A 42,926-nucleotide genomic window follows, 5' to 3' on the forward strand; every position below is an offset into this window, starting at 1 on the left:
TGGTTTAGGAACTGTAACCCGAACTTGGACTGCAACAGATTGTGCCGGAAACAGTACGACAGCTTCTCAAACTATCACTATTCAGGATACAACAGATCCGATAATCAGTGGCGTTGAGGCTTCCTACACAGTTGAATGTCCAACACAAGCGGTATTCAGTATGCCAACGGCTTCAGATGCTTGTGATGCTAATGTAAGTTTGACTCACGTTGATAGTGAAGATTTAGATGCTTGTGGTTTAGGAACTGTAACCCGAACTTGGACTGCAACAGATTGTGCCGGAAACAGTGCAACAGCTTCTCAAACTATCGCTATTCAAGACACAACAGATCCAATCATCAGTGGAGTAGAGGCTTCATATACAGTTGAGTGCCCAACACAAGCGGTATTCAGTATGCCAACAGCTTTAGATGCTTGTGATGCTAATGTAAGTTTAACTCATGTAGATAGCGAAGATTTAGATGCTTGTGGTTTAGGAACTGTAACCAGAACTTGGACAGCTACAGATTGTGCCGGAAACAGTGCGACAACTTCTCAAACTATCACTATTCAAGATACTACCGCTCCAGTTGTAACTAGTGCAAATAATTTGACTGTTGAATGCGACGGTTATGGGAATATATCAGATCTTGAATCTTGGTTAGCAAATAACGGTGGAGCATCAGCTACTGATTCTTGTAGTGATGTAACTTGGACCAATAATTTCGATGGTTTTGAAGGAATATGTGGAAGTATTGTGGTAGAATTTACAGCTACAGATTGTGCAGGTAATTTTGAAACAACTTCGGCTATATTTACCATTAATTCTAAACCCATTACAATTAGTTGTCCACAGAATTACACACCATCTTGTGAAACAGATTTTAATGCTGCTTTTGCACAATGGATTGCTGGATTTACTTATAGTGGAGGTTGTGGTCAATTGACTGCTACAGACTTGAGTGGGTTAGTATTACCTGGAGCAGGACAAACATTAACTGTTGTATTCCAAGTAATGGATGAGTGTGGTTCAATGGTTGAGCGTACAGCGACTTTCACAACACCAGAGTGTTTTGATGGATGTACAATTGGATACTGGAAAAACCATACCAACAGATGGTGTTCTGCTTACAGTCCTTCTACTTTGTATGGAAGTGTGTTTGTAAATGCACCATCTACATTAGCCTCAAGAACTCTGTTACAAGTGTTGAATCTTGGTGGTGGAGGTGTAAATAATTTGGGTCGTCAATCAGTAGCAGCATTGTTAAATGCTTGTCATGTTGACATCAATTATCCAACACCATACAATACAACCGCTTCAATTATTAACGCTGTAAATGCTGCATTCTTAGCTGGAGGAAATACTCCGGGTAACTTAGCTTCACAATTAGATGCGTTAAATAACACCGGTTGTCCGTTGGGTGGATCAAGTGCTACAAATGATAGCGGTTCAGTTTCAAGACTTACAGCAGGTTTTGATGCCTATCCGGTTCCATTTGAGAATGAACTAACAGTGAAATATAATTTCAATTATAAATCAGATGTTACGATAGAATTGTTTGACTTAAGAGGTTCATTATTGTATTCTTTACATGATAAAGAAGCTTTCGAAAACAAAGAAGTTAGATTGAATTTTAACTTTATCAGAGAAAGTGGTCAAGTTTATTTGTTAAGAATAACTACAAACCAAGGAACTGAAGTTAAAAAGATTATATCGAAATAATTAACAGTTAGCATTATTTCAAAGGAGACACGCAAGTGTCTCCTTTTTTTTGGTTTTAAAATTTTACCTTTGTATGGTAAATTTTATAAGATGGATTTTTTATTTGTTGTAATTGGATTAATTCTTTTAGTTTTTGGTGGAGATTGGTTGCTAAAATCAGCTGTAGGAATGTCATTACGGTTGAATGTGCCCAAAATTGTAATAGGTATGACTGTCGTATCATTTGCCACTTCAGCACCAGAGTTGATTGTAAGTGTTAAGTCGGCGTTAGATGGCTTTCCAGATATTGCATTAGGTAATGTTGTGGGTTCAAATATTGCCAATATTGGTCTTATTTTAGGTCTTGTAATGATAATTAGTGAAATGAAAATTGATTTCACTTTTTTTAAGTCAGATTGGCCTGCTATGATGATTGCTTCTATTTTACTCTACATTATGTTGTTTTTTGGTGGAGATATTAGTAGGATAGAAGGTGGAGTATTATTTGTTCTGCTTATCGGTTTTGTGCTTTTGTTACTAAAAAATAAACCAGACACAACAGATGAAGAAATACCATTAGATGAAACTATGACTACAGCAAAAGTAATTTGGTTTCTAGTAATTGGTGGTTTGGCTTTATGGGGTGGTTCGGAGCTATTAATTAAAGGAGCAGTAAATATTGCTCAGTTATTTGGGGTTTCTGACAGAGTTATAGCAGTAACAGTTGTAGCAATTGGAACGAGTATCCCTGAATTGGCTGCGTCAATAATTGCGGCTTTAAAAAAGGAGAGTTCTATATCTATTGGTAATGTAATTGGCTCTAATATTTTTAATATTCTATCAGTTCTTGGGATTGCTTCATTAATACATCCAATAAAATTAGTTGATACGCAATTAATGACTTTTGATATTTTATGGATGCTTTTTTTTGCCTTTATATTGCTTCCGCTTGTGGCCATGCCTAAAAAAGGATTTTTAGATAGACGTGCCGGAATTGTGTTGGTTTTTTCATATGTATTGTTTGTTTATCTAACGTTTAATTAATTTTTTTATTAACAACCCCTAAAAAAATAGGGGTATATGTAATTTTTTTAATATTTAATTGTATTTTTGACCTCAAAATAATGGGGTTAAACTTTAATATTAAAAAAATATGTCAACATTTCGCTTTCAAGCATTAAATCAAACTACAAACAGAAAGCCTGTTAAAGTTGAGGAATTAGGCAGAAAATCTGAAATTTTCGGTTCGAATGTATTCAACGAAAAGGCAATGAGACAATTTCTCACTCCTGAAGCTTTAAAAGCAGTACAAAATGCGGTTCAACACGGAACAAAAATTGACAGAAAGTTAGCTGATTACATTGCCATGGGAATGAAAGAGTGGGCTCTTTCAAAAGGAGTAACGCATTACACTCACTGGTTTCAACCTTTAACAGGAGCAACTGCAGAAAAGCATGATGCTTTCTTTGAAACTTCATTTGATGGTTCTGACCCTGTTGAAAAATTTGGCGGTAGCCAATTGGTACAACAAGAACCCGATGCTTCTAGTTTTCCAAATGGGGGTATAAGAAACACTTTTGAAGCAAGAGGTTATACGGCTTGGGACCCCACTTCACCAGCCTTTATATATGGTACAACTTTATGTATTCCAACTGTTTTTGTTTCTTATACAGGTGAAGCTTTAGATTACAAAACACCTCTATTGAGAGCCTTAAGTGCCATTGATGATGCTGCTACAGAAGTTGCAAAATATTTTGATAAAAATGTAAAAAAAGTAACGCCAACTTTGGGTTGGGAACAAGAGTATTTTTTGATAGATTCTGCTTTAGCCAATTCAAGACCTGATATATTACTTACCGGAAGAACTTTATTGGGCCACACTTCTGCAAAAGGACAACAATTGGAAGATCATTATTTTGGATCAATACCCACACGTGTTCTTAACTATATGAGAGATTTGGAAAACGAATGTATGCTTCTTGGAATCCCTGTGAAAACGAGACACAATGAGGTAGCTCCTAATCAATTTGAATTAGCTCCTATTTTTGAAGAAACGAATTTAGCCGTTGACCATAACTCACTTTTAATGGATGTGATGTCAAAAGTTGCAGAGCGACATGATTTTACAGTTCTTTTTCATGAAAAACCGTTCAAAGGCGTAAATGGTTCAGGTAAGCATAACAACTGGTCATTGGCTACAGATACCGGAATAAATTTATTAAGCCCGGGTAAAACACCAATGAGTAATCTTCAATTTCTTACTTTCTTTATCAACACCATTAAAGCAGTTCATTCCTATGAAGAACTACTTCGTGCTGCTATCGCATCGGCTAGTAATGATCATAGATTAGGGGCCAACGAAGCACCTCCTGCCATCATCTCTGTTTTCATTGGTCAACAATTAACCAAAGTATTAGAAGAATTAGAAGGGGTGTCCAAAGGGAAATTATCACCGGAAGAGAAAACCGATTTAAAATTGAATGTAGTAGGTAAATTGCCCGATGTTCTTTTAGATAATACCGATAGAAATAGAACGTCTCCTTTTGCCTTTACCGGAAATAAATTTGAATTTAGAGCTGTTGGATCTTCAGCCAATTGTGCCAATGCTATGACGACATTAAATTCTATTGTAGCCAAACAATTAAAAGATTTTAAAGTAGAGGTTGATACTTTGGTAGAACAAAAAGGGTTAAAGAAAGACGAGGCCATTTTTAACGTACTAAGAGAATATATCAAACAAACTAAAGCTATTCTGTTTGAAGGAGATGGCTACAGCGAGGCATGGGAAAAAGAAGCGAAAAAAAGAGGGTTAAGTAATCACAAAACTACTCCGGAAGCTTTGAAAGCAAAAATTTCTTCTAAAGCTATTGAATTATTTGAAGAATTAGGTGTAATGAATCATGTTGAAGTAGAGGCCCGTTATGAAATTGAATTGGAAGAATACACAAAGAAAATTCAAATTGAAGGTAGAGTTTTAGGAGATATTGCGAGAAATCATGTAATTCCTACTGCAATTCGATACCAAAATATATTGATAGAAAATGTAAGAGGGTTAAAAGAAATTTTCGGAAAAGAATTTGATAAAATTGCCAAAGAACAAATTAGTCTTATTAAAGAAATTTCATCTCATATTGAAGGAATCAATTCTAATGTTGAAGCCATGACTGAAGAAAGAAAAAAGGCAAACGCCTTAAACTCTGCCGAAAAAACAGCCCATGCTTACTGCTTTAAAGTTAAGCCTTATTTTGATGTCATTCGTTCTCATTCTGATAAATTAGAATTGTTAATAGACGATGAAATATGGACCCTAACCAAATATAGAGAACTATTGTTCACTAGGTAAGGTTAAAAACAACTTCTCCCCAAGAAGTTGTTTTTTTTATAAATTTTTAGTTCAAAATGTGTTTGTGTTAAATTATTTCATATTTTAGTTCTCGTTTTAATACAACACCTCATACTTTAAAAAAGTTTGAGAAATTATAAAAACTAAATTTCCAACAAATAACCACTAAAAAAGAGTAGGATAACTTTTGTTATCCTGCTTTTTTTTTAATTGAAATTATTTTATAATTTTTACGTTTATAAATGTAATACATGAAAAATTTCTATTTCTACATATTCATAATCTTCATAAATACCACTTTGGTGGCACAAGAACAAGCTTCTTTTTACTTTGATTCTAATAAATTTGAATTAAAAGATAATGAAATTCAAAAACTAAACGAGTGGATTTCTACTCACAAAGAAGTGAAAATTGTTGCGATAAATGGTTATACTGACGAAGACGGAAGCATCGGTTTTAATGATACATTAGCACAAAAACGAGTAGATTTTATTTATAAACTGGTAAAAGATAAAGTCAAAATTCGTGAAGATTTTAAAACCCGTAGTTTCGGAAAATTACACCAACAATCCAATAACAAAGCTGAAAACAGAAGGGTTACCCTTTATTATCTTGAAACAAAAGATTTAGCTCGTGAAGATGAAATTTTAGGAATTAAGAAAGAAGAAGTTGTGACGAAACCTAAACCAAAAAAACAATTTCCGGAAGCTATTGTAATTCAAAATCCAAATGGAACAGAGTCTACTTTTGAATTAAATGTAGCATTCATGCAACAAATAGACTCCGCTAAACCCGGCGACAAATTAAAATTAGAAAACCTCAATTTCCAATTGAATACTTTTGCAATTGTCAATGAAAGTCGTGGAAAACTTTATGAATTACTTTTAGTAATGCAACAAAATCCAGATTTAGTAATTGATATTCAAGGGCATTTATGCTGCATGTCAATAGATAGAACCAATCTTTCAACCCAACGTGCAAAAGCAATTAGTAATTTTTTAAGAATAAACGGAATTGATAGTTCAAGAGTTACCTACCAAGGTTTTGGCAGTAGCCAACCCATTTATCCTTTGCCAGAAAAAAATGAAGAAGAAAGAGCCGCCAATCGCAGAGTAGAAATTGAAATTATTAAAAATTGAAAGTCTTATTTTTCTTTTGTTTATTCTTCTCATTTCTTCAAGCTCAAGAATCAAAAACACTTTATTTTGATTTTGCAAAAGAAATGCCCAATGCCATTTCTTTAAATCATTTTGAACAATGGATTTCAATGCAATCTAATATTGAAATTCTAACAATAGCGGGTTATTGTGATTCTGTTGATACCAATTTGTCAAACAAGAAGCTTGCTTCAAAAAGAATTTTAAATGTTTTAAATTTATTAAAATCAAAAGATTGTAGAATTGCTAACAATTTAATTCAAAATGTTCTTGGAGAAGATTTTGAACAATCTAAAATTCAAGCAGAAAATCGAAAAGTAACGTTTACTTATAGAATTTTGGATGAATCAATCACTGAAACGGAACCGATAGTAGATGAAAATCCCAAAGAAGAATCGCTTGTTGAGAAAATTGAAAAGGAAAGAATTTCTCTCATAGACAAGTTTGAAATGGCGAAAATTGGGGATAAAATTGTGATTCATAATATTCATTTTCAATTTAATTCAGAAGTCATTATCCCGGAATCAGAACCTTTAGTAGAACAATTGTTGCTAATTATGGAGTTAAATCCAAATTTAGAAATTAAAATTTACGGACATATTTGTTGTAATCCTGATCCCAAAGACACCAAATTATCGTTCAGAAGAGCTTTCAAAATTTATAATTATTTGATAAACAACGGTATTCAACTCCGAAGATTAGCTTATAAAGGATTTGGAAGTAATCAACCAATATATCCAATTCCTGAAAACAATGAAGAAGAAAGAATTGCCAATCGAAGAGTTGAAATTGAAATTGTAAAAAAATGAAATTAATAAACTGTATATTTTTGGTCTTAAGTTTTATACCGCTCTCTGCTCAGGAGAAACTGGATATTTATTTTGATTTCAATAAATCAAACCCAAACTCAAAATCAATTCAAGTTTTAAATGATTGGATAAAACAAAATCCGTTAGCCGAAGTTTATATGATAGAAGGATATTGTGATACTGTTGATTCAAAAATTTACAATCTAAAATTAGCTAATCGCAGAATTCATTCGGTAGAAAATATTTTGAAAATCAATAAAATTAAAATATTTGATGAATTAGAAAGAATTCCATATGGTGAAGTTTTTGATTTTTCTATCCATCAAAGTGAAAATAGGAAAGTAACTTTTTGGTTTCGAAACACAACTGAAAATAAATCAGTAGCCCATTCTGTAAACTTAGCCCAAAAAAATCAATTTTTTGAACTCAAAGGATTGAACTTTTATGGTGGAAGCGATAAAATACTACCCCAATCTTTCCCCGTTTTAGAAGATTTGTTACAAGTTTTGCTGAAAAATCAAAATTTAAAAATTGAAATTCACGGACATATATGCTGTTTTACCAATGATACGGAAGAAATTTCATTGCTAAGAGCTCAAGCCGTATACAAGTATTTAGTTGCAAATGGTATTGATGAGCTTCGTCTTTCTTACAAAGGATTTGGAAGTTCTAAACCGGTTTATCCGTTACCGGAAAAAAATGAAGAAGAACGAGTTGCTAATCGTAGAGTAGAAATTCTCATTCTTGAAAAATAATAATTTCTCATGGGTTTTACATTGTGACATTTTCACATTAATCCTATCTTTGCCCAACACAACAACACAACTATGAGTTCGGATACCAGCAAACGTTATGCCCTTCGCGGAGTTTCTGCCGCCAAAGAAGATGTGCATAATGCCATCAAAAACATTGATAAAGGATTATTTCCCAAAGCTTTTTGCAAAATTGTTCCCGATTATTTAACCGGAGATGAGGAATATTGTCTCTTAATGCACGCTGATGGTGCCGGGACAAAATCGTCGTTAGCCTATTTATATTGGAAAGAAACAGGCGATATTTCGGTGTGGAAAGGTATTGCTCAAGATGCCCTGATTATGAATATTGATGATTTGCTTTGCGTGGGAGCAACAGATAATATTATGCTTTCCTCCACCATTGGAAGAAATAAAAATTTAATTCCGGCTACGGTAATCTCTGCCATCATCAACGGAACGGAAGAATTAATTCAAGAATTAAAATCATTTGGTGTCACGATTTATTCCACCGGTGGTGAAACAGCCGATGTAGGTGATTTGGTTCGAACAATAATTGTCGATTCTACTGTAACTGCTCGAATGAAACGTAGTGATGTGATTGATAATGCCAACATTCAACCTGGGGATGTGATTGTGGGATTGGCCTCGTTTGGACAAGCTTCTTACGAAAAAGAATACAACGGCGGAATGGGAAGCAATGGCTTGACTTCTGCTCGTCATGATGTTTTTGCAAAGTATTTAGCCGAAAAATATCCGGAAAGTTTTGATGCTGCGGTTCCTTCTGATTTGGTTTATTCCGGTCAAGTAAAATTGACAGATGAAGTAGAAAATAGTCCTATTGATGCCGGAAAATTAGTGCTTTCACCAACACGAACCTATGCTCCAATTATCAAAGCGATTTTAGAGAAATATTCACCAAAAGAAATTCACGGCATGGTGCATTGCAGTGGCGGTGCACAAACCAAGATTTTACATTTTATTGATAATTTACATATTATCAAAGATAATTTATTTACAGTACCGCCTTTATTTAAACTGATTCAAGAACAATCCAAAACCGATTGGAAAGAAATGTATCAAGTCTTTAATTGCGGTCACCGAATGGAATTGTATGTTCCGGCCGAAATTGCAAACGATATTATCGAAATTTCAAAATCATTCAATGTTGATGCTCAAATTGTCGGCAGAGTAGAAGCATCCGAACATAAAAAATTAACCATTACGAGTGAATTTGGTACATTTGAATACTAATTCAATTACCTTTGAGCTATTACCCATAACCAATTACCATAAAAAAAATGGACTTACCAAAATTTGTTTTAGCAGACAACACCGATTATCCCGATGATATTTTTATTATCCATTTAGATTATCCTCGATTTTTAATTAATTTAAAAGATGACGAAGTAGAATTTCTAGAGGAAATTGACGAGGAAGACGAAAAAGAATTAGAAACCGAAATGGAAAAATTAATTGAATTGGCCGGAGCTTTTTATGATAGAGAGATGGAACGGTATGAGGAGTAAAAAAATGCCGTTTTAAATTCTAAAACGGCATTTTTAAAGTATTTCCAATTGTTTGTATCTACTCTCCATCAAACTTATATACTTCATTTTGTATTCTTCACTCACAAAACTTTTTGCCAAAACGGCTTCCATTTCGGGTTTGGCATACACAAAAAGTTCTAACGTATTGTCCAAAACTTTCTTGCTTAATCCACATTTTTCGTACGCAACTAAAAAATCGTGGTATTTTAATTTTCTTTTTTTGGCATTTAAAGTCAAAGCCAATTCTTCAGTATCAGCCGGATTGACAAGGGCTGTGGGTACTAAATCATAAGCCGGAGATAAACTTAAACCTTGTCCATCTTTTTCTAACAACGAGAAATTCTTTAAATGCATATCTGAATTTCCAGTGAAAAAGCTAAATAAAACCTGTTCATAAAAATTGCTCACATCCAAAAGCGGAGTGCTCGAATATTTTAAGACCAATTTTGCAACTTGCTCATGACTTCCTTTGTATTTATCTTCGGTTAATCGTTCGCTCAACTGACACATGTCTTCCATGTGAAGTTTGGTTTTTCGGGTTCGATCCACTCTTTTTGTGATGTAGCAAAGGGTTTCATCTTGCAATTTCACCAAACTATGCGGAACTACTTTTATACCGCAAACATCCGCCATATGCATGGTTGCACTTTCCAGTTCCGGTAATTGTTCGTAATGTTCCGAAGGTGGTTTGAGTATATAATCTCCATATAGCCCGACAATAGTGAGCTTTTTTGTTAGGTTTTTTTCTTCTTTTCGAAATAAACTCAACGAAACTTTCGCCTGAACTCCCGTTACTGCCATTTGACTTTGGATAACTTTTGAGGCTAACTCTTGCAGATTTTCCAAGTTGTAATTGAGCTGTGGCGTTTTTAATTGACCAAAAAAACGTTTGTTGCAGGCTTCGTGAAAATCGGATGAAGAATCAAAAAGAGGCTCATAGCAAAACAAACATCTTCTACCATAAAATGTTCCTGGTTCTTGAACTTCTAGGGTAGGATTTTCCAATCGTGCTAAATATTTCTTTTTATAGTTCTTCATTTTTTATAACACTTACAGCTCCAATGCAATCTTTGCAGCAGGTGAGGAGTAATCCCATTCGGTCTTTGTAATTTATTTTCCAATTTTTTTCGGCAAGGTCTAATAGCCATCCTTCCGGAATCAATCCATCAAAAAAAGCAAAAAGGGTTTTACTTTGATAGGGTTTTTCGGTTAAAGGCAAAGTTAAACTAACTGCTTCAGCATTTTCGCTTTTTAAATAGTCGGAATCATATTGAAATACATAGCCGTGATCAGTTTCTAAAACTGTTCCGCAGTATTTGTTTTTCATATATACTTTTCCGCTTCTATTCATTTGAAATTAATTTTTCTCGGTCCATTGGAATTGGCCCTAAGGTTTCTCCAAATAAGCGTAACACATCATTCACTTTATCCATTCGCAAGGTGTTTTTGCCTTGTTCTAAATCCCGCACAAATCGTAAACCTACTCCTGCTTTTAAAGCAAGTTCAGGTTGTGTGAGTTTATTTTGCTTGCGTTTTAGTTTGATGTGCTTACTCAAGTCGGTTAAATTTTCTCGCATATTTATACCTTTTAAGTTACAAAAATACAAAAATTTCGAAAAATCACACCATAAAAGGTATATTTTTAAATTTTATCATTTTTTTATACCTTTTATAGTATAAAAATAAAAATATTTTTAATTTTGAATTAGATAGGGTATAAAATTAGAATTCTTTAAAGTAAGTTGAAAGTAATTCCATCGCTGCCGCAAAAGGTGAAAGGGCATTGTTTTGAACGGCTTTTTTCTTTTCGTCCAAGCGTTTAGTAATTTCAGGATGCGTATAAAAATGATTTTTCAATTGTTCATTAATGGTTTCCATCATCCAATATTGATTTTGTTCTTGTCTTTTTTCTTGAAAATAGGAGTTGGATTGTGTTAATTCCAAATAATTGGAAATGGTTTTCCAAACGTCATCTATTCCCTCTTTGGTTATCGCACTACAAGTAGAAACCGTTGGCATCCAACCCGATTTTTTTGCCGGAAATAGATGTAAAGCTCGGTTAAATTCGGTTTTGGCTAGTTTGGCCTTTTTGATGTTATCGCCATCGGCTTTATTAATGACAATAGCATCGGCCATTTCCATAATGCCGCGTTTGATGCCTTGTAATTCGTCGCCGGCACCGGAAATTTTCAATAACAAAAAGAAATCAACCATACTGTGAACCGCAGTTTCACTTTGACCTACACCAACGGTTTCAATGATGATGGTATCAAATCCGGCAGCTTCACATAAAATAATTGTTTCTCTGGTTTTTCGGGCTACTCCACCCAACGTTTCGCCTGAAGCTGAAGGTCGGATATAAGCGTTTATATCTTTTACTAATTCTTCCATTCGGGTTTTGTCGCCCAAAATGCTTCCTTGAGAAATGGTGCTACTCGGGTCAACGGCCAAAACAGCTACTTTTTTACCTAGCGAAGTTAAGTGTTTTCCAAAAGCTTCAATAAACGTACTCTTTCCAACTCCCGGAACACCGGTAATTCCGATTCGGATGGAATTATTTGCCTTAGGTAAACAAGCAGCGATTATTTCATTAGCTTTTGCTAAATGATTCGAATTTGTACTTTCAACTAAAGTAATGGCACGACTTAAATCGGAAATATTTCCATTTAAAATTCCTTGAACTAACTCTTCTGCAGTACTATTTTTTCTACGGAATTGTTGAATAAGCTTAACGGAATTAGAATTGACCGTTTCCGGTTGCATTACACCGTCTTTCTCCTGCAAAGCAGATGTTTTTGAAGATTTTTGAGCCACAACAAATCAATTGAAAGGTAAAGTTACAAAAAAGAAAAATGTATTGGTTTATTTCAATTGTTTTTATACTCAAAAACGTATTTTTGAATTTTAAATCTCAATGGAAAATATCATTTTAATTTTTCTTTGTTTAACGATTGGTTTTGGACTCCAATTTCTCAAAAGTTTTCCCAAAAACGGATATGTAGCTCTAAACCATTTTGTGATTTATATTTCACTTCCGGCTTTAGCATTGTATTACATCCCGAAAATTGAAATTTCTTCAAAATTACTTTTTCCAATCGGTGTGGCATGGCTCGGATTTGGGTTGTCTTTTTTGTTTTTTTACAGCTTAGGAAAATGGCTCGGGTGGTCTAAAAAATTAACGGGCTGCTTAATTTTAACTGGAGGATTGGGAAATACTTCCTTTGTTGGATTTCCTGTTATTGAAGCGTTATATGGTCAAGAAGGGTTACAGACAGCAATTATTGTAGATCAACCCGGTTCATTTGTGGTGTTGGCCACTGTAGGAGTAACTATTGCCTCTGTTTTTTCAAAAGGGGAAGTCGATTCGAAACTTATTATAAAAAAAATTGTTTTCTTTCCCCCGTTTATTGCTTTTGTGTTGGCTTGTTTGCTTAATGTCTTGAACATAGATTTCCCCAATATGCTACAAACTGTTTTTCAAAAAGTAGGAGGAACGGTTTCAACAATTGCTTTGGTTTCTGTTGGTTTGCAATTAAAAATTGATAAAAAAAGTCAGCATTGGAATTTTTTAGCGTTGGGATTGTTCTTTAAATTGATGCTAACGCCTTTCTTTTTCTTGGTTTTATACAAATTTATTTTGAGTGGCGAAGGATTGATTGTCAATGTTTCCATCCTTGAAGCAGCAATGGCTCCTATGATAACCGGAGCGATTTTGGCTTCAAACTATGGATTAAAACCGAAATTGAGTAGCATGATGATTGGTATTGGAATTCCGCTTTCTTTTTTAACCTTAGCTTTTTGGTATTGGCTACTTTCAATGCTATAATTTTTTTACCTTTATTGGTTTAAAAATAAAGTATGCAACTCAATTCCGAAATTATATCCAAATTAGAAAATATCGTTGGTCAATCGTTTGTATTTACCGATGAAGAAACCCGAAATCACTACGGTCATGATGAAACCGAAGATTATGTTTTTCCACCACATGTGGTAATAAAACCATCATTAGCTTTAGAAATTTCCGAAATTCTAAAAATAGCCAATCAATATAAAATTCCGGTTGTACCAATTGGAGCTCGAACCGGTTTGAGTGGCGGTGCTTTATCCGTTCAAGGAGGAATCGGACTTTCGATGGAGCGATTCAATAAAATTCTAAAAATTGACGAACAAAATCTACAAGTTATCACCGAACCCGGTGTGATTACACAAGTGCTTCGCGAAGCCGTTGCTGAAAAAGGATTATTCTATCCGGTTGACCCTAGTAGTATGGGAAGTTGTTTCATTGGCGGAAATGTTGCCGAAAATTCCGGCGGTGCAAGAGCTGTAAAATATGGCGTTACCAAAGATTATGTTTTGAATTTAGAAGTGGTTTTACCAACGGGTGAAATCATTTGGACGGGAGCGAATACACTAAAAAACTCAACGGGTTACAATCTCACACAATTGATGGTGGGGAGTGAAGGAACACTGGGAATCGTTACAAAAATTGTATTAAAATTACTTCCTAAAAATACGCATAACGTTTTAATGTTGGTTCCGTTTTACAAAGCCAATGAAGCGTGTGAAGCCGTTTCAGCCATTTTTAGAGCCGGAATTGTCCCTAGTGCGTTAGAGTTCATGGAACGCGACGCCATTGATTGGACACTTCAATTTGTAGAAGGGTTAAACGTTCATGTGAAAGAAGATATTCAAGCTCATTTATTGATTGAAGTCGATGGAAATTATCCTGAAATTTTAATGTCTGAAGCTGAAAAAATCATGACAGTGGTAGAACAATTTCAAATTGATGACATTCTTTTTGCCGATACCGAAGACGAAAAAAAGGCCTTGTGGAAAATGCGTCGCAGTGTGGCGGAAGCCGTGAAAGCCAATTCGGTTTACAAAGAAGAAGATACCGTTGTTCCGAGATATGAATTGCCAAAATTATTAAAAGGCATAAAATCCATTGGAAAAAAATATGGTTTTCAATCGGTTTGTTACGGTCATGCCGGTGATGGGAATTTGCATGTTAATATCATTAAAGGAAACCTAAGCGATGAAAATTGGAAAACGGAAGTACCCAAAGGCATTCGGGAAATTTTTGAATTAACCGTTTCTCTAAACGGTACGTTATCCGGCGAACACGGTATTGGTTTTGTACAAAAAGATTTTATGGATATTGCTTTTTCGAAACCTCATTTAGAATTGATGGAGCGGTTAAAATATGTTTTTGACCCGAATGGAATATTAAATCCAGGAAAGATTTTGCCTTAATAGATTTGCAATCCTAATTTCCTGAACTTAATGCAATATTTTTAACTAAAAAATCCCTGACAATGTATATGCCAGGGATTTTAAAAAATGATTGTAATTTAAGTTTATACCAAAACCCATTCACCACTCGCAATTAAGCTTTCCGCTTTTTTGTATTTCATGGATTCTGTTTTTCCACTCATCACATGTTTTACTGTAACAGTGTCATTTCGGTTGATTTTTGGCATTTCGCGAACTATTGTTTCGGTTACCGCTGGTCGCTGACTAGCCATTTCTCCGGCTTGTCTGTTAGCTTGTGCTCCATCGTTAATTTCAGTGGATGCTTTTGATTCTGTATAATTTTCTTTTTTACGAATTTCTCGTGCTTCCTGAATATTAGCCTCGTTTCGATTGGGTAAGTCACCTTTGAACAAGAAAGAAATTACTTCTTTATTCACTTTATCAAGCATTGCTCTAAACAAATTGAACGCTTCAAACTTATAAATCAACAAAGGATCTTTTTGCTCGTGAACCGCCAATTGAACCGATTGTTTCAATTCATCCATTTTGCGTAAATGCTTTTTCCAAGCTTCATCCACAATGGCAAGCGTGATATTTTTCTCAAAATCGGCAACCAATTGTTTTCCTTCACTTTCATACGCTTTTTTCAAATCGGTCACTACATTCAACGTTTTTTGTCCGTCACTAAAAGGAACAATGATTCGTTCATAGTGATTACTAGGATTTTCATATACGTTCTTGATGATTGGAAACGCTTCTCTGGCATCACGTGCATTTTTTTCTTCGTAATGTGCCAAAACTGCTTTGTATACTTTTCCGGTAATTTCCATCTCACTCAACTTGTTGAATTCGCTTTCCGATATTGGAGAGGTGATGGAGAAATAACGAATCAATTCAAATTCAAAATTCTTAAAATTAGAAGTTGCTTTGTTCTCATTCGTAATATTTTCACACGTGTCATACATCATGTTCGCGATATCCACTTTCAAACGTTCGCCATGTAAAGCGTGTCTTCTGCGTTTGTAAATTACTTCTCGTTGCGAATTCATTACATCATCATATTCCAACAAACGTTTACGCACACCAAAGTTATTTTCTTCCACTTTTTTCTGAGCTCGTTCAATCGATTTGGTCATCATCGAATGTTGAATGACTTCGCCTTCTTTCAAGCCCATTCTATCCATTACTTTGGCCACACGTTCAGAACCAAACAAACGCATCAAATTATCTTCTAACGAAACATAAAACTGCGAACTTCCCGGATCTCCCTGACGTCCAGCACGACCACGTAACTGTCTGTCTACTCGACGCGAATCGTGACGTTCTGTACCAATGATAGCTAAACCACCGGCTGCTTTTACTTCCGGAGTCAATTTAATATCCGTTCCACGACCCGCCATATTGGTTGCAATGGTTACCACTCCCGGTTTTCCGGCTTCAGCTACAATTTCAGCTTCTTTTTTGTGCATTTTCGCATTCAAAACATTGTGCGGAACGTTTCTCATTTTCAACATTCTGCTTAATAACTCTGAAATTTCAACCGAAGTGGTACCAATCAATACCGGTCTTCCGGCTTGCGAAAGTTTGGTTACATCTTCAATTACGGCGTTAAATTTCTCGCGTGTGGTTTTATAAATCAAATCTTCTTGGTCTTTTCTGGCAATCGGACGGTTGGTTGGGATTTCCACAACATCCAATTTGTAAATTTGCCATAACTCACCGGCTTCTGTAACCGCTGTTCCCGTCATACCGGCTAATTTGCTGTACATACGGAAATAGTTCTGCAACGTAATCGTAGCAAAAGTTTGAGTAGCTGCTTCAATTTTTACATTTTCTTTGGCTTCAATCGCTTGGTGTAATCCGTCAGAATAACGACGGCCATCCATAATACGACCGGTTTGTTCATCAACGATTAAAATTTTATCGTCCATGATTACGTATTCTACATCTTTTTCAAAAAGTGTGTAGGCTTTTAATAATTGAGTAAGCGTGTGAATACGTTCCGATTTGATAGAGAAATCTTGGAATAATTTTTCTTTTTCTTCGGCTTCTTGGTCTTTACTTAAATTTTGTTTTTCAATTCGAGCAATTTCGGTACCGATATCCGGTAAAACGAAAAAGTTTTCATCCGTATCTTTAGATAAGAATTTGATACCGCTATCGGTCAATTCTACTTGATTGTTTTTTTCTTCAATCACAAAATACAAAGCTTCATCAACTTTTGGCATTTCGCGATTGTTGTCTTGCATGTATTGATTTTCGGTTTTTTGAAGTAATTGTTTGATTCCTTCTTCACTCAAAAATTTAATCAAGGCTTTGTTTTTTGGCATAGCTCTGTAGGCTCTCAACAAGCTAAAACCACCGTCTTTTGCATTACCTTCTTTGATTAATCGTTTCGCTTCGGTCAAAAATTGAGTCGCTAAATTGCGTTGTAAATTAACCAAATGATCCACTTTCGGTTTCAACTCATTAAATTCATGTCGGTCTCCTTGAGGTACTGGACCTGAGATAATCAATGGCGTTCTGGCGTCATCAATCAAAACCGAATCCACCTCATCCACAATCGCAAAGTTGTGTTTGCGTTGAACTAAATCGTTTGGCGAATGAGCCATATTGTCTCTCAAATAATCAAAACCAAATTCATTGTTGGTTCCATATGTAATATCCGCTTCATACGCTTTTCTTCTCGCATCAGTATTGGGTTGATGATTATCTATACAATCGACAGTTAACCCATGGAATTCAAATAATGGAGCTTTCCAAGTGCTATCACGTTTGGCTAAGTAATCATTTACGGTAACCAAGTGCACCCCGTTTCCGGTTAACGCATTCAAATAGAGTGGGAGTGTAGCTACCAACGTTTTTCCTTCACCGGTTTGCATCTCGGCAATTTTTCCTTGATGCAACACCACACCACCAATCAACTGCACATCGTAGTGAATCATGTCCCATGTGATTTCTTTTCCGGCAGCATTCCAGGAATTGGCCCAAACGGCGTTGTCACCCTCAAGAGTGATGTATGATTTTGAAGCCGAAAGTTCAATATCTTTTGGAGTAGCTCTTACTGTGATAGAGGTATTCTCTTTGAAACGTCTGGCAGTTTCTTTTACCACTGCAAAAGCTTCCGGTAAAATTTCGTTCAAAACTTTTTCTGAAATCTCGTAGGCTTCTTTTTCTAACGCATCAATAGCAGTATACACCTCTTCGCGTTTATCTATATCGACTATTTTTTCAACTTCTGCTTTTAAAGAGGCGATTTTCGCATCTTTTTCCGCACGAGCTTGTTTTATTTTTTCTTTGAATGAAGTAGTTTTGGCTCTCAATTCGTCATGTGAAAGCGAAGAAAGACTGCTTTCGAATGATTTTATTTTAGTGATTAGCGGTTGAATCGCTTTTACATCTTTCTCCGATTTATCTCCTACTAATGCTTTGAGAATGCTATTGATGAAACTCATTTTATGTTGATTTATTTAATTATAAATTCCCGACACTTCGGGAGGCAAATTTATACAAAAAAAAAGCCTCAAATGAGACTTTTTTAGTTGATTGTTTATTTTTGTCTAATATTCATCCTCGTTCCAAAGATAATCTTCGTCGGTTGGATAATCCGGCCAAATTTCTTCCATCGATTCGTAGATTTCTCCTTCATCTTCAATAGATTGAAGGTTTTCCACTACTTCAAGGGGAGCACCCGTTCTGATGGCGTAATCAATAAGCTCATCTTTGGTGGCTGGCCACGGTGCATCACTTAAATAGGATGCTAATTCTAATGTCCAATACATCTTCTATCGATTTAATTTTATGCAAAAATAAATTTTCTACTGAAATAGTCAAGTAAAAAGTAATTTATTTTACCAAAAAGTAATTTTTCATACTTTTTTAAAGGTAAGAACGTATTTAGGAAAGTGTTCAGCATTCAGTCCCGAAGCTTCGGGATAGTGATCAGATTAAACTGACAACAGACAACCGACAACCGATTACTCCTTCCTCGGAATCCATTTTACTTCATCCGCATGAAGGTCAAATGTCAACTTTCGTGCCAACACAAAAAGGTAGTCAGAAAGTCGGTTTAAGTATTTTAAAACCTGCTCATCTGTCGGTTCAAGTTCGTGAAGGTGCACCGATAGGCGTTCGGCTCTTCGGCATACACAACGAGCAATATGACAATATGACACCGTTGTATGTCCACCCGGAAGAACGAAATGTGTCATAGGAGGCAACGAATCGTTCATGGTATCAATTTCATTTTCTAGCAATTGAATATCTGCTTCAGAAATTCGATTGATGTTTAAACGCGGTTGACCGTTTTTTAAAACTTCTTTTTCCGGTGGCGTAGCCAAAATAGCTCCAACGGTAAAAAGGCGGTCTTGCACTTCAATTAATACATTTTTATGTAATGGATTGATGTCTTGGTCGCGAATTAACCCAATGTGCGAATTCAACTCGTCCACTGTTCCGTAACTTTCAATTCGAATGTGGTGTTTGGGAACACGTGTTCCGCCAAAAAGTGCTGTGGTTCCGCTATCGCCGGTTTTGGTGTATATTTTCATAAGATAGTTGCTGAGGTTCTGAATAGCTAAGTTGCTGAGTTTTTATTTGGCTAATTTACGAAGTTTTTTTTACTCAGCCACTCAGTAGCTCAGCTACTCAGTAACTTTTAAAAAAGCTTCCACAAATCGTTCTCTTGCTCCTTCAGCCAAATCAAAATACAAATCGGGTTCAATAAGTTCGATTTCCATTAAATGAAGTTTGTTTTTGATGACAATGCCGTCAACACGTGCATAAAGCAATTTTTCAGGAATTTTTGATAGAACTAATTCAGCTTGAAGTAGTAAATCAGCATTGGGTTCAATTAATGTATATTTTCCACCGTATTGAATTTGAACTCTAAAATCATTTTCAAGCGGTTTTTTGTTGACAGCGTGCGAAAATTTTCCATCAAAAAAAATAAAAGAAGTTTCACCCAATTCTTTTATTTCCGGACGAAATTCTTGCAATAGAAAATCTTTGCTTGCAAAATGTTCTTTGAATTCTGTTTGAATGGATGCTAATTCGCTTCGGTCAATTAATTTTGTTAAATAACTTCCGGCAGAAAACGCTGGTTTGATAACCATTTTCTCCCAACTTTTCGGAATTACATCGTGTAAATTAGAAGTTGAATTTTTTTCTAAAAAAATCGTAGGAAGTATTGAAATACCCTCTTTTTCTAATTCTTTTAAGTAAAATTTATGTTTGTTTTTTTGAATAACTGAAATCGGGTTGAACGTTTTAATTCCCAATAATTCAATTTTATCTAGCCATGAATGAAATGCGTTTTCTTTTTGATAATAATCCCAAGTATTTCTGAAAATCAAGTAATCAAATTCGGTCCAATCAACCGTTTCATCATCCCAAATAGCGGCTTTTGCAGTAATATTTTCCTTCGCAAAAAGCGGAATTAATTGTTGATCCGATTCTAAAAGTTCAGGTAATCGGGCACAGGTGAGTATTCCAATTTTCATCAGATTATTGTTTCTTTTTGGAATAATAATTGGTTTTGAAGCTGCGATTACGGCGATTTCCTCTTTGTTTATTGGCCATTCGAGTGACAATGATAACCGCCACAAAAAGAACGACCATGACAATAATTAGGGTTTTCATAGAAAATAAACTTTATGTAACAAAGTTACAAATTGTTTACTTTACACGTTCGTCTTTTTCTACAATTCCATCACGCAAACGAATAATTCGGTGGGCATATGCGGCAATATCTTCTTCGTGCGTAACCAAAATTACCGTATTACCGTTTTTGTGAATTTCGCCAAACAAAGCCATGATTTCTTCCGATGTTTTGGAATCTAAATTTCCGGTGGGTTCATCGGCCAAAATGATAGAAGGTTTGTTTACCAAGGCTCTGGCTACCGCCACACGTTGCCGTTGACCACCCGAAAGTTCGTTGGGTTTGTGATCCATTCTATCGGCTAATCCCACTTGTGTTAATACTTCTGTGGCACGCTCGTAACGTTCAGATTTGGAATAACCGGCATAAACCATCGGTAAAGCAACGTTGTCTAAAGCCGTAGTTCTTGGCATTAAATTGAAGGTTTGAAATACAAATCCGATTTCTTTGTTACGGATTTCGGCTAACTCATCATCGTGCATTTTGCTCACATCTTTTCCATTCAAAATATAGGTTCCGGATGTGGGTGTATCCAAACAGCCCAAAAGGTTCATCAAAGTAGATTTTCCGGAACCGGAAGGTCCCATCAACGCTACATATTCTCCTTTGTTAATTTCCAAATCAATTCCTTTTAAAACATAAATGGTTTCACTTCCCAATACAAAGTTTCGTTTTAATGCGGAGATTTTTATTAATGGATTAGCCATTGGATTGCAGATTTTAGCATTTTTACATTCAATACAGGATTAGTAGAAAAAAGTTGGTTTTTGTTACAAATCAAATTCGAATTCGTTCCAAAATGTGCGAACTAATGGTTTTATTTGGGTTGATGATAAAATGTTCTTTGGTTTGTTCTGTTCTGAAAAAGACAATTCCCCATTGAAACGTATCAATTGTAACGGTCACTTTTGGGTGATTTTTAATGATTTCCCATGCTTCTTCCATGTCTTTGGACCAGTGGATGTCATCGAAAATCCAAACCGAATCGTTTGAAATTGTGGGTAATAATAATTCAAAATAACTTAAAGTTGCATTTTTTGAATGGTTTCCGTCGAAGTAAATGAGGTTGTCTGTTGTCTGTTGTCGGTTGTCAGTTGTCAAAAAATCTTCAAATTTTGTGTTTACAAATTCAATGTTTTCGCAATTCAACTTGAAACTTGAAACCTGAAACTTATTTTTTGCAACTTTTAATGTATTCGGACACCCTTCCAACGAAGTAATTTTAGCATTCTTATTTCCTAACGACAAGGCAGATGTTGCTAATCCCAACGAAGTTCCAATTTCCAAAATGCTTTCAGGTTGAAAATAACGAACAATTCGAAACAATAATTCAGCATTTTTAGAAGAAATTCCGGCATTCTTGGCAATAGCGGATATTTTTCTTTGATTGTTTTTAAAAACTCTTGAACCGGCACCAAAATCGGTTACTTCAATGGTGTTTTGATTTTCTAAAAGGGATTTTCGGTAATCTTTTAATATGGAATATTCGGGATAGTTCGTTTTAACATAAAAACATTTTGTTACTAAATCAAACACAAATGGCGAATGCACTCCGTGTTCGTTTTTGGAATGGAAAAGGAATTTCAGATATGATTTTATAATATGTTTCATTTCTCGCAAAGTCGCAAAGTCGCAAAGTCGCAGTTTTTCTTAGCGACTTTGTGTCTTTGCGAGCTAAATTACTCCATTTTTGAAGAAAGTTCAAACCACCGCTCTTCTTTTTCTTCCAATTTTTTAATTATAATTTGCAACTCATTCGCTTTTTTCTCAATAGCATCATCCGTTACTTTTCCATCTGCGAACAATTGTTCAATTTGCTTTTTCTCAAACTCTAAATCTTTGATTTCGCGTTCAATTTTTTGAAATTCTTTTTGTTCGTTAAATGTTAGACCTTCTTTAACTTGCTTTTCTTTCCAGTTTGTTTTTTCGGTACTTACGTTTGATAAATTTTTGGGTTCGGCACTATCTTCATACGCTCTAAAATCAGAATAATTTCCGGGAAAATCTTCTATGACTCCTTCGCCTCTAAATACGAATAAGTGATCGACAATTTTATCCATAAAATAGCGATCGTGCGAAACCACCAACAAACAACCGGGAAAATCCAATAAAAAACTTTCCAAAACATTCAACGTTACAATGTCCAAATCATTCGTTGGCTCATCTAATATCAAAAAGTTCGGATTTTGAATCAAAACGGTACATAAATACAGTCGTTTTAATTCGCCGCCACTCAATTTTTCCACAAAATCGTATTGTTTTTTAGCATCAAAAAGAAAACGTTCCAACAATTGCGAAGCCGAAATAATTTTACCTTTCGTTAGCGGAATGTATTCGCCATACTCTTTAATAATATCGATAACCTTCTGACCCGGTTTTGGATTGATGCCGCTTTGTGTATAATAACCCACCTTAATCGTTTCACCAATCACCACTTTTCCGGCATCAGGCAAAATAGTTTTGGTCAAAATATTTAAGAAAGTTGATTTTCCGGTTCCGTTTTTTCCAATAATTCCAATGCGTTCGCCACGTTGAAAGTCATACGAGAAATTGTCGAGAATCACTCGGTCTTTAAATTTTTTATACAACTTGTGAAGCTCAATAATCTTGCTTCCCATGCGTTCCATGTTGATTTCCAACTCCACCACATTTTCTTTTCTGCGACTTTCGGCAACGGCTTTGATTTTATAAAAATCATCCTGACGCGATTTCGATTTGGTAGTTCTAGCCTTCGGTTGGCGACGCATCCATGCCAGTTCTTTCACAAAAAGATTCTGGGCTTTGTCAATACTGGCGTTTTCAGAAGCAATTCGTTCTTCCTTTTTTTGCAAATAATAGGAGTAATTTCCCTTGTATTGGTATAATTTCCCGTTGTCTAATTCGAGGATTTCATTACAAACGCGTTCCAAAAAGAAACGGTCGTGCGTCACCATAAACAACGTGATATTTTCTTTGGCAAAATAATCCTCCAACCATTCAATCATCTCCAAATCCAAGTGGTTGGTTGGCTCATCCAAAATCAATAAATCCGGACGGTTAATTAAAATGATGGCCAATGAAAGTCGCTTTTTTTGTCCACCCGAAAGACTTTTGACTTTCAATTTAAAATCTTCCAACTTCAATTTGAACAAGATTTGCTTGAATTGCGTTTCAAAATCCCACGCATTGTGTTGGTCCATTAAATCAAACGCTTTTTGATACGCTTCTTCATTTTCAGGGTTTCCCAACGCTTTTTCGTATTGCTCAATCACTTTCAGGGTTTCATTATCGCTGGCAAAAACGCTTTCCTCAATGGTCAATTCATCCTGCAAATTCGGTTTTTGCGATAAAAAAGCCATTCGAATATTTTTACGAACCACCACTTGACCCGTATCGGGTTCATCAAAACCATTAATTATGTTCATAATGGTCGTTTTTCCCGAACCATTTTTGGCTATAAAAGCAATTTTTTGGTCTTTATTGATGCCAAACGAAATGTTCTCAAACAAAACGCGTTCCCCAAAGGATTTGGATATATTTTCTACGGAAAGATAGTTCATTTAATAGTGTCAATAAGGCAATTTGCCAATTAGTCAATGATTTTAAAAGTGCAAAAGTAATGCTTTATTTTTTCTGAAACGAATTACTGAAACTTCATGACCTATTACAACTTATCGGTTTTTGATACCTGTCAGGTGTACAATTTTTCAAATTGCCACATTTTCATATTATATTTGTCCAATGCAACTATCTGTCATCATCCTCAATTACAACGTTCGCTATTTTTTAGAACAATGCGTGCTTAGCGTTCAAGCTGCTTTGCAACACATTGATGGTGAAATAATTGTGGTAGATAACAATTCATCAGACGATAGTTGTCAAATGATGAAAACACGTTTTCCTCACATCAAACTCATTGAAAATAATGAAAATACTGGTTTTCCGAAAGGTAATAATATTGGTGTTGCTCAAGCAAAAGGTGAATACATTTGCATTCTCAATCCCGACACGGTTGTTGCAGAAGATACTTTCACCAAAATTTTGAATTCTCAACTCCCAACTTCCAAATCCCAACTCGGAATAATCGGTTGCAAACTCATCGACGGCACTGGAAATTTTCTCCCGGAAAGCAAACGAGGAATCCCATCTCCTTGGGTGGCGTTTACCAAGATTTTTGGGTTGTATAAAATTTTTCCAAAGATCAAAATCTTCAATCAATATTACGCTCAGCATTTAACCGAAAGTCAATCCGGAAATGTTGAAATTTTAGTTGGAGCTTTTATGTTTATGAAGCGTGATTTGTATACTGAATTGGGTGGATTTGACGAAAACTGTTTTATGTATTCCGATGACATCGACTTGAGTTATAGGGTGTTGAAAAAAGATAAAATTAATTACTATTTTGCCGAAACAACCGTTATTCATTACAAAGGCGAAAGCACTGTGAAAGACGGAACGTATATGAAGCGATTTCAAGAAGCAATGGAATATTTTTATGCCAAACATTTCAAAAAGTCAGCTTTTTTTTATGTTTTTATGAAATTTGGAAGTTTCTTTTTTGCTTTTCTAAAGAAAAATAAAACCACAGAATCCAATAGAATAATTGACAAGTATATTTTGGTTTCTCAAAACGAGTTATTAAAAGAAAAACTTGAAAAATTGTTAGGAAAAAATGTGAAGCTGCTTTCCGCTACTTTTAAAAATGAATTACCTTCGCTTTTAAAAGGAATACATTCTAACGTTGAAATTATTTTTGATCAGAATGCTTTACCATTTTCAACCATCATTTCCGCAATGGAAACATATAAAAGTGAAAATGTAACATTCAAAATCATTCCCAATCAAAGTCATTTCATGATTGGAAGCAACAGCAGCAACGATAGAGGTCAAGTGATTTTGATAAACGATTGATGAATTTAGATTGTTGATTTTTGAAATTGATATTGACATTGATTTTCGACATTGGTATTGAAAATTTATTGATAATTACCAAAACCAATCCTTTTTTTAGTAAATTCGCAAACTGAAACAAAAAATAAACCTTTAGGTTAACGATATGGCAAAATTTGAATTGAAATTGCCCAAAATGGGAGAAAGCGTTGCAGAGGCAACCATTACCAACTGGCTCAAAAAAGTAGGTGACAAAATTGAAGCAGATGAAGCAGTCTTGGAAATCGCTACCGATAAAGTAGATAGCGAAGTGCCATCTGAAGTTTCCGGAACGTTAGTTGAAATTCTTTTTAATGTAGATGATATTGTAAAAGTAGGTCAAACCATTGCAATCATTGACACCGAAGGCGGAAGTACTCCTGTAGAATCTCCAAAAGAAGAAGTAGTTGAAGCAGTTGCACAAATTGAGAAAGCCATTGAAGTGGTGAAAGAAACGGTTCAAGCCGTTGCACCGACAGAAGTTGATTTTTCAACATCTGAAAAATTCTTTTCTCCTTTAGTAAAAAATATTGCCAAAGAAGAAGGGGTTTCCATTGCAGAATTAGAAAGCATAAAAGGGACCGGTAAAGAAGGACGTGTTACCAAAGATGATATCATTGCATATGTAAAAGATAGAGCCAATAAACCGGCTGTTGCTCCAACGCCTAAAGCAGAACCGGTAGCAGTTGAAACTCCAAAAGTTGAAGCAAAAGTTGAAACTTCTAAAGTTGAAGCTCCAAAAGCAGAAGCAACACCGGAGAAAAAAGTTCCGGTTTCTGTAAACGGTCAAGACGAAATCATCGAAATGGATCGCATGCGTAAACTGATTTCAGGTTATATGGTGGCATCCAAACAAACTTCGGCTCACGTACAGTCGTTCATTGAAGTGGATGTAACCAACATTGTAAACTGGAGAAACAAAGTAAAAGACGCTTTTGAAAAAAGAGAAGGGGAGAAGTTAACGTTCACACCCATTTTCATGGAAGCTGTGGCAAAAGCCATCAAAGATTTCCCGATGATTAATATATCTGTAGAAGGCGATTACATTATCAAAAAGAAAAACATCAATCTAGGAATGGCCGCTGCATTACCAAACGGAAACTTAATCGTTCCGGTTATCAAAAATGCAGATATGTTGAATTTGGTTGGATTAACAAAAACGGTAAACGATTTAGCCAACCGAGCTCGTAACAACCAATTGAAACCAGACGAAATTCAAGGTGGAACGTACACCGTTACCAATGTGGGAACGTTTGGAAGTGTTTTTGGAACACCGATTATTAACCAACCGCAAGTAGCGATTTTGGCTTTAGGAGCCATCCGAAAAGTTCCAGCAGTTATTGAAGCTCCAACCGGAGATTACATCGGAATTCGTCACAAAATGTTCTTGTCACACAGTTATGATCACCGTGTAGTAGATGGTTCATTGGGCGGACAATTCGTGAAACGAGTAGCCGATTATTTAGAAGGATTTAGCGAGAATAGAGAATTCTAAAAATAAAAAAATAAAATTTCAACCCTTTCATTAGAAAATGTGAAAGGGTTTTTTTACGTAATACTTAAAATACCTTTAAAAAAAAACAGCCATCGTTCAATGGTTCATTTAATCTCTTATATTTGCCCTCTAAATTTTCAAAATGGAACTCAAATTAAACCGACCCATCTGTTTTTTTGACCTCGAAACTACAGGAGTAGATGTCGCAAAAGACCGAATTGTCGAAATTGCTATATTTAAAGTTTATCCCAACGGAAATAAAGAAAGTAAAACATGGTTGGTAAATCCTGAAATGAAAATTCCTTTTCTGGCCTCTCAAGTTCATGGTATAACAGATGAAAAGGTGGCCAATGAACCTACTTTCAAAGAACTTTCCGGTCAGATTTACAACATGATTAAAGATGCCGATTTAGCCGGATTTAATTCAGATCGTTTTGATATTCCTCTGTTGGCCGAAGAATTGTTGCGTGCCGGAGTTGATTTTGATATGAAAAATCGGGTTTCGGTTGACATTCAAACCATTTTCCATAAAATGGAAGAACGCACCTTGAGTGCGGCCTATAAGTTTTATTGTGGCCAAACACTCGAAAATGCTCATTCCGCAGAAGCCGATACTTTGGCAACTTACGAAATTTTGAAAGCTCAACTCGATCGCTATCCCGAATTGGAAAACGACATGAAATCGCTCTCTGAATTCACCACTCGAAAAAAATCGGTTGATTTTGCCGGATTTATTGCCTTAAATGATAAAGGTCAAGAAATATTTACCTTTGGTAAACACAAAGGAGCGGTAGTTGATAAAGTACTGGAAGATGAGCCCGGTTATTTTGGTTGGATTCAAAATGCCGATTTTCCATTATATACTAAAAAAGTGCTCACCGCCATCAAACTCAGAAAATTAAACAATAAACTTACTTAGATTCTTAACAACTCAGTTTCTTAGTAACTCAGAAAGAAATGAAAATCATCTGCATCGGACGAAATTACACCAAACACATCGAAGAACTCCAAAACGAGCGACCCGATGAGCCTGTGGTTTTTCTAAAACCGGACAGTGCAATTTTATTGAAACAACATCCGTTTGTAATTCCGGAGTTTAGTGATGACATTCACCATGAGGTTGAAATTATTGTACGAATCAATAAAGTCGGAAAATATATCGATGCCAAATTTGCACCAAACTACTACGACGAAATCGGCCTTGGAATCGATTTCACCGCTCGTGATTTACAAGCCAAACTAAAAGAAAAAGGGTTACCTTGGGAAAAAGCCAAAGCTTTTGACGGTTCAGCGGTTATTGGCAACTTTTTATCGAAAAAAGAATTTAGTTCCGTTGAAAATATTAATTTTGAATTAAAGAACAATGGAAACACCGTTCAAAAAGGAAATACCAGCCATATGTTATGGAAAATAGATGAGCTTATTTCCTATGTTTCCCAATTTTTTACTCTTAAAATAGGGGATATAATTTTTACAGGTACTCCCGAAGGAGTGGCTCCTGTCAAACCAAACGACCTTTTAGAAGGGTTTATAGAAGACCAAAAACTATTTAGAATACAAGTAAAATAAAAATGGCATTACATTATAACTTAGCCAAAGTCTATGCACTTTCAGATAACGATCCGGAATTTGTTCTCCAAATTATCACGCTTTTTGTAAGCGAAGTACCGGAAGATATGAAGTTTATCAAGCAAGGTATAGAAGAAAAGAACCATAAATTAGCTTACAGTTACGCACACAAAATCAAACCTACACTCGATTTGTTGGGAATGAATGTGGCGTATGAAGAAATTCTTCAAGTAGAAGCCTGGACCAAACGCGAAGGGAAACGCAAAGAAATTAAGGAGATTTTCAAAAGTATTGAAGACCAAGTTGAAAAAGCGGTAAAAGAAATCAATAAAGATTTCGATTTATAAGAAGCTATTCCGGCTATCCGCTATAAGTCCTCGGCCTTAAAACCTATTTTTCTAACCCTTTTTTGTGGCTTCCTTTGGTCGCCCTAAAAAGTGAAGAAAAAAAAAGTTTTAATTCCTGCGGGCTTTCCGCTTCTATCCGGGCTAGGTATAGCCGAATCAAAAAAAGAACTTTCCAAAAGCCCAACAGTCGAACTATCTAAAAATCGGAAAAATCAAACAATCCAATTGAAAGCAACCATCATTACCATTGGCGACGAAATTCTTATCGGACAAATTACCGATACCAATTCCGGTTTTATAGCCAAAGAATTGGAGAAAATCGGAATTCAAGTCCATGAAATGATCTCCATTAGTGATGACAAAAAGCATATCTTAGATACCTTTGCCAAAGTACAAAACCAAGTTGATTTTGTGCTTATCACCGGTGGACTCGGACCTACAAAAGACGATATAACAAAAATTACTTTTTGCGACTATTTTAATGACGTTTTAGTACGAAATGATGCGGTAGAAAAACACATTGAAGCTTTATTTATGAAACTCAATTTTACAGTTTTACAGGTCAATAAAGACCAAGCTTTGGTGCCTTCTAAAGCCATAGTGCTTCACAATCAGTTTGGAACTGCACCGGGAATGTGGATGCAAAAAGAAAATACAGTTTTTGTCTCTATGCCGGGTGTACCCTATGAAATGAAAGCAATAGTTACCCATCAACTTATTCCTAAAATTGTCAAAGAATATGAACGCCCGTATATTCTTCACAAAACCATTTTAACTTATGGTCAAGGAGAAAGTATCGTAGCTCAACGCATTGAAGAATGGGAAAATAATTTACCTGAATTTGTAAAATTAGCCTATTTGCCCAGTCCGGGTCGCGTGCGATTACGTTTAACTGCCAGAGGAAAAGAAGAGCAGGTTTTGCACAATACGATTCAACAATTAGTGGGCAGCTTAACCGAAATTATCGGCGATATTATTGTAGGATTTGAAGAAGATGAACCTATCGAAGTGGTTTTGGGTAATTTACTCAAAGAAAAAGGTTTTACACTTGCTACCGCAGAAAGTTGCACCGGAGGAAAAATTGCAGAAACACTTACTTCTGTAGCAGGTTCATCGGCTTATTTTAGAGGTAGCGTGGTTTCTTATGCTACCGATACCAAAATTGAAATACTTGGAGTAAAACCCAAAACAATAGATACTTTTTCAGTAGTGAGCCAATCTGTTGCTGAAGAAATGGCCCAAGGCGTTCAAAAATTAATGAAAGCCGATTTTGCTATCGCTACAACCGGTAACGCAGGACCATCAAAAGGTGATGCCGATGCTGATTTAGGTTCGGTTTGTATAGCAATTGCAACACCCAAAGGCTTTTTTTCGGAAGCTTTTAATTTTGGTCAACCCAGACAAAAAGTGATTGACAGAGCAGTAAATAAAGGACTTGAACTGCTTTTAAAAGAAATTTTAAAAAACTACTAAAATTTGTTTGTGTAATAGATTCCTTTTTCGTTTCTTTGCACCCTGATTTTGAATAACGATAAAAGATAAGCATAATGTCAAGAGTTTGTGACCTTACAGGTAAAAGAGCGATGGTTGGAAACAACGTTTCTCACGCTATGAACAAAACTAAGAGAAAGTTTTCTGTGAACTTAGTTAAAAAACGTTTCTATCTTGCAGAAGAAGACAGATGGATCACGTTGAGAGTAGCTGCATCTACTATTAAAACTATTAACAAAAAAGGTTTGGCTGCTGTGTTGAAAGATGCAAAAGCTAACGGATTTATTTCGTAATTTAACCTTCTAAATATACATTACAATGGCAAAGAAAGGTAATAGAATTCAAGTAATTTTAGAATGTACAGAGCACAAAACATCAGGTGTTCCTGGAACTTCTCGTTATATTACAACAAAAAACAAAAAAAACACTCCAGATAGATTAGAGATTAAAAAATTTAATCCAATTTTGAAGAGAGTTACTGTTCACAAAGAAATTAAATAAGAAAAGAAATGGCAAAGAAAACCGTAGCAACGTTACAAACAGCTTCAAAAAGATTAACTAAAGCCATTAAAATGGTAAAATCTCCTAAAACGGGAGCTTATACTTTTGTTGAATCTGTTATGAATCCAGAAGAAGTTGATTCTTTCTTAAAAAAGAAATAATCGTTCTAATCGTATTATACCCAAGCTACTTTCTCTGAGAGTAGCTTTTTTATTTTTATATTTGTACTCTACTACTTAAAATAGTACTTAAAATGAGCTTTTTCAAACGCATATTTTCATCGGATAAAAAAGAAACACTAGATAAAGGTCTAGAACAAACGAAAACTTCATTTTTTGCCAAATTGTCAAAAGCTGTTGCCGGTAAGTCAACTGTTGACGAGGATGTTTTGGATAATTTAGAGGAAGTTTTAGTGACCTCTGATGTGGGAGTAAAAACGACTTTAAAAATTATTGATCGTATTGAAGACCGTGTTGCAAGAGATAAATATTTAGGAACAGATGAATTAAATAAAATTCTTCGCGAAGAAATTGCCGGACTCTTATCTGAAACCAATTCCGGAGAAGCTACAGAGTTTGAAGTTCCTATTCATACAAAACCCTATGTGATTATGGTTGTTGGTGTTAATGGAGTGGGCAAAACTACAACCATTGGAAAATTAGCCTATCAATTTAAAAAGGCAGGACATAAAGTAGTACTTGGTGCTGCAGATACGTTTAGAGCCGCAGCAATAGATCAACTCCAAATTTGGGCAGATAGAGTAGGTGTGCCTATTGTAAGACAACAAATGGGTAGTGATCCGGCATCGGTAGCTTTTGATACACTACAAAGTGCTGTTACACAAGGTGCAGATGTTGTAATTATCGATACAGCCGGTCGTTTACACAATAAAGTAAACTTAATGAACGAACTAACTAAAGTAAAACGCGTCATGCAAAAAGTGGTTGGCGATGCACCTCACGATGTATTGTTAGTTTTAGATGGATCTACCGGACAAAATGCTTTCGAACAAGCTAAGGAGTTTACTGCAGCTACCGAAGTTTCGTGTTTGGCAGTAACCAAATTAGACGGAACAGCCAAAGGTGGTGTGGTAATTGGAATTTCTGACCAATTTCAAATTCCGGTAAAATATATTGGTGTTGGAGAGGGAATTGAAGACCTTCAAGTTTTTAATAAATTCGAATTTGTAGATTCTTTTTTTAAATAATGGAAGAGCCAAAGATTTATAATAAATATCTAGTATCGTTAACTAAAATTGTTTCGTTTTATTGTCTTTTTTTTGTGTTGCTCAAATCTTTAGCAATAGTAAGAGGTGCTTGGGTTGTTCCTAATTTAATTCTAACCGTTCCATTTGTATTATTGGGTATTTCTTCAGCTTATGTCATATTCTATAAAAAATACAATTGGGTTTTAGCTCTTTTTGGAGCGTTATTTATAATTGTAATACGTTATTACGAAGTAGATTTAGTGTATTATTTACAAGAAAAATACGGGATTAATTTATAACGGCATTGATTTTAGCCCATAACTCATTGTCAAAATTTGATAAGGCAAAATTTTCACCATCAGCTACTTCGCCAAGGCGAATAACAACCATTTTTTTACTGGGAATAACATAAATTTTTTGGTCATTTTTCCCCAATCCGCAAACCATATCTGCCGGAGCATTCGGAATTAAACTTCCCGGAAATTGCAATTGTGTTTGTGGTAATCTGTAGTTGGCTTTTCCGTTTAACCACCATAAATAGCCATAGGCATTGTTTAAAGTTTGTGAAGGTGATATAGATTCTATCATAAAAGCTTCCGGAACTATAGTTTCATTTTGCCATTTTCCTTTGTTCAATGCCAATAATCCAAAACGAGCTGCACTTCGGGTTGTACTCCAATACACATTAAATTCATCAACATTTATCCAAGTTCCTGTCATCCCAATTTTATTTTTCAAATGGGTAGTAAAATAGTTTGTAAAAGTTTGATTTGAAGCTTGAGCTACCACATCTTGTAACTTTTCAAAGACATTATGATAAGCCCATCTGGTTCCGGCATCTGCTAAATAGACTAATTCTGAAGGTGAATTTCCATTTCCTAACTCATCATTTAGTCCTGAGGTCATTGATAATAAATGCTTATTGGTAATTAAATTTTCTTTGGCAATAGGAGCAGAGGTCCATCCGATTCCTATATAATCTGAAACTTTATCATTAATGTGCAATAATCCTTGTTGTTGGGCAATTCCAACTGTAGCAGTGGTTAAGGTTTTTCCCGCACTAGCCCAATACCACGGTGTAGTTGCCGTATGTCCGTTGAAGTAGTTTTCCATGACAATTCTTCCATTTACCAATATAATAAAACCTTTGGTGTGTTTTTCTTCTAAATAATTTAAAAGAGTGGGTACTTGACTTTCATTCCAACCCAAAGAACTCATAGATTTGGTTTCCCATGTAGTTCCGGTGATGGGTGGAAAATACAGGGTTTCTGTTGGATTTTGATCAGCCGGATTTCCATCTGAGGAACAATTGACCAATAAAATTGTGATACATAAAAGAAAAGATAACTTTTTCATAAGATGACTTTTGGTATTGGACTTCAATTTTGTCAAAAGGTTTAGTCAAATTTACTTTTAATTCCTTTAAAATAATCGTACTTTTATGTTTTATTTTTTGGATAATGAAATCTATATTTTTTTATTTGTTTGTGGTTTTTATTTTTACTTCTTGTCAAGATAAAGTTTCAAAAGAATCTCTTTCTAAGATAAATGGCTATTGGGAAATTCAAAAAGTAGAATTCCCCAACCATGAAAAAAAAGAATATACTGTTAATGAAACCGTAGATTTTATTGAATGGAAAAATGAAAAGGGATTTCGTAAAAAAGTTACACCCCAATTGGATGGAACCTATCTAACCAATGATGAATTTGAAACTATTCAGATAAAAGATAGTTCCGGACATTTTTACCTGTTTTATCAAACCAAGTATTCCAAATGGAAAGAACAAATTCAAGTTTTGACAGATAGTATTTTGATTGTAAAAAATGAGCAAGGTTTTGAGTATCATTACAAACGTTTTAAACCCATTTCTATTCAATAATGAGCAAAAGATTGCATAACGATAGTCCCGTTTCAGAAGTTTTGAAAGCCTTTATTGAAAACAATAAATTGCAATCCGGTATGGATAAAATTGATGTAGAAAAGGCATGGAAAGATTTGATGGGCAATGGCGTGAATACCTATACAAGAGAAGTAATCTTAAAGGGTTCAACCTTATACGTGACTTTGTCTTCAGCCGTTTTAAGAGAAGAATTGAGTTATGGTAAACAAAAAATTATCACGCTACTCAACGATGAATTACGTAAAGAAGTAGTGAAGGAGTTGGTTTTAAGGTAGTTTTCAGTCGCAGTCCCAGTTTTCAGTTTTAGTACTGCTGATACTATAAATTAAAAAATCCCTTTTAAAAAAAGGGATTTTTTTATGTTGTCAACTGTGACTGTAAACTGAGACTGTCAACTAAAACATTTCTCTTCCGGCAAAATGAAATGCACTTTCAATTGCAGCATTTTCATCAGAATCCGAACCGTGAACAGCGTTTTCACCTATAGAAGTAGCATATTTTTTACGAATAGTTCCTTCTGCAGCTTCTGCCGGATTGGTTGCCCCAATTAATTTTCTGAAATCTTCCACTGCATTTTCTTTTTCTAAGATAGCAGCAACAATAGGACCTCTTGTCATAAATTCAACCAATTCACCAAAGAATGGTCTTGCAGAATGGACTGCATAAAATTTTTGTGCATCCGCAACCGTTAATTGTGTTAATTTCAAAGAAACGATTTTGAAACCGCCCTCTGTAATCATATTTAAAATTCCTCCGATGTGTCCTTTTTCAACAGCATCAGGCTTAATCATGGTAAATGTTCTATTTGTAGCCATTTTTATATTTTTTAATTCGGGTGCAAAGGTAAGGTTTTTGTTTTAAGTTTCAAGTTTCAGGTTTCAAGTTTTTTTGGAGCCAATAGCTTGGGCTTTTTCAGGAATCCATTTTCCCGCTTTTCGTTCCAATTTTTGGTTCGCGAGTTAAGCTCGCCAACCCAAAGATTTCCACTGCAATCGGGGCTAGGTAGTAAACCATTTAAATACATTGTTTTACAAAACCACCACTTTAAATTCCATTTCCAAAGGTCTCAATTCATTCAACAATTTTTCAATCAATTCTTCTCCAAATTCCACATAAAATTCAGAAAAATTTACTTTTCGTTCCTGTAAACTTTGGTTCGGGAATAATTCATTTTGCAACGAAAGAATACGATTTAATTGTTCGTGATGAACACGTTTTTCGGCTTTCAACAAACGTTTTTCAAGGTTTTCCAAACCTTTTATTTGCTTTACTTCTTGTGCTTTTACAGCTCCTAAAAACGATTTGTCTGTGGTTTTTGCTATTTTATGTAAACCTTCAAATTGCTTTTTCAAAGCTTCTTTTTGAGGTGTAAAATCAATTGTAAAATTAGAGTGTAATTTTGTTTTTTGATTGAATAATTCTTGCTGATTTAAAAATAAATCTCGCCAGGTCAAATGCAATTTATCTGCTTTTGTGGCCTGTTTTTCAGTGGCCAACAAAACCGAATTGCGAAGTAACAAAATCGGAAAAATTACATGCTGACTTTCAAAAAACGATTTTAATTCCAACCAGTAGGCTATTTCGCCACCACCACCAATATAGCATAGATTTGGCAAAATGACTTCTTGGTACAATGGTCTAAGCAACACATTCGGACTAAATTTTTCGGGATGGTTGTCAACTTCTTTCAAAATTTCTTCTACCGAAAAGGTCAGTTTTGTATTGAGAACAGTATATCTTCCATGTTCAAAAACAATTCGCTCACGTAAATTGTCTTCAATATAAAACAAATTAATCTCTCTCGGATTCACTTGCACCGAATACGATTCCAATAAAGGAATGGATTCATTTACTTCTGTAAATGCCGTTTGATCTAGCAATTCATTTTTGATGTACGGAATAAACATTTTTTTCAAATCGGTAGCATCTCCATCAATAATAACCAAACCTTCTTTGGTAAACAATTCGTTTGCTAAAAACCGTGTGGCATCGGCTAAATTGGAGTGTTCAACATAGGCTTTTTTGAATAATGTTTTCAAATATTCGGCATTCTTACCCAAACCTATTTCCGATTCAAAAACGGCCAATACTTCTTCTAAACCTTCAGTTGATAATCGTCCAACCGGCCCAAAACTTTCCCGATTCCAACTGATTTTTTTATGTTTGAAATTAAAAAAATTGATTTCTTCAAAATCGTGATCTTCGGTTGCCATCCAATATATGGGTACAAAATGGTGTTTTGGAAAGGCATTTTTTAATTCCTTACACAAATTAATTGTCGAAATGATTTTATACAAAAAATATAACGGTCCTGTAAACAAATTCAACTGATGTCCGGTTGTTATCGTAAATGTGTTGGATTGTTTTAAAAGTTTAATGTTATTTAAAGTCGAATCAGAGGCTTCAATTGACTCATATTGTTTTTCCAAAACAGAAACTAAAATTTCCCTTTTAAATTTCCCATTGATTTTGTCATTGAAATTGTCATTGCCATTGAAATTATTCCCTTTTTCCTCCAACTGTAATTTAAAATTTTCCAAGTTCGGAAAACGATGATACAAGCCTTTCAATTCCGGTTTTTTATTCAGATAATCGTTGATTAACGCAGAAAAATATCCGGATTCTGGATAGCTAATACAATCGGTTGGCATAGTTTAAAATGTTTTCGTAAAATTAACGAAAATAAAAGTAGTGAAAAGGGGTTTAACAATTGGTTAGGAAATGAAATATTAAAATTTTTCAGCTTATTTTTGCCCAAAGCTTTTTCCATTGAAAGATTTAGTACTCATAACGCCACCTTTCACCCAACTGAATACACCGTATCCGGCTACGGCTTATTTGAAAGGTTTTCTAAATTCCAAAAACATTTCCTCTTTTCAGATGGATTTAGGTATTGAAGTGATTTTGGATATATTTTCAAATAAAGGCTTAGAAAAAGTGTTTCAGGTTTCAGGTTTCAAGTTTCAGGTTGATGAGAATTGTGAAAGGATTTATGCTTTACAAAATGATTATATCCAAACAATTGATTCTGTCATTACTTTTCTTCAAGGAAAAAATCCAACTTTAGCTCGTCAAATTTGTTCCGGGAATTTTCTTCCCGAGGCTTCTCGTTTTGAACAGTTGGATGATATGGAATATGCTTTTGGAACCATGGGAATGCAAGACAAAGCCAAACATTTAGCTACATTATACCTCGAAGATTTATCTGATTTTATTGTGGCTTGCGTGGATGAAAATTTTGGGTTTAGTCGCTATGCTGAAAGATTGGGGCGAAGTGCTAATTCCTTTGACGAATTATACCATCAATTGATTCAAAAACCAACGTATATTGATGAAATTACCCTTTCCATTCTAAATCAAAAACTAATTGAAGTTCAACCCAAATTGGTTTGTTTCTCGGTTCCTTTTCCGGGAAATTTATACAGTGCTTTTCGAAGTGCACAATGGATAAAAACCCATTTTCCTGATATCAAAACTGCCATGGGTGGCGGTTTTCCCAATACTGAATTACGGGATTTAAAAGACAAAAGGGTCTTCGAATTTTTCGATTTTATTACGTTGGATGATGGAGAATTACCTATTGAACTTTTACATCGTGCAGTTTGTCATTCTGATGAAGGAAAGATTTCTTGCAACCAATATAAACGTACTTTCCTTCTCGAAAACAACCAAGTTGTTTTCAAAAATAGCTCAACTCAACCCGACTACAAACAATCGGAAGTTGGCACACCTGATTATTCCGATTTGCACTTGGATAAGTACATTTCCGTAATCGAAATTGCGAATCCCATGCACAGTCTTTGGAGTGATGGTCGTTGGAACAAACTCACCATGGCTCACGGTTGCTATTGGGGAAAATGCACTTTTTGTGATATTTCACTCGATTATATTAAATTGTATGAGCCTGTTGCTGCCAAATTATTGGTAGATCGAATGGAAGAACTCATTGTCCAAACCGGCGAAAACGGTTTTCATTTTGTGGATGAAGCGGCTCCTCCAGCCTTGATGAAAGAAGTGGCGTTAGAAATTCTCAGACGAAAATTAACGGTAAGTTGGTGGACCAATATTCGCTTTGAAAAAAGTTTTACCGCCGATTTATGTAAGCTCCTCAAAGCTTCCGGTTGTATTGCGGTTTCCGGAGGATTGGAAGTAGCGTCCGATCGTTTATTGGCACTCATCAAAAAAGGAGTTACAGTTGAACAAGTAGCTCAAGTAACCCGAAATTTTACCGAGTCCGGTATCATGGTTCATGCCTATTTGATGTACGGTTATCCCACCCAAACAGTTCAAGAAACCATTGATAGTTTGGAAATGGTACGTCAAATGTTTGAATTGGGTATTTTACAATCGGGTTTTTGGCATCAATTTGCGATGACAGCACATTCTCCAGTTGGAATGTATCCGGAAGAATTTGGCGTAATTCCACAACAAAACGATATTACTTTTGCCAATAACGATATTCAGTTTACAGACAAAACCGGTATCAATCATGATAAATTCAGCTTCGGATTGAAGAAATCACTCTTTAATTATATGCACGGAATTTGTTTTGATTATGAATTACAAGAATGGTTCGATTTTAAAATTCCCAAAACCAAAATTGCCCCGGACTACATTATTTCCTGTTTGGAAAAAGAAGAGACTTTCAATACGAAACCCACTGCAAAACTGGTTTGGATAGGAGGTAACCCGAAAACTGAAATATTTACCAAATCTAAGAAAGGTCAGAAATGGGAAATGATGAAGTTGACTTTTCACTCCAAGATTGACACGGTCGAAATTTTACTTGAAAAAGAAAAAGGAGAATGGTTGCTTGAATTAGTATCCAAAATTTCAATTTTGAATCCTTCAAGAATGAATTTCCAACAAGTAAAAGAAGATTATGAAAATAATTTTCCTGATTTTGAAATATTTTGGTATTCAAAATCGGTTAATCAACTCCGAAAATGTGGTTTATTGGTTTTGTAATTAGGATTTCTTTTTGGTTTTGTCCTGAATTTTTTTGAATTTTTCTTGTTGACCTGGTGTTAGAACCGAATTGATATTGGCGTTTAATTTATCTAAAAGTTCAGTTAGTTTAGTATTTAAATCACCAGGATTATCTACCATTCCCACCGCTTTATTACTGGCTTCATGGTGTTCTTGCAAATATACTTTTACTGCAGCTTCCTGAAAACTATCCAAAGCAAGTTCTTTCTTTAAATATTCCAAAGAAGCTTCAACAGGATCTAATTTTTCTGAAGGAGTAGTTTTTGCTCTTCTGTATTGAGAGTTTCCGATAGTTCGATCAACTTGAGCTTGAGATTCGGTAAAAAATACGATTAGGAAAAATAAAATTAAATAACGCATAACTTTGAAAATGAATACCAAAGATATGATAAAATTTGTTAATAAGAATTATAAAAAAAACACCAATGTAAATTGGTGTTTTTTTATTCAGATTTAATTTTTCAGAAAGTTAAAAATTTCATCTTTCAAAAAAACCCTATCTTTTCTGAGATGTGTTAAGGTATCATCAGTGGCAGGAATTTCTCCGGTTTCTATTTTGTAAATTTCAGAATCTAAAGAATGATACGAATCCAATAAGACTTGAAATTCTTCGTTTTCATGATTTAATTGTTTGATTTTTTCTAAATATTCCGGAAATTCTTGGATGATGGGATGTTTACTTATCATGATTATTTATGGTTTTGAAGTTACACTTTAATCTAAATTGTTGATTAAAATTACAAACTCTAAACCATTTTAAGTATGATAAATATCAGTTTTCAAAGTTTTGAGGAATCTTACGATATGGGTTCTCCATATAAATCAAATTCTGTGGCATCACTAATTTTAATTTGACAAAAGTCGCCAACTTTTACATAGAATTTTGACGCATCTATAAGAACTTCATTATCAACATCCGGGCTGTCAAATTCGGTTCTACCAATAAAATACGGTCCTTCTTTTCGATCAATTATACAAGTAAAGGTTTGTCCAATCTTTTCTTGATTGAGATCCCATGAAATTTGAGATTGGATATCCATTATTTCCGAAACGCGTTGTTGTTTCACTTCTAATGGAACATTATCTTCTAACAAATAGGCATGGGTGTTTTCTTCGTGTGAATAAGCAAAACATCCTAAACGTTCAAAACGCATTTCTTCTACCCATTTTTTTAATATTTCAAAATCCTCTTCGGTTTCACCCGGATAACCTACAATTAATGTTGTTCTTATGGCTATTCCAGGAACTTTCTCTCTGAAATCTTTTAATAATTGAGTTGTTTTTTCTTGTGTAGTTCCTCTTCGCATAGATTTGAGTATACTGTCTGAAATATGCTGTAAAGGGATGTCAATGTAATTACAGATTTTTGGTTCTTTTTTCATTAAATCCAAAACATCCATAGGAAAACCTGTTGGGAAAGCATAATGCAATCGTATCCATTCAATTCCTTCAACTTTTACCAAATTTTCTAAGAGTTCGGCTAAGTTTCTTTTTTTATACAAATCAAGACCGTAATAGGTCAAGTCTTGTGCAATTAAAATAAGTTCTTTTACTCCTTTAGCAGCCAAAGATTTCGCTTCTTGAACCAATTTCTCAATGGGTTGAGAAACATGTTTTCCCCTCATGAGTGGAATTGCACAAAAACTACAGGGACGATCACAACCTTCAGCAATTTTTAGATAAGCGTAGTTTTTTGGAGTGGTGGTTAATCGTTCACCCAAAAGTTCGTGTTTGTAATCGGCTCCTAAAACTTTTAAAAGTTGAGGTAAATCGGTTGTTCCGAAATATTGGTCTACATTTGGAATTTCTTTTTCCAAATCGGGTTTGTATCGTTCGGATAAACAGCCGGTAACAAATACTTTATCTACTAAGCCTTGTTCTTTTTTATCTACATACTCCAGAATAGTTGTAACCGATTCGGCTTTGGCATTATCAATAAATCCGCAGGTATTAATTACTACAATGTTTCCCTCTTCCTCATGAACAACTTCTTTTCCATTGGCTTTAAGTTGGCCCATCAATACCTCACTATCGTATACATTTTTAGAGCATCCTAAAGTGATTACATTTATTTTGTTTTTTCGGGTTGTTTTTGTTCTCATATTGAATTCAATTGTGTGAAAGGGGTTGCAAAATTACATTTTTATTTTCGAATAACACTTAAAACAAAAAAAACCATCCTTTTGAGATGGTTGTAATTTCTTTTAAATACCTTTTAAAAGTTGATGCTGTACGTTACAGATATATTATTGTTTATAGTTGTCAACCTTGAAGTGTCTGTCATTCCGGAACTGATTAGATTAAAATCCATTTTTCTGCTACTGTACGCATAAGCTAAATCAATTCTCGAATCACCAAAATCATAACCTAAACCACCGGTGTAACCTTGTAAATCACCTATTATTTTTCTTTCTTTATACGGACTTTCTTCCATTCTATAACCGCCTCTTAAACTCCATTGTTTGTGTTTGAATTCACCTCCAATACGCAATTCGTTAGAAACCGTTAGATTTGTTTTCATGTAATCATTTAATGATTCCAAATAGCTATCGGTTCTGGGTCTGTAGGTAGTAGTGCTGTAATCTTTCATACTGTAATCTACACTTATTAAACCTCTTTTACCAAAAACATAAGCACCACTTGCAGACCACTTACCAGGAGTTTGCAAACGATAGGAATCGTAAATCATAGTTACATTTGGATCGTAAATAATGGGATTGTTTGAGGCACAAGTATTACAAAAAGTTCGGATGCGTTGTCTTTGTTCGTCATGTAAAGTGTACCAAGTGGGAGATTCGTAAGTAAGTCCCAATCTAAGACTTTCAGAAATTTTAGCTATGGCTCCAAGTGCAAAAGAAAATCCGCCCCCGTAGGTATAAGTTTCATTGTCAAATTGAACAGATTGTAATCCTTGCGAAGCGTTGTATCTTTCGTATATAGAAGATACAGTTGTAGCATCGGTAAAATGAGCATTCAAGTTAATTCCTAAGTACAATTTATCTTGGTATGATGTGGCAAAATTTCCGGTTAGTTTGCCATTGTATCCATTTATGGAGGTAAAGTTTTCTTGATAATAATTGCCCAAAGTAGGAACATTGCTTACATAAAGTGAATTGTCCGGTACATTTTCAACAGGGTTAAAAATATAGGCGTTATACCCTAAAAGAGCTTGTTGGTCAATAAAATTCAAATCTTCAAAGAAAGCATTATTTAAAACGTCTAAAAAAATACCTCCTTCGTTTGGAAGTCCGTTGGCAAATCTCAAAAAATAACGATCAATAGATTGAGAAGGATTGACTCCACGGGTAAAAATTTGATTTTCAAAATTGGAGTTGTTTTCGTAATTGATGGCCAAACTAAATTTTTTCCAATCACTGTCAGGATTTTGATTGGCAAAAACAAAAACTACACCGGCTTGATTTAAATCCAAAGCATATTCATTTTCAATTGTTCGTGTACCAAAATAAGACGAACTATTTCGGGTATTGATGCTACTTAAAGTACCCGATGCTTGATTAAATCTAAATACCGCAGAACCGGCGGGATTACTGTTTAGGGCCGATAGGTCACCTCCCAAAGCTCCAAATGCACCACTCATAGCTCTATAACGAGCTGTTCCGGTTAAATTATCCATAGCATATTGCATGGCATTGGCAGGAGTTATTTCTTGAGCCAAAAGGGTAAGATTACAACCCAATAAGGCAATTGAAAATAGTATCTTTTTCATAAAGTAGTTACGATTTAACTGAATTTATAGTAAGTGTTTTAAAAAGCTGATTAGCCTCTTCTGCCTCCGCCACCTCCGGATGATCTTCCACCTCCTCCGGATGAACCGCCAAATGAACCTCCTGAAGATCGTGAACCTGAATAGGAGGGCGTACTACTGCCTCTTGAATTATTTGATCTTGGTGAAGTAGTTGAAGGATTTTGATTGCCTCGGTTTGAGTTATTGTAATTTTGACCTCTATTCCCCGAGTTTGTATTAGAACGAACACCAGATTGATTGTTTTGGCTTCTGGTTGAAGAGAACTGTGAACTTCTGTTGAATCCGTTTCTGTTTGAATTCAATGAACTTCTATTCCCATTGTAATAGGATGAGCGGTTGCCGGAAGTGTTTCTATTTCCTGTGTAATAACCACTGCCTCTTCTACCACCATTATATACATAATTACTTCTGTAATATCCATTATGCCAATTGTTCCATCCAAAACCGCCATTCCAGCCCCATCCCCAATTGGGTCCGTACCAACTGTTCCATCCCCAGCCCCAACCGGGTCCATACCAATTGTTCCAACCCCAGCCAACATTCCATCC

The 42,926-nt window shown here is 35.1% G+C and carries 43 protein-coding genes and 1 pseudogene; 24 read left to right on the forward strand and 20 right to left on the reverse strand.

Annotation, left to right across the window (positions count from 1 at the left end):
* The 8 genes from V7M80_RS11445 to V7M80_RS11480 form a co-directional block, all read left to right on the forward strand.
* On the forward strand, window positions 1-1,702 hold a 1,702-nt coding region (locus tag V7M80_RS11445), incomplete at its 5' end, for a T9SS type A sorting domain-containing protein (RefSeq protein WP_333696233.1).
* A 90-nt stretch (window positions 1,703-1,792) separates the two neighbouring features.
* Window positions 1,793-2,725, forward strand: a complete 933-nt coding sequence (locus tag V7M80_RS11450) for a calcium/sodium antiporter (protein ID WP_333696234.1) — start codon at window positions 1,793-1,795, stop codon at window positions 2,723-2,725.
* A 109-nt stretch (window positions 2,726-2,834) separates the two neighbouring features.
* Window positions 2,835-5,024 carry a glutamine synthetase III family protein gene (locus tag V7M80_RS11455; RefSeq protein ID WP_333696235.1) on the forward strand — a complete coding sequence of 730 codons (2,190 nt, stop codon included), beginning with the start codon at window positions 2,835-2,837 and terminating at the stop codon, window positions 5,022-5,024.
* 251 nt (window positions 5,025-5,275) lie between these two features.
* A complete protein-coding gene (locus V7M80_RS11460) occupies window positions 5,276-6,163 on the forward strand; it encodes an OmpA family protein (protein WP_333696237.1) in 888 nt (295 codons plus the stop codon).
* Window positions 6,160-6,990 carry an OmpA family protein gene (locus V7M80_RS11465; protein WP_333696239.1) on the forward strand — a complete coding sequence of 277 codons (831 nt, stop codon included), beginning with the start codon at window positions 6,160-6,162 and terminating at the stop codon, window positions 6,988-6,990. The genes V7M80_RS11460 and V7M80_RS11465 overlap by 4 nt, the downstream gene beginning before the upstream one ends.
* Entirely contained in the window at window positions 6,987-7,745 is a 759-nt protein-coding gene (locus V7M80_RS11470; protein WP_333696240.1) for an OmpA family protein, read from the forward strand. Before V7M80_RS11465 ends, V7M80_RS11470 begins: the two co-directional genes overlap by 4 nt.
* A 72-nt stretch (window positions 7,746-7,817) precedes the next feature.
* On the forward strand, window positions 7,818-8,996 hold the full coding sequence (locus V7M80_RS11475; RefSeq protein WP_333696241.1) for an AIR synthase related protein: 1,179 nt from the start codon (window positions 7,818-7,820) through the stop codon (window positions 8,994-8,996).
* A 47-nt stretch (window positions 8,997-9,043) separates the two neighbouring features.
* On the forward strand, window positions 9,044-9,271 hold the full coding sequence (locus tag V7M80_RS11480) for a hypothetical protein (RefSeq protein ID WP_333696242.1): 228 nt from the start codon (window positions 9,044-9,046) through the stop codon (window positions 9,269-9,271).
* Between the two features lie 33 nt (window positions 9,272-9,304).
* On the opposite strand, the gene V7M80_RS11485 is transcribed toward V7M80_RS11480, so the two are convergent.
* The 4 genes from V7M80_RS11485 to meaB all read right to left on the reverse strand — a co-directional run bounded on the left by V7M80_RS11485 (window position 9,305) and on the right by meaB (window position 12,106).
* Window positions 9,305-10,330, reverse strand: coding sequence for a HipA domain-containing protein (locus V7M80_RS11485; protein WP_333696244.1), 1,026 nt, complete (start codon window positions 10,328-10,330; stop codon window positions 9,305-9,307).
* The gene (locus V7M80_RS11490; RefSeq protein ID WP_333696246.1) at window positions 10,317-10,643 is read right to left on the reverse strand and encodes a HipA N-terminal domain-containing protein; all 327 of its coding nucleotides are present in this window, start codon (window positions 10,641-10,643) and stop codon (window positions 10,317-10,319) included. The genes V7M80_RS11485 and V7M80_RS11490 overlap by 14 nt, the downstream gene beginning before the upstream one ends.
* Window positions 10,636-10,869, reverse strand: a complete 234-nt coding sequence (locus tag V7M80_RS11495) for a helix-turn-helix transcriptional regulator (RefSeq protein WP_333696248.1) — start codon at window positions 10,867-10,869, stop codon at window positions 10,636-10,638. The genes V7M80_RS11490 and V7M80_RS11495 overlap by 8 nt, the downstream gene beginning before the upstream one ends.
* 145 nt (window positions 10,870-11,014) lie before the next feature.
* The gene (meaB, locus tag V7M80_RS11500; protein WP_442902350.1) at window positions 11,015-12,106 is read right to left on the reverse strand and encodes a methylmalonyl Co-A mutase-associated GTPase MeaB; all 1,092 of its coding nucleotides are present in this window, start codon (window positions 12,104-12,106) and stop codon (window positions 11,015-11,017) included.
* Between the two features lie 100 nt (window positions 12,107-12,206).
* On the opposite strand from meaB, the gene V7M80_RS11505 reads away from it, so the two are divergent.
* Together V7M80_RS11505 and V7M80_RS11510 are read left to right on the forward strand one after the other, a co-directional pair.
* Window positions 12,207-13,118 carry an AEC family transporter gene (locus V7M80_RS11505; protein ID WP_333696250.1) on the forward strand — a complete coding sequence of 304 codons (912 nt, stop codon included), beginning with the start codon at window positions 12,207-12,209 and terminating at the stop codon, window positions 13,116-13,118.
* A 32-nt stretch (window positions 13,119-13,150) separates the two neighbouring features.
* Complete coding sequence (locus tag V7M80_RS11510; RefSeq protein ID WP_333696252.1) at window positions 13,151-14,545, forward strand: FAD-binding oxidoreductase; 1,395 nt, start codon at window positions 13,151-13,153, stop codon at window positions 14,543-14,545.
* 104 nt (window positions 14,546-14,649) lie between these two features.
* Here V7M80_RS11510 and secA read toward each other — a convergent pair whose 3' ends face one another.
* The 8 genes from secA to V7M80_RS11550 all read right to left on the reverse strand — a co-directional run bounded on the left by secA (window position 14,650) and on the right by V7M80_RS11550 (window position 23,743).
* On the reverse strand, window positions 14,650-18,000 hold the full coding sequence (gene secA / locus V7M80_RS11515) for a preprotein translocase subunit SecA (protein WP_333696254.1): 3,351 nt from the start codon (window positions 17,998-18,000) through the stop codon (window positions 14,650-14,652).
* 105 nt (window positions 18,001-18,105) lie between these two features.
* Window positions 18,106-18,327, reverse strand: coding sequence for a DUF2795 domain-containing protein (locus tag V7M80_RS11520; protein WP_002986941.1), 222 nt, complete (start codon window positions 18,325-18,327; stop codon window positions 18,106-18,108).
* A gap of 195 nt (window positions 18,328-18,522) precedes the next feature.
* The gene (locus V7M80_RS11525; RefSeq protein WP_333696255.1) at window positions 18,523-19,095 is read right to left on the reverse strand and encodes a cob(I)yrinic acid a,c-diamide adenosyltransferase; all 573 of its coding nucleotides are present in this window, start codon (window positions 19,093-19,095) and stop codon (window positions 18,523-18,525) included.
* 93 nt (window positions 19,096-19,188) lie between these two features.
* Entirely contained in the window at window positions 19,189-20,046 is an 858-nt protein-coding gene (locus V7M80_RS11530) for an ATP-grasp domain-containing protein (protein ID WP_333696257.1), read from the reverse strand.
* A gap of 4 nt (window positions 20,047-20,050) precedes the next feature.
* A complete protein-coding gene (locus V7M80_RS11535; RefSeq protein WP_333696258.1) occupies window positions 20,051-20,185 on the reverse strand; it encodes a hypothetical protein in 135 nt (44 codons plus the stop codon).
* 36 nt (window positions 20,186-20,221) lie between these two features.
* Window positions 20,222-20,911, reverse strand: coding sequence for an ABC transporter ATP-binding protein (locus tag V7M80_RS11540; RefSeq protein ID WP_333696260.1), 690 nt, complete (start codon window positions 20,909-20,911; stop codon window positions 20,222-20,224).
* A 70-nt stretch (window positions 20,912-20,981) separates the two neighbouring features.
* Window positions 20,982-21,815, reverse strand: coding sequence for an O-methyltransferase (locus V7M80_RS11545; protein ID WP_333696262.1), 834 nt, complete (start codon window positions 21,813-21,815; stop codon window positions 20,982-20,984).
* A 68-nt stretch (window positions 21,816-21,883) separates the two neighbouring features.
* Window positions 21,884-23,743, reverse strand: coding sequence for an ABC-F family ATP-binding cassette domain-containing protein (locus V7M80_RS11550; protein WP_333696263.1), 1,860 nt, complete (start codon window positions 23,741-23,743; stop codon window positions 21,884-21,886).
* Window positions 23,744-23,924: 181 nt separating this feature from the next.
* Here V7M80_RS11550 and V7M80_RS11555 point away from each other — a divergent pair, with 181 nt between their 5' ends.
* From V7M80_RS11555 to V7M80_RS11605, 11 genes are all read left to right on the forward strand, one after another.
* On the forward strand, window positions 23,925-25,094 hold the full coding sequence (locus V7M80_RS11555) for a glycosyltransferase family 2 protein (RefSeq protein WP_333696264.1): 1,170 nt from the start codon (window positions 23,925-23,927) through the stop codon (window positions 25,092-25,094).
* A 145-nt stretch (window positions 25,095-25,239) separates the two neighbouring features.
* Entirely contained in the window at window positions 25,240-26,607 is a 1,368-nt protein-coding gene (locus tag V7M80_RS11560) for a dihydrolipoamide acetyltransferase family protein (RefSeq protein WP_333696266.1), read from the forward strand.
* Window positions 26,608-26,749: 142 nt separating this feature from the next.
* A complete protein-coding gene (locus V7M80_RS11565) occupies window positions 26,750-27,526 on the forward strand; it encodes a 3'-5' exonuclease (protein WP_333696267.1) in 777 nt (258 codons plus the stop codon).
* Window positions 27,527-27,564: 38 nt separating this feature from the next.
* Window positions 27,565-28,176, forward strand: coding sequence for a fumarylacetoacetate hydrolase family protein (locus V7M80_RS11570; protein WP_333696269.1), 612 nt, complete (start codon window positions 27,565-27,567; stop codon window positions 28,174-28,176).
* Window positions 28,177-28,178: 2 nt separating this feature from the next.
* Entirely contained in the window at window positions 28,179-28,523 is a 345-nt protein-coding gene (locus V7M80_RS11575) for an Hpt domain-containing protein (RefSeq protein WP_333696270.1), read from the forward strand.
* Window positions 28,524-28,748: 225 nt separating this feature from the next.
* Window positions 28,749-29,996 (forward strand): CinA family nicotinamide mononucleotide deamidase-related protein, encoded by a 1,248-nt coding sequence (locus V7M80_RS11580; protein WP_333696346.1) that lies wholly within the window; start codon window positions 28,749-28,751, stop codon window positions 29,994-29,996.
* Between the two features lie 74 nt (window positions 29,997-30,070).
* Window positions 30,071-30,307, forward strand: a complete 237-nt coding sequence (gene rpmB / locus V7M80_RS11585; protein ID WP_026711523.1) for a 50S ribosomal protein L28 — start codon at window positions 30,071-30,073, stop codon at window positions 30,305-30,307.
* Window positions 30,308-30,332: 25 nt separating this feature from the next.
* Window positions 30,333-30,515, forward strand: coding sequence for a 50S ribosomal protein L33 (gene rpmG, locus V7M80_RS11590; RefSeq protein WP_008253902.1), 183 nt, complete (start codon window positions 30,333-30,335; stop codon window positions 30,513-30,515).
* Between the two features lie 8 nt (window positions 30,516-30,523).
* Window positions 30,524-30,676 carry a DUF4295 domain-containing protein gene (locus V7M80_RS11595; protein WP_333696327.1) on the forward strand — a complete coding sequence of 51 codons (153 nt, stop codon included), beginning with the start codon at window positions 30,524-30,526 and terminating at the stop codon, window positions 30,674-30,676.
* A 92-nt stretch (window positions 30,677-30,768) separates the two neighbouring features.
* On the forward strand, window positions 30,769-31,722 hold the full coding sequence (ftsY, locus tag V7M80_RS11600; RefSeq protein ID WP_333696328.1) for a signal recognition particle-docking protein FtsY: 954 nt from the start codon (window positions 30,769-30,771) through the stop codon (window positions 31,720-31,722).
* Window positions 31,722-32,021 (forward strand): hypothetical protein, encoded by a 300-nt coding sequence (locus tag V7M80_RS11605; RefSeq protein WP_333696329.1) that lies wholly within the window; start codon window positions 31,722-31,724, stop codon window positions 32,019-32,021. The genes ftsY and V7M80_RS11605 overlap by 1 nt, the downstream gene beginning before the upstream one ends.
* Here the strand turns inward: V7M80_RS11605 and V7M80_RS11610 are convergent.
* Entirely contained in the window at window positions 32,011-33,078 is a 1,068-nt protein-coding gene (locus V7M80_RS11610) for a serine hydrolase domain-containing protein (protein WP_333696330.1), read from the reverse strand. The genes V7M80_RS11605 and V7M80_RS11610 overlap by 11 nt on opposite strands.
* Window positions 33,079-33,182: 104 nt before the next feature.
* On the opposite strand from V7M80_RS11610, the gene V7M80_RS11615 reads away from it, so the two are divergent.
* Together V7M80_RS11615 and V7M80_RS11620 are read left to right on the forward strand one after the other, a co-directional pair.
* Window positions 33,183-33,602 carry a hypothetical protein gene (locus V7M80_RS11615; RefSeq protein WP_333696331.1) on the forward strand — a complete coding sequence of 140 codons (420 nt, stop codon included), beginning with the start codon at window positions 33,183-33,185 and terminating at the stop codon, window positions 33,600-33,602.
* Window positions 33,602-33,898: a DUF721 domain-containing protein gene (locus V7M80_RS11620; RefSeq protein WP_333696332.1), complete on the forward strand. Its 297-nt coding sequence runs from the start codon at window positions 33,602-33,604 to the stop codon at window positions 33,896-33,898. Before V7M80_RS11615 ends, V7M80_RS11620 begins: the two co-directional genes overlap by 1 nt.
* Before the next feature lie 120 nt (window positions 33,899-34,018).
* Here V7M80_RS11620 and V7M80_RS11625 read toward each other — a convergent pair whose 3' ends face one another.
* Together V7M80_RS11625 and bshC are read right to left on the reverse strand one after the other, a co-directional pair.
* Window positions 34,019-34,438, reverse strand: a complete 420-nt coding sequence (locus tag V7M80_RS11625; protein WP_333696333.1) for a nucleoside-diphosphate kinase — start codon at window positions 34,436-34,438, stop codon at window positions 34,019-34,021.
* A 213-nt stretch (window positions 34,439-34,651) separates the two neighbouring features.
* The gene (bshC, locus tag V7M80_RS11630) at window positions 34,652-36,274 is read right to left on the reverse strand and encodes a bacillithiol biosynthesis cysteine-adding enzyme BshC (protein WP_333696335.1); all 1,623 of its coding nucleotides are present in this window, start codon (window positions 36,272-36,274) and stop codon (window positions 34,652-34,654) included.
* Between the two features lie 118 nt (window positions 36,275-36,392).
* On the opposite strand from bshC, the gene V7M80_RS11635 reads away from it, so the two are divergent.
* A complete protein-coding gene (locus V7M80_RS11635; RefSeq protein WP_333696337.1) occupies window positions 36,393-38,591 on the forward strand; it encodes a B12-binding domain-containing radical SAM protein in 2,199 nt (732 codons plus the stop codon).
* Here V7M80_RS11635 and V7M80_RS11640 read toward each other — a convergent pair whose 3' ends face one another.
* The 5 genes and pseudogenes from V7M80_RS11640 to V7M80_RS11660 form a co-directional block, all read right to left on the reverse strand.
* On the reverse strand, window positions 38,592-38,972 hold the full coding sequence (locus V7M80_RS11640; RefSeq protein WP_333696339.1) for a hypothetical protein: 381 nt from the start codon (window positions 38,970-38,972) through the stop codon (window positions 38,592-38,594).
* Window positions 38,973-39,065: 93 nt separating this feature from the next.
* Window positions 39,066-39,299 (reverse strand): DUF465 domain-containing protein, encoded by a 234-nt coding sequence (locus tag V7M80_RS11645; protein WP_333696340.1) that lies wholly within the window; start codon window positions 39,297-39,299, stop codon window positions 39,066-39,068.
* 110 nt (window positions 39,300-39,409) lie between these two features.
* Window positions 39,410-40,714, reverse strand: coding sequence for a 30S ribosomal protein S12 methylthiotransferase RimO (gene rimO, locus V7M80_RS11650; RefSeq protein ID WP_333696342.1), 1,305 nt, complete (start codon window positions 40,712-40,714; stop codon window positions 39,410-39,412).
* 113 nt (window positions 40,715-40,827) lie between these two features.
* A complete protein-coding gene (locus V7M80_RS11655; protein ID WP_333696344.1) occupies window positions 40,828-42,339 on the reverse strand; it encodes an OmpP1/FadL family transporter in 1,512 nt (503 codons plus the stop codon).
* 50 nt (window positions 42,340-42,389) lie between these two features.
* Window positions 42,390-42,926 (reverse strand): annotated as a pseudogene (locus tag V7M80_RS11660) (hypothetical protein); the annotation flags it as partial.

Origin of the sequence: Flavobacterium sp. (genome assembly GCF_036759525.1) — a bacterium.
In the GTDB taxonomy this organism is placed as follows: domain Bacteria; phylum Bacteroidota; class Bacteroidia; order Flavobacteriales; family Flavobacteriaceae; genus Flavobacterium.

Coding starts and splice junctions, on each gene's coding strand:
- V7M80_RS11450 (WP_333696234.1), top strand. CDS start 1,793: ATGGATTTTTTATTTGTTGTAATTGGATTAATTCTTTTAGTTTTTGGT.
- V7M80_RS11455 (WP_333696235.1), top strand. CDS start 2,835: ATGTCAACATTTCGCTTTCAAGCATTAAATCAAACTACAAACAGAAAG.
- V7M80_RS11460 (WP_333696237.1), top strand. CDS start 5,276: ATGAAAAATTTCTATTTCTACATATTCATAATCTTCATAAATACCACT.
- V7M80_RS11470 (WP_333696240.1), top strand. CDS start 6,987: ATGAAATTAATAAACTGTATATTTTTGGTCTTAAGTTTTATACCGCTC.
- V7M80_RS11475 (WP_333696241.1), top strand. CDS start 7,818: ATGAGTTCGGATACCAGCAAACGTTATGCCCTTCGCGGAGTTTCTGCC.
- V7M80_RS11480 (WP_333696242.1), top strand. CDS start 9,044: ATGGACTTACCAAAATTTGTTTTAGCAGACAACACCGATTATCCCGAT.
- V7M80_RS11485 (WP_333696244.1), bottom strand. CDS start 10,330: ATGAAGAACTATAAAAAGAAATATTTAGCACGATTGGAAAATCCTACC.
- V7M80_RS11490 (WP_333696246.1), bottom strand. CDS start 10,643: ATGAATAGAAGCGGAAAAGTATATATGAAAAACAAATACTGCGGAACA.
- V7M80_RS11495 (WP_333696248.1), bottom strand. CDS start 10,869: ATGCGAGAAAATTTAACCGACTTGAGTAAGCACATCAAACTAAAACGC.
- V7M80_RS11505 (WP_333696250.1), top strand. CDS start 12,207: ATGGAAAATATCATTTTAATTTTTCTTTGTTTAACGATTGGTTTTGGA.
- V7M80_RS11510 (WP_333696252.1), top strand. CDS start 13,151: ATGCAACTCAATTCCGAAATTATATCCAAATTAGAAAATATCGTTGGT.
- secA (WP_333696254.1), bottom strand. CDS start 18,000: ATGAGTTTCATCAATAGCATTCTCAAAGCATTAGTAGGAGATAAATCG.
- V7M80_RS11520 (WP_002986941.1), bottom strand. CDS start 18,327: ATGTATTGGACATTAGAATTAGCATCCTATTTAAGTGATGCACCGTGG.
- V7M80_RS11525 (WP_333696255.1), bottom strand. CDS start 19,095: ATGAAAATATACACCAAAACCGGCGATAGCGGAACCACAGCACTTTTT.
- V7M80_RS11530 (WP_333696257.1), bottom strand. CDS start 20,046: ATGAAAATTGGAATACTCACCTGTGCCCGATTACCTGAACTTTTAGAA.
- V7M80_RS11535 (WP_333696258.1), bottom strand. CDS start 20,185: ATGAAAACCCTAATTATTGTCATGGTCGTTCTTTTTGTGGCGGTTATC.
- V7M80_RS11540 (WP_333696260.1), bottom strand. CDS start 20,911: ATGGCTAATCCATTAATAAAAATCTCCGCATTAAAACGAAACTTTGTA.
- V7M80_RS11545 (WP_333696262.1), bottom strand. CDS start 21,815: ATGAAACATATTATAAAATCATATCTGAAATTCCTTTTCCATTCCAAA.
- V7M80_RS11550 (WP_333696263.1), bottom strand. CDS start 23,743: ATGAACTATCTTTCCGTAGAAAATATATCCAAATCCTTTGGGGAACGC.
- V7M80_RS11555 (WP_333696264.1), top strand. CDS start 23,925: ATGCAACTATCTGTCATCATCCTCAATTACAACGTTCGCTATTTTTTA.
- V7M80_RS11560 (WP_333696266.1), top strand. CDS start 25,240: ATGGCAAAATTTGAATTGAAATTGCCCAAAATGGGAGAAAGCGTTGCA.
- V7M80_RS11565 (WP_333696267.1), top strand. CDS start 26,750: ATGGAACTCAAATTAAACCGACCCATCTGTTTTTTTGACCTCGAAACT.
- V7M80_RS11570 (WP_333696269.1), top strand. CDS start 27,565: ATGAAAATCATCTGCATCGGACGAAATTACACCAAACACATCGAAGAA.
- V7M80_RS11575 (WP_333696270.1), top strand. CDS start 28,179: ATGGCATTACATTATAACTTAGCCAAAGTCTATGCACTTTCAGATAAC.
- rpmB (WP_026711523.1), top strand. CDS start 30,071: ATGTCAAGAGTTTGTGACCTTACAGGTAAAAGAGCGATGGTTGGAAAC.
- rpmG (WP_008253902.1), top strand. CDS start 30,333: ATGGCAAAGAAAGGTAATAGAATTCAAGTAATTTTAGAATGTACAGAG.
- V7M80_RS11595 (WP_333696327.1), top strand. CDS start 30,524: ATGGCAAAGAAAACCGTAGCAACGTTACAAACAGCTTCAAAAAGATTA.
- ftsY (WP_333696328.1), top strand. CDS start 30,769: ATGAGCTTTTTCAAACGCATATTTTCATCGGATAAAAAAGAAACACTA.
- V7M80_RS11605 (WP_333696329.1), top strand. CDS start 31,722: ATGGAAGAGCCAAAGATTTATAATAAATATCTAGTATCGTTAACTAAA.
- V7M80_RS11610 (WP_333696330.1), bottom strand. CDS start 33,078: ATGAAAAAGTTATCTTTTCTTTTATGTATCACAATTTTATTGGTCAAT.
- V7M80_RS11615 (WP_333696331.1), top strand. CDS start 33,183: ATGAAATCTATATTTTTTTATTTGTTTGTGGTTTTTATTTTTACTTCT.
- V7M80_RS11620 (WP_333696332.1), top strand. CDS start 33,602: ATGAGCAAAAGATTGCATAACGATAGTCCCGTTTCAGAAGTTTTGAAA.
- V7M80_RS11625 (WP_333696333.1), bottom strand. CDS start 34,438: ATGGCTACAAATAGAACATTTACCATGATTAAGCCTGATGCTGTTGAA.
- bshC (WP_333696335.1), bottom strand. CDS start 36,274: ATGCCAACCGATTGTATTAGCTATCCAGAATCCGGATATTTTTCTGCG.
- V7M80_RS11640 (WP_333696339.1), bottom strand. CDS start 38,972: ATGCGTTATTTAATTTTATTTTTCCTAATCGTATTTTTTACCGAATCT.
- V7M80_RS11645 (WP_333696340.1), bottom strand. CDS start 39,299: ATGATAAGTAAACATCCCATCATCCAAGAATTTCCGGAATATTTAGAA.
- rimO (WP_333696342.1), bottom strand. CDS start 40,714: ATGAGAACAAAAACAACCCGAAAAAACAAAATAAATGTAATCACTTTA.
- V7M80_RS11655 (WP_333696344.1), bottom strand. CDS start 42,339: ATGAAAAAGATACTATTTTCAATTGCCTTATTGGGTTGTAATCTTACC.